This window comes from Thermoactinomyces sp. CICC 10735, assembly GCF_016055175.1.
GTDB classification, from domain to species: domain Bacteria; phylum Bacillota; class Bacilli; order Thermoactinomycetales; family Thermoactinomycetaceae; genus Thermoactinomyces; species Thermoactinomyces vulgaris.
Genome location: NZ_JAECVT010000002.1, coordinates 114,936 through 172,606, shown reverse-complemented (window position 1 = coordinate 172,606; position 57,671 = coordinate 114,936). Strand labels below are relative to the sequence as shown.

General features: G+C 49.7%; 50 protein-coding genes and 1 other annotated feature (2 of these 51 cut by a window edge). Of the genes, 46 read left to right on the top strand and 4 right to left on the bottom strand.

Annotated features, from left to right (window positions below; genetic code table 11):
• The 14 genes from I8U23_RS03980 to ileS all read left to right on the top strand — a co-directional run.
• Nucleotides 1-263, top strand: partial view of a cell division protein FtsQ/DivIB gene (locus I8U23_RS03980; RefSeq protein ID WP_198050786.1) — the end only. It extends 469 nt beyond the left edge of the window; 263 of the gene's 732 nt are visible here — the last part of the coding sequence; its start codon lies beyond the left edge, outside the window; its stop codon occupies nt 261-263.
• 196 nt (nt 264-459) lie between these two features.
• A complete protein-coding gene (gene ftsA, locus I8U23_RS03975) occupies nt 460-1,701 on the top strand; it encodes a cell division protein FtsA (RefSeq protein ID WP_037994956.1) in 1,242 nt (413 codons plus the stop codon).
• A gap of 39 nt (nt 1,702-1,740) precedes the next feature.
• Nucleotides 1,741-2,889, top strand: a complete 1,149-nt coding sequence (gene ftsZ / locus I8U23_RS03970; protein WP_037994954.1) for a cell division protein FtsZ — start codon at nt 1,741-1,743, stop codon at nt 2,887-2,889.
• A gap of 186 nt (nt 2,890-3,075) precedes the next feature.
• The gene (gene spoIIGA, locus I8U23_RS03965; RefSeq protein WP_198050785.1) at nt 3,076-3,984 is read left to right on the top strand and encodes a sigma-E processing peptidase SpoIIGA; all 909 of its coding nucleotides are present in this window, start codon (nt 3,076-3,078) and stop codon (nt 3,982-3,984) included.
• A 17-nt stretch (nt 3,985-4,001) separates the two neighbouring features.
• Nucleotides 4,002-4,724 carry an RNA polymerase sporulation sigma factor SigE gene (gene sigE / locus I8U23_RS03960; protein WP_037994951.1) on the top strand — a complete coding sequence of 241 codons (723 nt, stop codon included), beginning with the start codon at nt 4,002-4,004 and terminating at the stop codon, nt 4,722-4,724.
• 74 nt (nt 4,725-4,798) lie between these two features.
• Complete coding sequence (gene sigG, locus I8U23_RS03955) at nt 4,799-5,575, top strand: RNA polymerase sporulation sigma factor SigG (protein ID WP_037994949.1); 777 nt, start codon at nt 4,799-4,801, stop codon at nt 5,573-5,575.
• 150 nt (nt 5,576-5,725) lie between these two features.
• Complete coding sequence (locus tag I8U23_RS03950; protein ID WP_049720287.1) at nt 5,726-6,022, top strand: YlmC/YmxH family sporulation protein; 297 nt, start codon at nt 5,726-5,728, stop codon at nt 6,020-6,022.
• Nucleotides 6,023-6,075: 53 nt separating this feature from the next.
• The gene (gene pgeF, locus I8U23_RS03945) at nt 6,076-6,909 is read left to right on the top strand and encodes a peptidoglycan editing factor PgeF (RefSeq protein ID WP_037994946.1); all 834 of its coding nucleotides are present in this window, start codon (nt 6,076-6,078) and stop codon (nt 6,907-6,909) included.
• Nucleotides 6,906-7,607 carry a YggS family pyridoxal phosphate-dependent enzyme gene (locus I8U23_RS03940; RefSeq protein ID WP_037994944.1) on the top strand — a complete coding sequence of 234 codons (702 nt, stop codon included), beginning with the start codon at nt 6,906-6,908 and terminating at the stop codon, nt 7,605-7,607. The genes pgeF and I8U23_RS03940 overlap by 4 nt, the downstream gene beginning before the upstream one ends.
• Nucleotides 7,608-7,633: 26 nt before the next feature.
• Nucleotides 7,634-8,044: a cell division protein SepF gene (locus I8U23_RS03935; RefSeq protein WP_037994942.1), complete on the top strand. Its 411-nt coding sequence runs from the start codon at nt 7,634-7,636 to the stop codon at nt 8,042-8,044.
• Nucleotides 8,045-8,054: 10 nt separating this feature from the next.
• Nucleotides 8,055-8,315, top strand: a complete 261-nt coding sequence (locus I8U23_RS03930; RefSeq protein WP_037995137.1) for a YggT family protein — start codon at nt 8,055-8,057, stop codon at nt 8,313-8,315.
• A 28-nt stretch (nt 8,316-8,343) separates the two neighbouring features.
• Entirely contained in the window at nt 8,344-9,102 is a 759-nt protein-coding gene (locus I8U23_RS03925) for a YlmH family RNA-binding protein (protein ID WP_049720286.1), read from the top strand.
• A gap of 94 nt (nt 9,103-9,196) precedes the next feature.
• Nucleotides 9,197-10,111 carry a DivIVA domain-containing protein gene (locus I8U23_RS03920; RefSeq protein WP_049720285.1) on the top strand — a complete coding sequence of 305 codons (915 nt, stop codon included), beginning with the start codon at nt 9,197-9,199 and terminating at the stop codon, nt 10,109-10,111.
• A 44-nt stretch (nt 10,112-10,155) separates the two neighbouring features.
• Nucleotides 10,156-10,385, top strand: a binding site (T-box leader).
• Nucleotides 10,386-10,437: 52 nt separating this feature from the next.
• The gene (gene ileS, locus I8U23_RS03915) at nt 10,438-13,209 is read left to right on the top strand and encodes an isoleucine--tRNA ligase (protein WP_198050784.1); all 2,772 of its coding nucleotides are present in this window, start codon (nt 10,438-10,440) and stop codon (nt 13,207-13,209) included.
• 73 nt (nt 13,210-13,282) lie between these two features.
• Here the strand turns inward: ileS and I8U23_RS03910 are convergent, their stop codons facing one another.
• A complete protein-coding gene (locus tag I8U23_RS03910) occupies nt 13,283-14,635 on the bottom strand; it encodes an amino acid permease (RefSeq protein ID WP_049720283.1) in 1,353 nt (450 codons plus the stop codon).
• A gap of 117 nt (nt 14,636-14,752) precedes the next feature.
• Between I8U23_RS03910 and I8U23_RS03905 the strand changes: the two genes are divergently transcribed.
• The 11 genes from I8U23_RS03905 (at nt 14,753) to pyrE (ending at nt 27,138) form a co-directional block, all read left to right on the top strand.
• Complete coding sequence (locus tag I8U23_RS03905) at nt 14,753-15,511, top strand: TraR/DksA C4-type zinc finger protein (RefSeq protein WP_049720282.1); 759 nt, start codon at nt 14,753-14,755, stop codon at nt 15,509-15,511.
• Between the two features lie 79 nt (nt 15,512-15,590).
• The gene (gene lspA, locus I8U23_RS03900) at nt 15,591-16,079 is read left to right on the top strand and encodes a signal peptidase II (RefSeq protein ID WP_049720281.1); all 489 of its coding nucleotides are present in this window, start codon (nt 15,591-15,593) and stop codon (nt 16,077-16,079) included.
• 17 nt (nt 16,080-16,096) lie between these two features.
• On the top strand, nt 16,097-17,020 hold the full coding sequence (locus I8U23_RS03895; RefSeq protein ID WP_121874252.1) for an RluA family pseudouridine synthase: 924 nt from the start codon (nt 16,097-16,099) through the stop codon (nt 17,018-17,020).
• 193 nt (nt 17,021-17,213) lie between these two features.
• Nucleotides 17,214-17,759 carry a bifunctional pyr operon transcriptional regulator/uracil phosphoribosyltransferase PyrR gene (pyrR, locus tag I8U23_RS03890; RefSeq protein ID WP_037995129.1) on the top strand — a complete coding sequence of 182 codons (546 nt, stop codon included), beginning with the start codon at nt 17,214-17,216 and terminating at the stop codon, nt 17,757-17,759.
• Nucleotides 17,760-17,897: 138 nt separating this feature from the next.
• Nucleotides 17,898-19,262, top strand: coding sequence for a uracil permease (uraA, locus tag I8U23_RS03885; protein WP_037994932.1), 1,365 nt, complete (start codon nt 17,898-17,900; stop codon nt 19,260-19,262).
• A gap of 18 nt (nt 19,263-19,280) precedes the next feature.
• Nucleotides 19,281-20,222: an aspartate carbamoyltransferase catalytic subunit gene (locus I8U23_RS03880; RefSeq protein WP_206760016.1), complete on the top strand. Its 942-nt coding sequence runs from the start codon at nt 19,281-19,283 to the stop codon at nt 20,220-20,222.
• Nucleotides 20,207-21,499 carry a dihydroorotase gene (locus tag I8U23_RS03875; RefSeq protein ID WP_198050783.1) on the top strand — a complete coding sequence of 431 codons (1,293 nt, stop codon included), beginning with the start codon at nt 20,207-20,209 and terminating at the stop codon, nt 21,497-21,499. The genes I8U23_RS03880 and I8U23_RS03875 overlap by 16 nt, the downstream gene beginning before the upstream one ends.
• Nucleotides 21,500-21,518: 19 nt before the next feature.
• Nucleotides 21,519-22,610, top strand: coding sequence for a glutamine-hydrolyzing carbamoyl-phosphate synthase small subunit (gene carA / locus I8U23_RS03870; protein ID WP_049720279.1), 1,092 nt, complete (start codon nt 21,519-21,521; stop codon nt 22,608-22,610).
• Nucleotides 22,603-25,815 (top strand): carbamoyl-phosphate synthase large subunit, encoded by a 3,213-nt coding sequence (carB, locus tag I8U23_RS03865; RefSeq protein ID WP_049720278.1) that lies wholly within the window; start codon nt 22,603-22,605, stop codon nt 25,813-25,815. Before carA ends, carB begins: the two co-directional genes overlap by 8 nt.
• A gap of 20 nt (nt 25,816-25,835) precedes the next feature.
• Nucleotides 25,836-26,549, top strand: a complete 714-nt coding sequence (gene pyrF / locus I8U23_RS03860) for an orotidine-5'-phosphate decarboxylase (RefSeq protein ID WP_198050782.1) — start codon at nt 25,836-25,838, stop codon at nt 26,547-26,549.
• A 16-nt stretch (nt 26,550-26,565) separates the two neighbouring features.
• Nucleotides 26,566-27,138, top strand: coding sequence for an orotate phosphoribosyltransferase (gene pyrE, locus I8U23_RS03855; protein ID WP_037994923.1), 573 nt, complete (start codon nt 26,566-26,568; stop codon nt 27,136-27,138).
• 284 nt (nt 27,139-27,422) lie between these two features.
• Here the strand turns inward: pyrE and I8U23_RS03850 are convergent, their stop codons facing one another.
• Nucleotides 27,423-29,144 (bottom strand): Rqc2 family fibronectin-binding protein, encoded by a 1,722-nt coding sequence (locus tag I8U23_RS03850; RefSeq protein ID WP_037994920.1) that lies wholly within the window; start codon nt 29,142-29,144, stop codon nt 27,423-27,425.
• A gap of 155 nt (nt 29,145-29,299) precedes the next feature.
• Here I8U23_RS03850 and I8U23_RS03845 point away from each other — a divergent pair, with 155 nt between their 5' ends.
• The gene (locus I8U23_RS03845) at nt 29,300-32,044 is read left to right on the top strand and encodes a calcium-translocating P-type ATPase, SERCA-type (protein ID WP_232335452.1); all 2,745 of its coding nucleotides are present in this window, start codon (nt 29,300-29,302) and stop codon (nt 32,042-32,044) included.
• A gap of 24 nt (nt 32,045-32,068) precedes the next feature.
• Nucleotides 32,069-32,890, top strand: a complete 822-nt coding sequence (gene dapF / locus I8U23_RS03840) for a diaminopimelate epimerase (protein ID WP_037994918.1) — start codon at nt 32,069-32,071, stop codon at nt 32,888-32,890.
• A gap of 18 nt (nt 32,891-32,908) precedes the next feature.
• On the opposite strand, the gene I8U23_RS03835 is transcribed toward dapF, so the two are convergent.
• A complete protein-coding gene (locus I8U23_RS03835; RefSeq protein WP_037994915.1) occupies nt 32,909-33,658 on the bottom strand; it encodes a DUF3153 domain-containing protein in 750 nt (249 codons plus the stop codon).
• A gap of 218 nt (nt 33,659-33,876) precedes the next feature.
• Here I8U23_RS03835 and I8U23_RS03830 point away from each other — a divergent pair, with 218 nt between their 5' ends.
• The 3 genes from I8U23_RS03830 to bcaP all read left to right on the top strand — a co-directional run bounded on the left by I8U23_RS03830 (nt 33,877) and on the right by bcaP (nt 38,355).
• On the top strand, nt 33,877-35,232 hold the full coding sequence (locus I8U23_RS03830; RefSeq protein ID WP_198050781.1) for a glucose-6-phosphate isomerase: 1,356 nt from the start codon (nt 33,877-33,879) through the stop codon (nt 35,230-35,232).
• Nucleotides 35,233-35,487: 255 nt separating this feature from the next.
• On the top strand, nt 35,488-36,558 hold the full coding sequence (locus I8U23_RS03825) for a M42 family metallopeptidase (protein WP_062843164.1): 1,071 nt from the start codon (nt 35,488-35,490) through the stop codon (nt 36,556-36,558).
• A gap of 399 nt (nt 36,559-36,957) precedes the next feature.
• Nucleotides 36,958-38,355, top strand: a complete 1,398-nt coding sequence (bcaP, locus tag I8U23_RS03820; RefSeq protein WP_082240642.1) for a branched-chain amino acid transporter BcaP — start codon at nt 36,958-36,960, stop codon at nt 38,353-38,355.
• Between the two features lie 49 nt (nt 38,356-38,404).
• Here bcaP and I8U23_RS03815 read toward each other — a convergent pair whose 3' ends face one another.
• A complete protein-coding gene (locus tag I8U23_RS03815) occupies nt 38,405-40,045 on the bottom strand; it encodes a putative polysaccharide biosynthesis protein (RefSeq protein ID WP_037994909.1) in 1,641 nt (546 codons plus the stop codon).
• A 186-nt stretch (nt 40,046-40,231) separates the two neighbouring features.
• On the opposite strand from I8U23_RS03815, the gene I8U23_RS03810 reads away from it, so the two are divergent.
• The 16 genes from I8U23_RS03810 to rsgA form a co-directional block, all read left to right on the top strand.
• Nucleotides 40,232-41,125, top strand: a complete 894-nt coding sequence (locus I8U23_RS03810) for a YicC/YloC family endoribonuclease (RefSeq protein ID WP_037994906.1) — start codon at nt 40,232-40,234, stop codon at nt 41,123-41,125.
• A gap of 114 nt (nt 41,126-41,239) precedes the next feature.
• A complete protein-coding gene (gene remA / locus I8U23_RS03805) occupies nt 41,240-41,506 on the top strand; it encodes an extracellular matrix/biofilm regulator RemA (RefSeq protein ID WP_037994904.1) in 267 nt (88 codons plus the stop codon).
• A gap of 13 nt (nt 41,507-41,519) precedes the next feature.
• Nucleotides 41,520-42,128 carry a guanylate kinase gene (gene gmk / locus I8U23_RS03800; protein ID WP_037994901.1) on the top strand — a complete coding sequence of 203 codons (609 nt, stop codon included), beginning with the start codon at nt 41,520-41,522 and terminating at the stop codon, nt 42,126-42,128.
• Nucleotides 42,129-42,146: 18 nt separating this feature from the next.
• Nucleotides 42,147-42,341: a DNA-directed RNA polymerase subunit omega gene (rpoZ, locus tag I8U23_RS03795; RefSeq protein WP_037994899.1), complete on the top strand. Its 195-nt coding sequence runs from the start codon at nt 42,147-42,149 to the stop codon at nt 42,339-42,341.
• Between the two features lie 208 nt (nt 42,342-42,549).
• Nucleotides 42,550-43,755 carry a bifunctional phosphopantothenoylcysteine decarboxylase/phosphopantothenate--cysteine ligase CoaBC gene (gene coaBC / locus I8U23_RS03790; RefSeq protein WP_037995121.1) on the top strand — a complete coding sequence of 402 codons (1,206 nt, stop codon included), beginning with the start codon at nt 42,550-42,552 and terminating at the stop codon, nt 43,753-43,755.
• Nucleotides 43,745-46,195: a primosomal protein N' gene (priA, locus tag I8U23_RS03785; RefSeq protein ID WP_037994898.1), complete on the top strand. Its 2,451-nt coding sequence runs from the start codon at nt 43,745-43,747 to the stop codon at nt 46,193-46,195. Before coaBC ends, priA begins: the two co-directional genes overlap by 11 nt.
• Nucleotides 46,196-46,221: 26 nt before the next feature.
• Complete coding sequence (def, locus tag I8U23_RS03780) at nt 46,222-46,692, top strand: peptide deformylase (RefSeq protein ID WP_037995118.1); 471 nt, start codon at nt 46,222-46,224, stop codon at nt 46,690-46,692.
• Between the two features lie 20 nt (nt 46,693-46,712).
• Nucleotides 46,713-47,636 carry a methionyl-tRNA formyltransferase gene (fmt, locus tag I8U23_RS03775; protein ID WP_037995116.1) on the top strand — a complete coding sequence of 308 codons (924 nt, stop codon included), beginning with the start codon at nt 46,713-46,715 and terminating at the stop codon, nt 47,634-47,636.
• A complete protein-coding gene (rsmB, locus tag I8U23_RS03770) occupies nt 47,629-48,996 on the top strand; it encodes a 16S rRNA (cytosine(967)-C(5))-methyltransferase RsmB (protein ID WP_037994896.1) in 1,368 nt (455 codons plus the stop codon). The genes fmt and rsmB overlap by 8 nt, the downstream gene beginning before the upstream one ends.
• 129 nt (nt 48,997-49,125) lie before the next feature.
• The gene (locus I8U23_RS03765; protein ID WP_198050780.1) at nt 49,126-50,706 is read left to right on the top strand and encodes a spore germination protein; all 1,581 of its coding nucleotides are present in this window, start codon (nt 49,126-49,128) and stop codon (nt 50,704-50,706) included.
• Complete coding sequence (locus I8U23_RS03760) at nt 50,696-51,841, top strand: GerAB/ArcD/ProY family transporter (RefSeq protein ID WP_037994891.1); 1,146 nt, start codon at nt 50,696-50,698, stop codon at nt 51,839-51,841. Before I8U23_RS03765 ends, I8U23_RS03760 begins: the two co-directional genes overlap by 11 nt.
• Nucleotides 51,831-52,985: a Ger(x)C family spore germination protein gene (locus I8U23_RS03755; RefSeq protein ID WP_037994889.1), complete on the top strand. Its 1,155-nt coding sequence runs from the start codon at nt 51,831-51,833 to the stop codon at nt 52,983-52,985. Before I8U23_RS03760 ends, I8U23_RS03755 begins: the two co-directional genes overlap by 11 nt.
• 161 nt (nt 52,986-53,146) lie before the next feature.
• Nucleotides 53,147-54,187 (top strand): dual-specificity RNA methyltransferase RlmN, encoded by a 1,041-nt coding sequence (gene rlmN / locus I8U23_RS03750; RefSeq protein ID WP_198050779.1) that lies wholly within the window; start codon nt 53,147-53,149, stop codon nt 54,185-54,187.
• A 117-nt stretch (nt 54,188-54,304) separates the two neighbouring features.
• Nucleotides 54,305-55,057 (top strand): Stp1/IreP family PP2C-type Ser/Thr phosphatase, encoded by a 753-nt coding sequence (locus I8U23_RS03745; RefSeq protein WP_037995113.1) that lies wholly within the window; start codon nt 54,305-54,307, stop codon nt 55,055-55,057.
• A gap of 33 nt (nt 55,058-55,090) precedes the next feature.
• Nucleotides 55,091-56,758 carry a Stk1 family PASTA domain-containing Ser/Thr kinase gene (gene pknB / locus I8U23_RS03740; protein WP_198050837.1) on the top strand — a complete coding sequence of 556 codons (1,668 nt, stop codon included), beginning with the start codon at nt 55,091-55,093 and terminating at the stop codon, nt 56,756-56,758.
• A 26-nt stretch (nt 56,759-56,784) separates the two neighbouring features.
• Nucleotides 56,785-57,671 carry the 5' portion of a ribosome small subunit-dependent GTPase A gene (gene rsgA, locus I8U23_RS03735; RefSeq protein WP_037994884.1) on the top strand. The gene runs 7 nt beyond the window's last position, so 887 of the gene's 894 nt are visible here — the first part of the coding sequence; it begins with the start codon at nt 56,785-56,787; the stop codon falls past the right edge of the window.

The window sequence follows — 57,671 nt, the reverse complement described above, 5'->3', positions numbered from 1 at the left end:
CCATGCTGCAACAAACAGTGAAAGAAATTGGAAAAATCCCTCCGATGATTCAACGTTCCATCAAAGCAGTCCGACCCGTTTCCAAACACCAGGATCAAGTGGAAATTTTAACCGGTTATCATCACCGCATTTTTGTGCGAGTGGAAGATCTTTCACAAAAAATGAATTACTATCCCTCGTTTTTTAAACATCCGCAAGGTACACTGTATTTGTTGGAAAGCATCTGGTTTATTCCGGATGACGGAGCGGAGCCGGCAACCTGATATGAGGTGGAAGATTGTTTAAAAAGAAAAACATGGAAATAGGAATATAAATAAAAATGTTTTGCTTTAGAGGGGATCACTCTGTGATTGTTGAATATGGTTTGTAAGAGTTTCCTCCCTTTTCCTTAATATATTTTCATTCTAAAATGGATACCTATACATTAAGACTGACTCCCGGGCAAGGAGGTGCCCAGAATTGAGCAATGAGGATTTCGTTATCACTTTGGATATTGGATCTTCACAAGTTCGTGTCATCGTAGCCGAAATCAACGCAGACGGAACACCACACATTGTGGGAGTAGGGACGGCAGAGTCACAAGGAATGAAAAAGGGAGCCATCATCAATATTGATCAAGCCGTACAATCAATACGTGAAGCGGTGGATCATGCTGAACGCATGGTTGGCATAGAGATTTCCGAGGTGTTTGTCGGAGTGTCTGGACACCATGTCTCTTTGCAGCCGAGCCATGGTGTTGTTGCTGTTTCCAGTGAAGACAGGGAGATCAGCCTTCATGACATTGACCGTGTGTTGCAAGCGGCGCGTGTGATTGCGTTGCCGCCGGAACGGGCAGTGATTGAAGTCGTTCCAAAGCAATTTATTGTTGACGGCCTCGATGATATCAAAGATCCAAACGGAATGGTCGGTGTCCGGTTGGAAGTGGATGCGATCATTGTCACCGGGACCAAGACGATATTGACCAATCTGCTTCGCTGTGTGGAGCGGGCGGACTTAAATATCGCCGGAATGGTGTTTTTGCCGCTGGCCGTCAGTGAGCTTTGCCTGTCTGATGATGAGAAAAATCTGGGTGTCGTCATGGTGGACATGGGTGGCGGAACCACGACACTGACGGTTTATCAGCACGGTCACCTTGCAGGAACTTCCGTCATTCCGATTGGTGGGGAATACATAACCAATGACATTGCGATAGGACTCAGGACACAGACCAGTTCAGCCGAGGAAGTGAAATGCAAATACGGGGTTGCCTGTAAAGAATTTGCATTGACAGACAAGATGTTTAATGTGCAAACGATTGGAACGAGCAGAGACCGGATTGTAACCCAACTGGAGTTGGCGCAAATCATCGAACCCCGGCTGGAAGAAATGTTTCAGTTGATCCGCCAACAGGTCAAAGCCATGGGCTTTTCGGAAGAACCTGCCGGTGGTTATGTGTTGACGGGAGGAGTCATGGCAACACAGCATATCCTGCATGTTGCGCAAAACCAATTGGGCGGAGCCGTACGGATTGCCACTCCCCAAAATATTGGCGTCAAAGAACCCTCATACACCGGCGGAGTCGGCATGATTCACTACTTGCATAAACGCGGGGCTTTCCAAACCGAGTCGCATCGAACCTCCCATCACCCTCCTCGCCAGAAAAAGCAGCGTGGACCGTCGGCTTTTGAAAAAATGAAAAACTGGTTAAATGAATTCATTTAAAAAGATTTTGGTAAGCTTTTGTATTGGAGGGACAAGAATATGTTGGATTTTGATCTTGAAATGGAACAAATTGCCCAGATAAAAGTCATTGGTGTCGGTGGTGGCGGAAGCAATGCAGTCAACCGGATGATTGAGGCGGGCGTGCAAGGGGTCGAATTTATTGCCGTCAACACGGATGCACAGGCTTTAAACCGCTCCAAGGCGCCTGTCCGCCTGCAAATCGGGGAAAAATTGACCAGGGGGCTCGGAGCCGGAGCCAAACCGGAAATCGGAAAAAAAGCGGCTGAAGAAAGCCGGGAACAAATCGAAAGCGTCTTAAAGGGAGCCGACATGGTGTTTGTCACCGCCGGAATGGGTGGAGGCACCGGAACCGGAGCGGCACCGGAGATTGCCGCGGTGGCCCGTGAATTGGGGGCGCTGACTGTCGGTGTGGTCACCAAACCGTTTACTTTTGAAGGACGGAGAAGAGCGAATCAGGCGGAACAAGGGGTTGCGGCATTAAAGGAAAATGTGGACACGTTAATCGTGATTCCCAACGACCGGCTGTTGGAAATCGTTGATAAAAACACCCCGATGCTGGAAGCGTTCAGAGAAGCGGATAACGTGTTGAGACAAGGGGTTCAAGGGATTTCTGATTTGATTGCCGTCCCGGGGCTCATTAACCTTGACTTTGCGGATGTCCGCACCATTATGACGGAACGGGGTTCGGCCTTGATGGGAATCGGTTCGGCCAACGGGGAAAACCGCGCTGCCGATGCGGCCAAAAAAGCGATTTGCAGTCCTTTGCTCGAAACCTCGATCGAAGGAGCCCGCGGTGTGTTGATGAATATCACCGGAGGCACCAATTTGAGTTTGTACGAAGTATATGAAGCGGCGGATATTGTGACCCAGGCTTCCCACTCGGAAGTGAACATGATTTTCGGGGCTGTCATTAATGAAGATCTCAAAGATGAAATTTTGGTCACGGTGATTGCCACCGGCTTCGATCATGAAGAGCAAGAGAAAAAGAGCGCCAAACCGCAATCACAGGGAAAACCTTCATTTGGCGGAAGGGAAGATAACAATTTGAACCCGTTCCAACGCTTGCAAAAAGACCCTGCCCCCAAAAAACCGGATGAAGAAAGCATCATGGATCCTTACGGCAACTTGGAAGTGCCCACTTTCTTACGCAACCGCAAAAACAAATGAACGCCTGTTTGTTGCAACCGGACTCCTTCGGGATTCGGTTGCTTTTTTTGTGCATGCCGTGCGGATGGAGCCTGCATGTTGTTTCCCGGTTCGACGAAAAAAGTCAAATGGGGTTGGCAAGTTTAGACAGACTTTGAAATATAGATTAAGATATACTATTCTCACCCCGATTTGGAGAGAGAGCTTATGACAGTGTATGCGGATGTGATTTTCTTTCTCAACAGCGCAATTGATTTTTTGCTCCTTTGGCTTACTTCCGGGATCCGGAAGCAAAAGGCTGTCTGGTGGCGGTTATTGCTTTCTGCCCTTCTGGGCGGGTTTTACTCGATGTTGCATCTGTGGCCGCAATTTTCCATCGCTTACTTTTTGCCGGTGAAAATCATTGTTTCCATTTTTATGATTTGGATTGCTTTTGGTTTTAAGGATCCGGTTGCTTTTTTCAGGAATTTGGGAATGTTTTATCTTATTTGCTTTATTACGGGAGGAGCGATGGTTGCTTTTCACTATGTCATGACCGGTGACAGCCAGGTGGCCGGAGGCATTTTTTACACGGAGTCCCAACATGGTTGGGGATCCCCGGTCTCATGGGGGCTGATCATTTTCGGATTTCCGTTTGTGTGGTTGTACACCCGCTTGTCATTGCGTTCGTTGGATGAGCGGCAAATGTTTCACCAATTCACAGCCGATGTGAAAATCCGTCTGAAGGATCAAGAATTGTGTTGTGTGGGATTGGTGGACACCGGAAATCAATTGCGGGACCCGATCACCCGCGTGCCGGTGATCATGGTGGAATTGGAGCAGTTAAAACCGCTGCTTCCGGAACCTTTGTGGAAAATAGCAAAAGAGCCGGGGTTTGAAAAAGACTGGGATGAGCTGCCGGCGGATTGGATGAATCGCATTCGCCTGATTCCTTATCGGGCGGCCGGAACAAAGAATAATCTCCTGATGGCCCTCAAACCGGATTATGTCATCATTTCGCAAGGAGAAAATGAGAATAAAATCAAGAAAATTCTCATAGGTATAGATGTCGGAAGTCTTTCATCCGACGGGACTTACCAGGCGATCATTCATCCATCCTGTGTATCAGCCGTTTAAAAGAGGGGGTAAATGGGATGTTTGCCAGATGGAAAATGGCGTTTCAATTATTTTGGTATCGTATTTTAATTCATTTCGGGCTGAAGGGAGAAGAAATCTATTATATCGGAGGCAGCGAAGCCCTTCCGCCGCCGCTGAGCAAAGAAGAAGAAGCCCATTTGTTAGAACGGCTTCCAAGCGGGGATTCGGCCGTCCGGGCCATCCTGATCGAAAGAAACCTGCGCTTGGTTGTGTACATCGCAAGGAAGTTTGAAAACACCGGGATCCATATCGAGGATCTGGTTTCGATCGGAACCATCGGTTTGATTAAAGCGGTGAACACCTTTGATCCGGAGAAAAAAATCAAATTGGCCACCTATGCTTCCCGTTGTATCGAAAATGAAATTTTGATGTTTTTGCGCCGCAACAACAAAGTCCGGTCGGAAGTTTCGTTTGACGAGCCCTTAAACACGGATTGGGATGGAAATGAGTTGCTGCTGTCTGATGTATTGGGGACGGATAATGACATCATTTGCCGCGACATAGAAGAAGAAGTGGATAAAAAAATTTTGCGGACGGCATTATCGCATCTATCAGACCGGGAGCGGAAAATTATGATTTTGCGTTTTGGTCTGGATGGCGGTGAAGAAAAAACACAGAAGGATGTCGCGGATCTGTTGGGAATCTCTCAGTCCTATATTTCCCGTCTTGAAAAAAGAATTATTAAGAGATTGCGTAAAGAATTCAATAAAATGGTTTAATTTCATTTTCATTATAAATTCTCCTTCGCAGGACATACTGTAAGTTAGTTCCATCCTGAGGAGGAGAATTTTTCATGGCACGAAACAAAGTGGAAATCTGCGGTGTGGATACATCAAAACTCCCGGTCCTGAAAAACCAAGAGATGCGTGTATTGTTTCAGAAATATCAAGCCGGAGACCTTGAAGCGAGGGAAAAATTGGTCAATGGGAACCTGCGCTTGGTATTGAGTGTGATTCAGCGTTTTAACAACCGTGGAGAATGCGTGGATGATTTATTCCAAGTCGGATGTATCGGATTAATGAAAGCCATTGATAATTTTGACCTCAGCCAAAATGTTAAATTCTCAACCTATGCCGTGCCGATGATCATCGGAGAGATCCGTCGATATTTGCGGGATAACAATCCGATTCGCGTATCCCGGTCGCTGCGGGATATTGCATACAAAGCACTGCAGGTTCGCGATCAACTAACCAACCGGCATTCCAGGGAACCGACGATCTATGAGATATCGGAAGCATTAAATGTCCCAAAAGAAGATGTAGTGTTTGCACTGGACGCAATTCAAGACCCGGTTTCGTTGTTTGAACCGGTTTATCAGGATGGCGGTGATCCGATTTTTGTCATGGATCAATTAAGTGATGACAAATCCAAAGATATGCAGTGGATTGAAGAGATTGCGCTGAAAGAGGCGCTGAACCGGTTAAACGGAAGAGAAAAAATGATTTTGTCCATGCGTTTTTTCGAAGGAAAAACACAAATGGAAGTCGCGGATGAAATCGGCATTTCCCAAGCTCAGGTTTCACGCTTGGAGAAAGCAGCCATACAACAAATGAATAAATTTATTAATTAAAATAAACCGGAGCTTGCCAACGGGTGGAAATGGCAAGCTTTCTTTGTTACGGAAAAAGTTCCACTTAAAAAAGGGATGTCCCAATTACATTTTCTAGCCTGTTTACATATATATAATAAAAATGAAATGGCAAACGGAGGGCATCTTCCCATGAAAATATCCGAGTTGCAGGAAAAAGATGTGGTGAATATTGCAGACGGGCGCAAGTTGGGACAAATTTATGATTTGGAGTTGGATATGCAAAAAGGCGTGATCCAAGCCATTGTGGTTCCCGGGGAAACGAGATGGTTCGGGCTGGTTTCCGGGGGGCATGAGTGGGTGATTCCATGGCGTCACATTGTAAAAATCGGTTCGGATGTGATTTTGGTCCGGTTGGACAGCGGCCGCTCCTCCCCGATGGCACCCCCTTCCCATTCCATGTTACCGGACGGTGATGAGTACCGTTAATCGGTTTGTTCCGGTGTGAAGATATGGTAATATGGTTGGAAGGGAGGGTGTATATGGAGCCTTTTCGTTATCAACAGAAAAGTGGCGTGCCTTATTTTACGGTGGATGCATGGGAAAACGCATTTCCTCATCTGACCGTGGGTTTTAGCGCCAAAGATCACAGAGAAGATAAATTTTGCCGAAATTACGCACTTCATGTCGGTGATCAACCAAAACAAGTCGTATCCAACCGGAAAGAACTGTCTTCTGTGCTTCAGATGCCTTTTTCCGCCTGGACTTGCGGCGAACAGATCCATGGTGTCCATATCGAAACGGTGGAAGAGAAACACCGGGGATATGGAAAAGACGCGCGGAAAACCGCTTTCCAAGACACCGACGGTATGGTGACAAACGAAACCGGAATCTTGTTGGCGGCCTACTTTGCCGATTGTGTTCCGCTTTATTTTTATGCCCCCGATGTCGATTGGATCGGGATTGCGCATGCCGGTTGGAAAGGAACGGTCGGGGGAATCGGTTCAAAAATGGTCAGACGTTTGCAATCGCTTGGAGCAGATCCCGGAAAAATCCGTGTCGTGATTGGTCCGTCGATCGGCTCCTGTTGTTATGAAGTGGATGAACGGGTATACCGGCCGCTGGAAAACATATTGTCTGATGAAGAAGCCGTAAATGAAGTCGCAGTAAGTCGGGGACGGGGCCGCTGGCAACTGGATTTGAAAAAAGCCAATGCTAAAATTTTGGAAAAAGCCGGCGTCCATCCGCGACATATCCTTTTGTCCCGATTTTGTACAAGCTGTGATAAAGATTATTTTTATTCCCATCGTCGCGATCAGGGAGAAACCGGACGAATGGTTGCATACATCGGAAAGAAGGAAAGGGGATCGGAATGAACGAATTTGCTAACCGGTGGGAAAAAGTGAAACAACGAATCGAGCAGGCGTGTCAGCGTTCCGGCCGGGATCCAAAGGAGGTTCATGTGCTTGCGGTCACTAAATATTTAGATACAGAAGCGACTAAAAACATATTGGACCTGGGGTTGGAGCATGTCGGCGAAAACCGGGTGCAAAACGCCCTTCCCAAATGGGAGGAGTTAAAGGACCGGGGAACTTGGCATTTTATTGGCCATTTGCAACGGCGGAAAGCAAAAGATGTGGTTGGCAAGTTTTCCTATATCCACTCGCTGGACCGTTTTTCCCTCGCGGAAGAAATCAACAAACGGGTTTTGCAAGGCGGATATCCGCCGCAACGTTGTTTTTTGCAAGTCAATGTCTCGGGAGAAGAATCAAAATATGGAATTTCTCCTCAAGAATTAGAAGAATTTGCCCGTGAGGTGGCGAATTTAAACACCATTGACATCACCGGCCTGATGACCATGGCACCCATTGCGGACAACCCCGAAGAAGTGAGGCCTGTCTTTCGTGAATTAAAACGATTGCAAGGAAAATTACAACGGTTAAACCATCCCCGTTTGCAAGTACCTCATTTATCCATGGGCATGTCCCAAGATTTTGAAATTGCCATTGAAGAAGGAGCGACTTGGGTGCGATTGGGCTCTGTTTTGATTGGGGGTGAAAAACGGGGTGGCTAGCCTTTGTGTCGGGAGGCGATTTCCTAATGACATTCATGGATCGGATTATGGGTTTTTTCGGCGTGACCGATGAGGATTTGTACGAAGAAACGGAAGAAGAGCAAGGAACTTCCAGTCCGAAGGGACGAAACAATGTGGTTTCGCTCCATACACAAAAAAACATTCGTATGGTATTATTTGAACCGCGCGCATATGAAGAGTCGCCGGAAATTGCGGATCACTTGAAAAGCCACCGCCCTGTGGTTGTCAACCTGCAAATGGTCCGCCGCGAACAAGGGGTGCGGATCATCGACTTTTTAAGCGGTACCGTCTATGCTTTGGGAGGAAACATTCAAAAACTGGGTGAAAATATCTTTATTTGCACACCGGCGAATGTGGATATCCAGGGATCGATCACAGATCTGTTCAAAGAGGAAGAGGCAAAAAATTTGAGGTGAAGTGGAAAAAATGATTTACTCCATCGTGAACCAGTTTTTCAATATCTATTCGATTGTGCTCATCATTTATGTTTTGTCTTCGTGGTTTCCCAATTTCAGGGACACTCCGGTGGGCGTTTTTCTCGCGAAAGTTTCCGAACCGTATTTGAGCGTGTTTCGCCGCTTCATTCCACCGATCGGCGGGATGATTGACATCTCCCCCATCGTGGCGCTTTTTGTTTTGCATTTCGTAGAATTAGGCGTTTATACAATTATCGGTTGGGTGCTATAATTCTGTGATGTCAAAAGAGAATATTTTTATGCATTTTCGTCCGGAAGAACGCCCTTTTGTGGAACGTTCTTTGGACTATGTGCACCGCGCATCCGACAAAAACCAATTCGTTGTCACTCCATTTTTGGATCCGAGAGAGCAGTTTATTCTGACGTCGGTTGTCAAAAGGGAGCCGGCTCTTCTCTTCTGTCTGGATGGCGGGTATCCGGAAGCAGAGCGAAAGCGCGCTTTGATTGCTCCCGATTATTACGGGGAAAATCCGGAATGGACGGATTTGGTTTTTTACAGACTTGAAACAAAAGATTCAAAAGAACTGAAACACCGTGATGTATTGGGAGCTTTGACGGGTTTGGGAATCAAACGGAACATGCTGGGGGACATCCTGCCACACGCAAAAGGATGTGATATTATCGTTGCCGGCGAGATGGCGGAATATATTTTTTTGGGTATTGGACAAGTCGGACGCCATCGTGTTAGTATAAGGAAGATTAATCGCGCGGAACTGACTCTTCCCGAAAGAAACGGAAAGATCCGGACGGCTTCTGTGGCCTCGATGCGTGTCGATGCAGTAATATCAGAAGGTTATCGGGTCTCTAGAACAAAGGCTGCGTCCATGGTGAAAAGCGGTAAGTGCAAAGTGAATTGGAAATTAGTGGATCAACCGGATTATCCGGTGGCGCCGGGCGACTTGATTTCACTAAGAGGATTTGGACGTTTGGCTGTAGAAAGTATTGAGGGACATAGCAAAAAAGGAAGAATATGGATAAAACTGAGTACTTATCATTGATGGGAGCCCGGATGGATTTTTGCAGGCTTTCGGAAGGACGTTTTTTCATTTTGTAGAATAAGAATGCGTGCAATTTTTTCAGGAGGTGCGAAAGATGCCATTAACACCTTTAGATATACACAATAAAGAGTTTAAAAGATCTTTCCGTGGATATGATGTTGATGAAGTGAACGATTTTCTTGACCAGATTATTAAAGATTTCGAACTGCTCACACGGGAAAAACTGGAACTGGAACAACAAGTGGAAGAGTTACAGGCAGAGATTGAGCGTTTGATGGAAGACGAGTCCATGTTCCAAACCGGGCCGCAGCAAATGCAACAACAGCAGCAAGCCGCACAACCGCCGGCGCCGGCACCGGCACCGCAACCGATGCAACGTTATCCGGAGCCTGTTCAGCATCCGTCGCCTCAAGCATTGAGCTCGATGGAACAAAGCATTCACAAGTCGATCCGTGTGGCTCAGGAAGTGGCCGAGGAAGTTCGCTTAAACGCCAAGAAAGAAGCCGAGTTGATTGTTCAGGAAGCAGAGAAAAATGCCGACCGGATCATCAACGAAGCATTGCAAAAGGCCCGTGCCATCCACAGCGAGCTGCTTGATTTGAAACAAAAAGCCACCGTCTACCGTGCACGTTTCCGCACACTGGTGCAATCGCATCTGGACATTCTGGAAAACTCCGATTGGGAATCTTTGGAAGAGTTGGAGTCCGGTTTGGAAGAGCAAGGTAAGAAACTTGAACAATATGCGGAACAGGATCAATCCCGGGAGATGTTGATGGATCAAAACACCCAGGAGTATAAAGACTTCAACACCCAGGAGTATCAGGATTTCAACACCCAAGAGTACCAAGATTTCAACACGCAGGAATTCCAGGATTTCAATAACATGAACAATGTCGAAGATAATGCCGTCATGGACGAAGTCGCCGCTTCTTCTTATTACGAAGAAGAAGAACCACGCCGCGAGTTGCGCAGAACATCCAGAAAACTGAAGAAGAAAGCCATGTTTTAATGGACACGCCGATGTTCTGGGAGATCAGCAAAAGAGAATCAGGGCTAATGGTAAAGAAAGGGAAGAGTAGATAGGTAAACTCGTGTTTGCAGCGAATTAGGGATGGTGTAAGCCTAATCCGAGTTTCTATCGAAAATCACCCTGGAACTGTCACCTGAAATTGGAGTAAGGTCGACCGCGTCATCCACGTTAAGGATGGTTGAGAGGTTTTGTCTCCAATTCAAGGATACGAAGCCAGTAGGGTGGTACCGCGGGAAACCTTCTCGTCCCTAGAGGATGCAGAAGGTTTTTTTATGTTTTTAGAAAGGATAAAGGAGTGATCACACATGCCGGACTACCGTCAAACATTAAACCTGCCGAAAACCGATTTTCCAATGCGCGGGAACTTGCCCAACCGTGAACCGGAAATGCAAAAATGGTGGGATGAGATCGACATTTATCAGCAAGTGCTGGAAAAAAGAAAAGGAGCCAATTCCTTTATTCTGCATGACGGCCCTCCTTATGCCAACGGGGATTTGCACATCGGGCATGCTCTGAACAAAATTCTCAAAGATTTCATTATCCGGTATAAATCGATGAAGGGATATTATGCTCCTTACATTCCCGGTTGGGATACCCACGGTTTGCCGATTGAGCATGCCATCGTCAGCAAGAAAAAAGTGGACCGGAAAAACGTGGATCCGGTCAAATTCCGGGAAATGTGCAAAGAGTATGCTTTATCCTTTGTCAATAAACAAAAAGAACAATTCAAACGCCTGGGGGTCCGGGGAGACTGGGACAACCCTTATATTACGTTGAAACCGGAATATGAAGCCGAACAGATCCGTGTGTTCGGGGAAATGTTGAAAAAGGGTTATATTTATCGCGGGCAAAAAGCCATTTACTGGTCCCCGTCTTCCGAGACGGCACTGGCCGAAGCGGAAATTGAATACCGTGATAAACGCTCGCCGTCCATTTATGTTTTGTTCCCGGTGAAACGGGGCAATGATGTGCTTTCGGATGACAACACCTATGTGGTGATCTGGACCACCACGCCTTGGACGATTCCCGCCAACCTGGCCGTTGCTTTGCATGAGGATTTTGAATACAACCTGGTTGAGGCGAATGGACGCAAACTGGTGGTCGCCAAAGCATTGTTGGAGAAAGTGATGGAAGAGGCCGGCATTTCCGATTACCGGGTGCTGTCAACTTTTAAAGGGAATGAGCTGGAAGGCGTCATTTGCCGGCATCCGCTGTATGACCGGGAAAGTCCCGTCATCTTTGGAGATCATGTCACTTTGGATGCAGGGACCGGTTGTGTTCATACGGCTCCGGGACACGGGGAAGAGGACTTTTATGTCGGACAAAAATACAATTTGGGAGTGCTTTGCCCGGTGGATGAGAAAGGGCGCATGACGGAGCAAGCTCCCGGCTTTGAAGGATTGTTCTATGACGATGCCAACAAAAAAGTGACGGAAAAGCTGGAGGAAGCCGGTTACTTATTAAAATTGGGCTTTATCACCCACCAATATCCCCATGACTGGCGGACCAAAAAACCGGTCATTTTCCGGGCGACCGAACAATGGTTTGCTTCGATTGACGGATTCCGTGAAGCAATGTTGGAAGAGATCCGGAAAGTCAAATGGACACCGTCCTGGGGAGAAATCCGCCTTCACAACATGATTGCCGACCGTGGAGATTGGTGTATCTCGCGGCAGCGGATTTGGGGCGTCCCTTTGCCGATCTTTTATTGCACCAAATGCGGCCATCCTCATGTGACCGATGAAACCATTGATTATATTGCCAATCTGTTTAAAGAACGGGGCTCTTCAGTCTGGTATGAAAAACCGGTTGAAGAATTGATGCCGCCAAATTCCACCTGTTCCGAATGCGGTCATGACAAGTTCCGCAAAGAAACCGATACGATGGATGTGTGGTTTGATTCCGGCAGCAGTCATCGTGCGGTTTTGGGAGGACGGGAAAACTTGCAATGGCCGGCGGACATGTATTTGGAAGGATCAGACCAATATCGAGGCTGGTTTAACTCGTCTCTGTCCACCGCCGTGGCAACCAAAGGGCAAGCTCCATATAAAGAAGTGCTGAGCCACGGATTTACCTTGGACGGAGAAGGGCGGAAAATGTCCAAGTCCCTGGGGAACGTGATTGCCCCGGCCAAAGTGATCCAACAATATGGTGCGGATATCTTGCGCCTGTGGGTGGCTTCTTCGGATTATCAGGCTGATGTGCGGATTTCGGATGCCATCTTGAAACAAACAGCCGAAGCTTACCGGAAAATCCGGAACACGTTCCGCTTTTTGCTGGGCAACTTGAACGGATTTGATCCCGATTCGGATCGTTTGGCTCTGAATGAACTGACCGAATTGGACCGTTATGCGCTCATCAAGCTGAATCGTCTGGTCGAGCGGGTGAGCAACTCTTATGATGAATATGATTTTCACCAAGTATACTATGACATCCACCATTTCTGCACGGTGTTTTTAAGCCAGTTCTACCTGGATGTGTTAAAAGACCGGCTGTATGTATTGCCCACGGATTCGGAAGTGCGCCGTTCGGCACAAACCGTGTTGTATGAAGTCTTGCTGACACTGGTGAAAATCATCAACCCCATCCTGCCGCATACGACGGAGGAAGTCTGGAAATACATTCCGGGCGATCGTGAAATCAGTGTGCAACTTTGTGATTTCCCGGTTGCAAGAGAAGATTGGTATGACGAAGCTTTAGAGAAAAAATGGGATGAATTGTTGACCATCCGCGATGTGGTCTTAAAAGCGATGGAAGAAGCGCGGGCCGAAAAATTAATCGGAAACTCGCTGGGAGCGACTGTCGAAATCACACCGAATCCGGAAGCCGGGGAGTTGCTCAGGTCGACAGATCATTTGGATCAACTGTTTATTGTCTCCGATGTCGTCCTGAACGAAGCTTCTTCTGAAGTGACGGCGGAGGAGAAGGTGAAAGTGACGGTTCGTACGGCGGAAGGAGAAAAATGCGAGCGCTGTTGGGTGATTTCCCCGACTGTGGGTCAAGATGCCGACCATCCGCATCTGTGCTCGCGCTGTGCCACCATTGTGAAAAAATTGGGTGTCGATTTGAGCGAATAAAACAGAAAACGCAACAAATCAAAGCCCCCTTCTCAATAAAGAGAAGGGGGCTTTGGATTTGTCGTGCGTAAAATCAAGAAGAAGAGTCGGGCAACGGCTGATCCGCAAGGCCCGATTTGAACCGGGCCGCGCAAAACAGTACGATCATCATGGACAGGAAGACCATGCTGTTAATAATGTTATCCGGATTCAGCAACAGTGTGATGAAAATCACTGACAATACGGCCAGGGTGAAACCTGTCAAATACGGGTATAAAGGAATTTGGAAAAAAGGTTTTTCCTTGTATTGCTTCCGCAATTTCAACTGAGAAAGGCAAATGATGATCCAAAGCATGATGGTGGTGTAACCCGGAATTCCCATCAGATATTGAAACACGCTCTCTTCAGCCGCCATGGCGACAACCGACCCCAGAAGCAGGCTACCGGCGCACAGAATGAGGCTGTAAATGGGCACGCCGTTTTTGTTCAACCGGCTGAAAATCGCAGGGGCCTCTTTTTGTTTTGCCAACGAATACAGCACCCGGGAGCTGGAGTAAATCCCGGTGTTGGCTGCCGAGGTCACGGCGATCAGCAGGATAAAATTCATGATGTGCGCCACGCCTTTTAATTCCAAAGCGGAAAAGACGGTGACAAACGGGCTTCCTGCCTCGCCGACCTGATTCCAGGGCACCAGTCCCATGATGATAAACAATGGCAATACATAGAACAGGCAAATCCGGATAATGATATCTTTAATCACTTTGGGCAAGGATTTTTCCGGATCTTTCATTTCGGTGATGGTGAGCCCGATCATTTCGGTTCCACCATAGGAGAAGATTACAATCAAAAGGGAGGAAATCACGCCTTTCCATCCGAGGGGCAAGAAACCTCCGTGTGCCGTCAGATGGGTGAGATACGGCGGATTTTCCGTCGGAAACCATCCAAACATCAATCCGGAACCCAAAATGACAAAAGCCATCAGTGTGAACACTTTGATGCCGGTCAACCAAAATTCCACTTCTCCGAACAGGCCGACACTCAAAAGGTTTAAACCGACCAGCACCAAAGCGACCATAAAGCTGAGCAGCCAGACCGGAAGGCCGGTAAACCAGTAATGCAAAAAGGTTCCGGCGGCCACGATTTCCACGGCCATCACCAAAATCCACATGATGAAATAAATCCAACCGACCACAAATGAAACTTGGTATCCCAATGCTTTATAAATGAGTCCCCTTATGTCCAATCCTTTGTTGGCCAGCGCCATTTCCGCAAGCGATCCCATCACGATAAACAACAAAACTCCGGCGATCAGATAAGCGATCAGTACCCCGGGGCCGGCGGATTGGATCGTTTCTGCACTGCCCTGAAAAATTCCCGCTCCGATTGCGCCTCCCAAGGCAATCATTTGAACGTGGCGAGGGCGTAATTTTCTTTGCAATTGGCTCATTCGATGTTTTCACCCCACTTTATTACCCAAAAGCATAACAGTATAAAAGTGAAAAAGAAAGGGGTTTAATAAATTTGCGTTTATTCCAAATTATCAAATCGTCAACGGATGGGATACATGAAAAGGAGGTCAGGCGGAGAAGATATTGCTGACTCCATCAAACAGGAGGTGAAATGTAAAGTGGCAAATCCGGTTGTCCAACAAAGGCTGCGTCAAAAATTGGAACAGGAAAAAAGCCAAATTGAAAAACGGTTGAAACAAAACGATTCATACAGCATGGATCAAAGCATGAACGGATCGATCGGCGAATTGTCCGGTTATGATAACCACCCGGCCGATTTGGGGACGGAGATTTTCGAGCGGGGCAAAGATTTGGCCCTGAATGAAAATGATGAGCGCCGGTTGAAGGAAATTGACAAGGCGCTGGAGAGGATGAATCAGGGAACCTACGGGATCTGCAAAGTTTGCGGCCAAGAAATCGCGGAAGACCGGTTGGAAGCGGTGCCGACCACAGAGTATTGCGTGAATCACCATCCGGAGCAACATTCCTCCATCAGGCGTCCGGCGGAAGAAAAAGTGATGGATTCCGGCGGACGCAATCAGGACCAAAGTGACAAGAATTTTTACGATGGAGAAGATGCCTGGCAGGATGTGGAACAGTACGGCACTTCCAATCCCCCGGATTTTTTTGTGGAAGGAAGAAATTATAATGAGTTGATGATTGATTCGCATGAGCACCGGGGGTATGTCGACTTGACGGAAGGGTTTTCGATTACGGATTTATCCGGGAAAACGGATGAGATCACAGAAATCACCCACAATGATGCCTATGCTCAAAAAGAGCGGGAAGAACGGGAAGACGACCCGTTGTCGTAAGCTTGTGAGAAGACTCCGGCCTGTGCTACAATCGGAGGGATAAAAGGATTATCGACGGTGGGGGACAGGAGGAGGACTCTTGAGATATTATTTGATTGCGTTACTCATTCTTTTATCGGATCAAACCACAAAATGGCTCGTTGAACATAAAATGAATCTGTATGAATCGATTCCGGTGATTGACGGTTTTTTCTATCTGACCTCGCACCGGAACCGGGGAGCCGCATTTGGCATTTTGCAGGATAAAATTTGGCTGTTTGTCTCCATCACGCTGATTGTCATTGGCTTTGTGGTTTATTACTTATGGCAGGTCAAAGATGAAAAAAACCCATGGATGCCGACGGCGTTTTCCCTGATTTTGGGCGGTGCCGCCGGCAATTTGATCGACCGGATCCGGTTGGGAGAAGTGGTGGATTTCCTGCATTTCCAATTCGGTGCTTATCAATTTCCGATCTTTAATCTTGCGGATTCATCGATCGTGGTCGGCGTTTTTCTGCTCGTGGTGTTGACTTTTGCCAGTCCCGCGGCAGAAAAAGAGCCTTTAACCAAAGTGAGGGACACGCAATGAACGAGTCATGGGAAAACATGGAGCATTATGAATGGACAATCGATGATTCTGCAGACGGGGAGCGGTTAGACAAATTCCTTCCCCAAAAAAATGAAGAATGGTCGCGTGCACGGGTTCAAGAATGGATCCGTGCCCAATTGGCTTGGGTGAACGGAAAAAATAAAAAAGGAAATTACCGTTTGAAGCAAGGGGATGTGGTCACCCTCAATGTCCCGCCGGTCACAGAGGCCGAAATCCGCCCGGAACCGATTCCCTTGGACATCCGTTATGAAGATGAGGATGTCATTGTGGTGAATAAACCCCGGGGGATGGTGGTGCATCCGGGACCGGGAAACAATTCGGGAACGTTGGTTCATGCGCTTTTGGCCCATTGCGGGGATGAACTGTCGGGGATTGGAGGGGTTGCCCGCCCCGGAATCGTTCATCGCATTGACAAGGACACCTCCGGGTTGTTGATGGTGGCTAAAAATGATCTGGCACACCAGTCGTTGGCGGCACAATTGAAGGAGCATTCGGTTGAGCGGGTGTATGTTGCTTTTTGCCATGGCGTGATTCCGCACGATCACGGCACAGTGGATGCCCCCATCGGAAGGGATCCCAAACACCGTCAGCGAATGGCTGTGATCTCTCAAAACAGCAAACCGGCGGTGACGCATTTTTTTGTGCGGGAACGATTTCAACAGGCGACATGGGTGGAGTGCCGGCTGGAAACGGGCCGGACGCACCAGATTCGGGTACATATGAAATATATCGGGCATCCGCTCATTGGGGATCCGGTCTACGGTCCGAAGAAAAATCCCTATGCGATTGAGGGGCAAGCCCTGCATGCACAAGTGCTCGGCTTTACGCACCCGAGAACGGGCCGGCGTATCCGTTTGGAAGCGGAGTGGCCGGAGGATATGAGAAAAATTTACAAGGCATTAAAGCAGCCGTTTTGTTGACAATCACAAAACCAACCGGTATGATACAGATAAGTGAAAAGGAACCTTTAAATCCAGTCCAGTGAGGCTGGCAAGGGCACGGAAATGTAAAAAAGGGTTGGTATGCCCTTTTTCAGGAGGTCTTTGTCTGCCGTCTGGCAAGACAAAGACTTTTTTTGTGCCGCCGAAATCAAAGAAGGGAGTTCTTGAAAGCATGGGAAAGGAAAAAGTGATCTTGGATGAAGCAGCGATTCGCCGGGCGTTAACCCGAATTGCACATGAAATTTTGGAGCGGAATAAAGGCGTGGATGACTGCGTTCTGATCGGGATTAAAACCAGAGGGATTTATCTGGCTGACCGGCTGAAAGAACGGATCCATCAGATTGAGGGAAAATCCCTTCCTTGCGGTGAGTTGGATATCACGCTTTATCGCGATGATTTGACGGAAAAAAATGATCAACCCGAAGTGCGGGAAACCAACATCCCGGACATCAACGGAAAAAAAGTGATTTTGGTCGACGATGTTTTGTTTACGGGAAGAACGGTTCGGGCCGCCATGGATGCTTTGATCGACCGGGGACGGCCGCAGATGATTCAATTGGCTGTCCTCATTGACCGCGGGCATCGCGAACTGCCGATCCGCCCCGACTATGTCGGCAAAAATGTTCCCACCTCCCGGGCGGAAGTGGTTTCGGTTTATCTCTCGGAAGTGGATGAGGGAGAAGAACGGGTCAGTATCCGACAACAAAATCAAGGATAGCATCAATCCCTTTTAAATCGGTCCAGTGAGTCCGGCAAAGGGATGCGGTTGACAAACAAGCGCTGTATTGTTTTACTGCGTCTCTTTGCGTATGGGCAAAGAGACGTTTTTTTATCCTCAACAAAGGAGTTAAGGCCAATGAGTTCACAAAAAATTGTCATGGATGTGCATGAAAAACCCAAAGCTTTGTCATGGCTCTTTCTCAGCTTTCAACATTTGTTCGCCATGTTTGGCGCCACGATGCTGGTGCCGTTGTTGACGGGGATGAATCCGGCCGTCGCACTGTTATCCAGCGGAATCGGGACGCTGGCCTATTTGATTGTGACACGGGGCAAAATCCCGGCATATCTGGGGTCTTCGTTTGCCTTCATTGTTCCGGTGATCACCATTTCCCAAGGAGGAAAGCATCTGGGTGAAGCGTTATTCGGATGTTTCCTGGTCGGGATTGCCTACGGAGTGGTGGCCCTGATTGTATACCAGTTTGGCGTGAAATGGCTGGATCATTTGCTGCCCCCGGTTGTAATCGGCTCGGTGGTGATTGTCATCGGCCTTTCGCTGGCAGGCACGGCGGTGGACATGGCCAGCAAAAAAGAAGTGATCGTGGACATGCCGCAAACCGCAAGCGGATGGGCGGCATTGGACGGAACCATTCAATCCGTCGATCCGGAAAATGAAAAGGTTCAATTGCAGGTTTATTCTTTGGAGAACTTTATCGTGGCACTTGTCACCTTGGGAATCGCCATCACGGCCAATTTAGCATTCAGCGGATTCCTTCGCTTCATCCCGATACTGCTTGGGCTGATTGGCGGATACCTGACGGCTTTGATGATGGGGATGGTGGACTTTGCCACGGTGAGGGAAGCCCCGTGGTTTGCCGCTCCTGAGTTGACGGCACCGGTCGTTTCGTGGCATGCGGCTGTGGTGATGTTGCCGGTGGTGTTGGTGGTGTTGGCCGAACACATCGGACACTTGGTGGTACAAGGAAACATCATGGGCAGAGACTTGGTGAAAGATCCCGGATTGCACCGTTCTTTGTTGGGGGATGGGCTTGCCACCAGCATCGCTGCCCTGGTCGGCGGCCCTCCGGCCACCACTTACGGGGAAAACATCGGGGTGATGGCCATGACCCGCATTTTCAGTGTCTGGGTGATCGGAGGAACGGCTGTCCTGGCTGTCATGTTCAGTTTCGTGGGAAAAATATCGGCACTCATTCAAACCATTCCCACTCCGGTGATGGGCGGCGTTTCGATCCTGTTGTTTGGTGTCATCGCCTCCAGCGGGTTGCGGATGCTGATTGAAAATCAAGTGAACCTGGATAACCGTCGCAACCTGGTGATTGCATCGGTCATTCTGGTGATCGGAGTCGGAGGGGCGTTGCTGAAATTGGCCAACATCCATCTGGAATTGGAAGGGATGGCGTTGGCAACCGTCACCGGCATTCTGCTCAATCTGGTCTTGCCTGAAAAAGATTCGCGGCAAAAAGAGTTGGCGGAAGCAGCCTGACAGACAGGAGGGATTCAGTTGACTGTGACGAAGCGAAGGTTCGCCCCCAACCATTTGTTTGATACCAAGGATTTATCCAGAAATGAAATACAAACGCTTTTGGACCGGGCGCAGTATTGGGAGGAGCATTGGCAACCGGGACATGCACCGTATCAAGGGCGGTTTGCGGCAAATCTGTTCTTTGAGCCGAGCACCCGGACCCGCTTTTCCTTTGAAGTGGCCGAAAAAAAGTTGGGAATGGAAGTGATTCATTTCTCTCCGGAAGTTTCCAGCACGGCCAAAGGAGAGTCGCTGTATGACACGGTCAAAACCTTGTCTTCGCTCGGAGTCCGTGTCGTGGTGATCCGGCACGCCGACCCCTGTGTTTTTCAGGAATTGGCCGACCGGCTGCCGGAATGCGCGCTCGTCAATGCCGGAGCCGGATGCCTGGCCCACCCGACACAAGCCTTGTTGGATTTGTACACCATGAGGAAGCATTTTAAAGAGTTGGAAGGAAAGAAAGTAGCGATGATTGGCGATATCAAGCACAGCCGGGTGGTGCGTTCCAGTCTCTGGGCGTTGTCCCGGTTTGGCATGGAGATCATGGTGAGCGGTCCGGATGGAATGCGGGATGAAGAGATTGAACAACTGGCGCCTTATGTGCCGTTTGAAGATGCTCTCCGGGAAGCTGATGTGGTGATGATGCTGCGGGTGCAGTTGGAACGGCATGACCAAACGCTGTTTTCTTCTGCACAAGCGTATTTCAGGCAATTCGGGCTGACCCGTAAACGGGCCCGGCTCATGAAGCCGGATGCCATCATCATGCATCCGGGACCGGTCAACCGGGGCGTGGAAATTGCAGATGAAATGGTTGAAGATCAGCGTTCGAAAATTTTCGAACAGATGAAAAACGGAGTTTGGGTGCGGATGGCGGCCTTGGAAAGAGCGATGGGAGGGGATTTTCGTTGCGTATCCTGCTGAAAAACGGGAACTTGTTGGATCCGGAAAGCAAAGAATTGGTGCAAAGAGATTTTTGGATTGACGGGCAAAAGATCCGGGCGATTGCCCCGGAGATCCGTCCCGATGAAGATGTGACGGTGATTTGGGCCGACGGAAAACTGGTTTGCCCCGGGCTGATTGATATGCATGTTCATTTGCGCGAGCCCGGATTTGAGCAGAAAGAGACGATCGAATCGGGATGCCGGGCGGCGGCGCGCGGCGGATTCACAACGATTGCGCCGATGCCGAACACCAACCCTGTCACCGATTCGCCGGACAAAATTAAAGAAGTGATCAATCGCGCAAAGAAAACCGGTTTGGCCCGGGTTTTGCCTTATGGTGCCATCACCATCGGACAGCGGGGGGATGAATTGACCGATATGGCCGGCATGAAGAAAGCCGGGGCAATCGGTGTCACTGATGACGGGGTCGGCGTGCAAAGCGCCAAAATGATGAAAGAAGCGATGAAGAAAGCCGTGGCGGCAGACCTTCCGGTGGTGGCCCACTGTGAGGATGACACGCTGGCCAAAGGCGGATGCGTCCATGAAGGCGTGTTTGCAAAAAAGCACGGCCTGACGGGAATCCCTTCGTCTGCAGAAGCGGTCCATGTGGGGCGGGACATTTTGCTGGCGGAAGAGACAGGGGCGCACTACCATGTTTGCCACATCAGCACCAAAGCGTCTGTCCGGCTGGTGCGGGAGGCCAAAGCCCGCGGGCAAAAAGTGACGGCCGAAGTGACTCCGCATCATCTGCTGTTGTGTGACGAAGATATCCCCGGGCCCGATCCTAATTGGAAAATGAACCCGCCCCTCCGCTCCAAAGAAGACCGGCAAGCATTGATCGAAGGTTTGAAAGACGGTTCGATCGATTTCATTGCAACGGATCACGCCCCGCATACGGCGGAAGAAAAACAGGCGGGAATCGAACAGGCCCCGTTCGGCATTGTGGGTTTGGAAACGGCATTTCCGCTGCTTTATACGCATCTGGTCATAAAAGGTGTGATTACGTTGCACGAATTGGTGGACAAGATGACCTTGAAACCGGCGGAAGTTTTCCGGTTGCCTTACGGCCGCCTGGTGGAAGGGGGACCGGCCGATATCACGGTCATTGATCTGGACCGGGAAAAAGTGATTGATCCAAAGGACTTTGCTTCCAAAGGCCGCAACACCCCGTTTGCCGGTTGGAAATTAAAAGGGTGGCCGGTTCTGACCATCTTGAACGGAAAAGTGACATGGCAAGATGACGATTGCCTGATGTAGTGGAAAAGGAGGAGCGTCCGTGAAAGCAAGATTGCTGTTGGAAGACGGTACGTTATTGGTTGGCGAATCATTCGGGGCAGAAGGGTTTAAAAGGGGGGAAGTGGTGTTCACCACCAGCATGACCGGTTATCAGGAGATTTTAACCGACCCTTCTTATTGCGGGCAAATGGTGGTCATGACATACCCGCTGATCGGCAACTACGGGATCTCGCGCGATGACAACGAATCCCTGCGCCCTTACGCTCACGGTTTGATCGTGCGCGAGTATGCCGAATATGCCAGCAACTGGCGCAACGAATTGCCGCTGGGAACGTTTTTGAAGGAATACGGATTGATCGGAATTTCCGGAATCGACACCCGGATGCTGACCCGCAAAATCCGGATGCACGGAACGATGAAGGGAATCATCACCACCGGCGAAGAGAGTTTGGAGGAATTGAATGAACAGTTGAAGTTTCCGTTGATGCGTGACCAAGTGGCGCGTGTCAGCACCAAAAGCATTCATATTTCCCCGAACAAGGGAAAACGGGTGGTTTTGATGGATTTCGGAGCCAAACACAACATTGTGCGGGAGTTGGTGAAGCGCAACTGCGAGGTGATTACCGTTCCCTACAGTACCTCAGCCGAAGAAATCATGCGCTTCCGGCCGGACGGGGTGATGTTGTCCAACGGTCCCGGGAACCCCAAGGACGTGCCGGAGGGAATCCGAACGATCCAACAATTGATGGGGAAAGTGCCGCTGTTTGGCATTTGCATGGGCCATCAGCTGGTCGCGTTGGCCGCCGGAGCCGACACGGAAAAAATGAAGTTCGGGCATCGCGGCGGAAACCATCCGGTGAAGGAGCTGGCAACCGGACGCACCGTGATCACTTCGCAAAATCATGGGTATGCCGTCACTTCTGACTCGGTGAAAAACACCGGATTGGAAATCACGCACATTGCGTTGAACGACGGGACGGTCGAAGGGCTCCGGCACAAAACCCTGCCGGTGTTCACCGTCCAATATCATCCGGAATCGGCACCGGGCCCGCTTGATTCGGGTTATCTGTTTGACCGTTTTCTTGAGATGATGGAGTCTTTTGCACGGAAGGGAGAGACCGTCAATGCCTAAAGATTCGACCTTGAAGAAAATTTTGGTGATTGGTTCGGGGCCGATTGTGATCGGCCAGGCCGCGGAATTCGACTATGCCGGGACGCAAGCGTGTCAGGCGCTGAAAGAAGAAGGATTGGAAGTGGTTTTGGTCAACAGCAATCCGGCCACGATCATGACCGATACCAACATGGCAGACCGCGTCTATATTGAACCGCTGACTGCCGAATTTATCACGCAAGTGATTCGCAAAGAGCGTCCGGATGGTCTTTTGCCCACCCTGGGAGGGCAAACCGGCTTAAACTTGGCGGTGGAATTGGCCAAACAAGGGGTTCTAAAACGGGAAGGCGTCCGTCTTCTGGGAACCGATCTGCAAGCGATCACCCGTGCAGAGGACCGCGATTCGTTCCGGGCATTGATGCAAGAGCTGGGAGAGCCGGTTCCGGAAAGCGCAATTGTGCACACGGTCGATGAAGCGCTCCGGTTTGCCGGAGAAGCCGGCTATCCCGTGATCGTCCGGCCCGCTTACACACTGGGCGGAACCGGAGGGGGCATTGCCAAAGACGAAAAAGAATTGCAAGAGATTGTTGAAAACGGGCTCCGTTACAGCCCGATCACCCAATGCCTGATCGAACAGAGCATCGCAGGATACAAAGAAATTGAATATGAAGTGATGCGCGATGCCGCGGATAACGCCATCGTGGTGTGCAACATGGAAAACTTTGATCCGGTGGGCGTACACACCGGGGACAGCATCGTGTTTGCCCCGAGTCAGACCTTGACGGACCGGGAACACCAGATGCTCCGGAATGCGGCGTTGAAAATCATCCGCGCCCTGGATATTCGTGGCGGATGCAATATCCAGTTTGCACTCGATCCGCACAGCTTCCAATACTATGTCATTGAAGTGAATCCGCGGGTGAGTCGTTCCAGTGCGCTGGCTTCCAAAGCGACGGGATATCCGATCGCCCGGGTGGCTGCCAAAATTGCACTGGGCTACACACTGGACGAATTAAAAAATCCGGTGACCGGACAAACCAGTGCTTGTTTTGAACCGGCCATCGATTATGTGGTCTGCAAAATTCCCCGCTGGCCGTTTGACAAATTTGTCTCGGCAAACCGGGAATTGGGAACCCAGATGAAAGCAACGGGGGAAGTGATGGCCATCGGGCGGACATTGGAAGAATCGCTTTTAAAAGCAGTGCGTTCGCTGGAAATCGGGCAGGATGATTTGAACCTGCCGGGAGCCGGGGGAATTCCCGGCGACAAGTTGAGAAAACGGCTGCAAAAACCGGATGATGAGCGGCTGTTTTTGCTGGCGGAATGGTTCCGGCGCGGACACAGTCTGGAAGAAGCCCATCAACTCACCCGAATCGACCGTTTTTTCCTGCATAAAATCGGACGCATCATCCGGATGGAAAAAGAGTTGCAAGCATCCGGTTCCCTTGCCCCGGAGTTGCTCAGAAAGGCCAAGCAATTCGGGATGACGGACCGGGCGATCGGCCGCCTTACAAACCGGACGGAAAAAGAGGTTCGCGCGTTGCGGAAACAACACCACATTGTCCCGGTTTATAAAATGGTGGACACCTGCGCCGCGGAATTTGCCGCAAATACCCCGTACTATTACTCGTCTTATGAATCTGAAGACGAAGTGGCGGTAAGCAAAACAAAAAGCATTGTGGTCCTCGGCTCGGGGCCGATCCGGATCGGTCAGGGAGTCGAGTTTGATTATGCGACCGTGCATGCGATCATGGCCATCCAAAAAGCCGGCTATGAAGCGGTGATCATCAATAACAATCCGGAGACGGTCTCGACGGATTTCAATATCTCTGACCGTCTGTACTTTGAACCTCTCTTTAAAGAAGATGTTCTCAACATCATTGAAAAAGAAAATCCGCTCGGGGTGATCGTGCAATTCGGCGGGCAAACCGCTTTGAATCTGGCGAGGGACTTGCAGGATGAAGGCATCCGGTTGTTGGGCACCTCTTTGGAGGAAATTGACCGTGCGGAAGACCGGAAAAAATTTGAACAGTTGATGAGCGACCTCCAAATTCCACAGCCTCCGGGAACGGCGGTCACTTCGGTGGACGAAGCGGTAAAAGCCGCCCGGATCCTGGGATATCCGGTGTTGGTCCGTCCGTCCTATGTGCTGGGAGGGCGTGCCATGGAAATCGTCCATAACGAAATGGAACTGCGCTCTTACATGGAGCAAGCGGTCAAAGTGAATCCGGAACATCCCGTCCTGATCGACCGTTACTTGTTGGGCAAAGAGGTCGAAGTGGATGCGATTTGCGACGGGGAAAGAGTCCTCATTCCCGGTATCATGGAACACATCGAACGGGCAGGGGTCCATTCCGGGGATTCGATTGCTGTTTATCCCCCGCAAACCCTGACCGGGGAGCAAAAAGAGCAGGTTGCCCGGATCACGGAAAAAATCGCCAAAGCGCTTCACATCAAGGGAATCATCAACATTCAATTTGTTCTGTATCAAAATGAACTGTACACCTTGGAAGTCAATCCGCGGTCATCGAGAACGGTTCCCTTCTTAAGCAAAGTCACGGGAATTCCCATGGCGCAAGTGGCCACCAAAATCATGCTCGGAGTCAATTTGCGGGAGCAAGGATATGATCAGTCCGGATTGTGGCCGGAAAGTGAGTTTATTTCAGTGAAAGTGCCGGTCTTCTCCTTTGACAAGCTGACGAAGGTGGATATCGCCCTCGGGCCGGAGATGAAATCCACCGGGGAAGTGATGGGAAAAGACCGGGATTATGCCCGGGCGGTTTACAAAGGCCTGATGGCCGCCGGCATCCAGATGCCGCGCTTTGGCACAGTGGTGGCAACCATCGGGGACAAAGAAAAAGAAGAAGCACTTCCCTTGATGAAACGTTTCTATGAGTTGGGTTACCACATTGTCGCCACCCAAGGCACGGCGGAAGTTCTGGAAAAAGCCGGCTTGCCCGTGAAGCGGTTGAACAAGTTGAAGGAAGGATCGCCCAACATTTTGGATTGGATCCGCCAGGGAAAAGCCGATTTGGTTGTAAACACTTGGACGCGGGGAAGAACGCCGGAGCGGGACGGTTTCCGGATTCGCCGGGAAGCGGTGGAACATGGCGTTGCTTGTTTGACCTCGTTGGATACGGTGCAAGCTCTTTTGGAAACCTTGGAATCGATTCAATTCCATGCGGAACCGCTCAAAAAGCCGGATTTCGCCCGAGTGTTGGTGTAAAGGAGGAAGGAGGAGGAACCATGGAAAATCCGCAAAATCGTATCTTTCTCGCGTTGGATGTTCCGGATGAGAAGCAGGCAGACCGCTTGCTTTCCCTTTGGGACCCGGGCGAACGGCCATTGATCAAAGTGGGGTATCAGCTGTTTTTCTCCGCGGGACCCCAATGGGTGGAGAAACGAAAAAATGCCGGCGATACCATTTTTTTGGATTTGAAACTTCACGACATCCCCAATACGGTGGCCAAGGGGATCGAATCGCTCAGCCGGTTGGGGGTGGATTTTGTCACCATCCATGCTTCCGGCGGCAGAAAAATGATGGAGAAAGCGCGGGAGATTGCCGAGAAACATGCCGGTGGATCCCGCCGGTTGAAATTGCTGGCGGTGACCCAGCTGACAAGCACGGATCAGAGGATGTTAAACCAGGAACTCGGCATCCCGGGGAATGTACGTGAGTCCGTGCAGAAATTGGCGTCGTTGGCCTGCGATGCCGGGATGGACGGGGTGATTTGTTCGGGGTTGGAAGCCCGGTGGGTCAAACAAGCGGCCGGACCGGGATTTTTGGCGGTGACACCCGGCATCCGCCCCCAAGGCTTTTCAAATAACGATCAGAAACGAATCGTCACTCCCCGGGAAGCTGTGGTGAACGGAGCCGATTACCTGGTGGTCGGCCGGCCGGTGACACAAGCGCCGGATCCGAAAAAAGCCTTTCAGTCCCTGGTGGAAGAGATTTGTTAAAAAAGGAGTGGAACAGATGGCTTGGTCCTTGGAAAAAGCGATGAAACGAAGAGAGGTGCTGAAAGAAGGACACTTCCTTTTGTCCTCGGGTCGCCACAGCGCCCGGTATATGCAATGTGCACAGCTTTTGATGCATCCGGATGATGCCGAAAAAACGGGACAAGCGTTGGCCAAAAAATTTGCAGGCATTTCCGTGGATCTGGTGGCCGGGCCGGCACTCGGTGGAGTCATCATCGCCCATGAGGTGGCCCGCGCCCTGAATGTGCCATGTATTTTTGCTGAGAGAAAAGACGGGGTGATGCAACTTCGGCGCGGTTTTGAAGTCGCTCCCGGCCAAAAGGTATTGGTGGTGGAAGACGTGGTGACCACCGGAGGATCGGTCAAAGAAGTGATCGGGCTCTTGGAAGAAAGAAAAGCAGACGTTGTGGGCGTCGGTTCCATTGTGGACCGGACCGGCGGGCAAAATCCGTTTCGCCAGCCTTACCTGGCTTTAAAGAAGGTGGAGATCGAAAGTTTTGACTCCAAAGATTGTCCCCTGTGCAAAAAAGGGATCCCCGTCACAAAACCGGGAAGCCGCGGAAACCGATGACGATCGCGGCCCCAAAGGCTTCGCCAAGGCGGGGCCTTTTTGTTTTGCAAGCCGGTCGGGGGAAAACCCGGAAAAAGCATGGAGCAAGAGCGTGTTCATTTTTCTCATTTCATCATCTGCTAAACCGGTCAACTGCCCAGGTGACCAAAGACCAAAATCCACCGGGGCGCTCAGGCGGCTTGATCCGGAAAAGTGATCCATGATGAAGGGGCAGGCTGCATCCTGTTATTAATTGCGTTTTGCAAAATTTAAGGAGTCAGAGGAAATCTGACTCCTTTCTTCTGTTATTTTAGGTTTTGATTGTTTAAAAGCCGCATAATCACTTCTTTTTCCGGCGTGACATAGATCGTTTGTTGATGATCGTAAGTGACAAAGCCGGGGCGGGCGCCGGCCGGTTTTTTGACATGTTTGATCTGTGTGTAATCGACCGGCACTTGGGAGGAATCCCGGGCTTTGCTGAAATAGGCGGCCAACATGGCGGCTTCCAAGAGCGTTTCGTCCCGGACCTGGCTGGCGCGAATGACGACATGCGAACCGGGAATGTCTTTGGTGTGCAGCCAGATATGGGAGGAAGCGGCCAGCTTGTGGGTTAAATAGTCGTTTTGTTTGTTGTTCTTCCCGATCAGAATCGGGGTTCCGTCACTTGCCGTCGCCTCATAAGGGACGGGAGCTTCTTTTTTACGCGGCTTGTTTTGCCGGGAAGTTTTTTTCAGCCACCCTTCTTCCGCCAATTCTTCCTGAATCTGCTCAATATCTTTTAACCCGGCATTTTCGATTTGGGTAAGGACCGATTCAAGATATTCGATGTCGGCCCGGGATTTTTCGATCTGTTCTTGGTTCCATTTTAGGGATGCTTTTAATTTGTTGTATTTTTTAAAGTATCGTTGCGCGTTTTCCGCCGGGCTGAGGGTGGGATCGAGTTCAATTGTCAGGGCCGGGGCATCCGGGTCGTAAAAATTGATCACCTCAACCGTTTTTTCCCCCCGCTTGATTTGGTGCAGGTTGGCTGTGACCAATTCTCCCAGAATGCGGTAATGGTCCGCTTTTTCTGCTTGTTTCAATTCTTTTTGCAAGATCTTGATCTTTTTCTTGTTTTTATCCACTTCGTTTTTTAACTTGCGCATCAGCTGGGAGGTTTGCTGGCGGATCCGGTCGCGTTCGGCTTTGCCGTAATAAAAATGGTCCAAAAGTTGGCTGATGGAATCCGTGCGATAGACGGTTTCTTCCATATGGGAAAGCGGCCACACGGAAAATACGGTCTTTTTCCCTGTTTGCATGATCGCGGGGGCATACTCGTGATTCTTGGCCTTCTCCATCAATCGGGAGAAAGCTTCCCACAGTTGGTCACGGCTGCCCAATCCGGCCCGGTGAATGATTTCTTTGGCAATGAGCGGGCTGATTCCGGTGAACCGCTGGACGATTTGTTTGTCCAAACGGCCTTGGTTGTAATCAAACCCGGCGATAAACCGCTCTTTTGTCACTTCCAGCGGATTTTCCTTGTTTTGCGATGGCGGTTCCGTGTAGGAAGCCCCCGGATAGATTTGCCGGTATTGGCTCATGGCATGGCTGACCCGTCGAATTCCGTCAAGGACGGTGCCTGTGTCAGGATCCACCAAAATAATATTGCTGTGCCGGCCCATGATTTCGACGACCAGCTTGCGCGAAACGAAGTCCCCCAATTCATTTTTGGCGCGAAGATGGAGGTGGACGATTCGTTCCAATCCGATTTGGTCCACGCTTTCTATGATTCCGCCGTCCAGGTGTTTCCGGACCAAACGGCAAAACATCGGAGGTTCTTTGGGATTCTCGTAAGAAGACCGGGTCAGTTGGACACGGGGATAGGCCGGATGGGCCGAAAGCAGACATTTATGATTTTTTCCTTGCGAGCGAATCACCAAAAGCAATTCAAATTCACCCGGTTGATAGATTTTGGTGATTCTGCCGCCGGCAAGTGCCTGATTGAGTTCCTTCACCACAGCCCGGGTGACCAATCCGTCATATGACATAGGTTTCATCCTTTATTCCAGTTTCAAAAGTCATCACACTTTTCCATTTTACAATATCTTGGTTCCGACGGAAATCCGATTGTCCGGTTCAGGTATGTTTGACAGCTCGTCTGAATACATTGAAAGTAATCGTTCCGGAAAAAGGAGGAAGAATCTTGGCAGAGCAAGGACGTTGGATTGACTGGGAGACAGAGGATGTTGCTTCTCACTTTCAGGTGAATCCATCCGTTGGACTCCATGACAAAGAGGCGCAAGAACGACTTAAGCAGACCGGACTCAATCAGTTGTCGGAAGGGGAAAAATCTTCCCTTTTTGCTTTGTTTGTCGATCAATTCAAGGATTTCATGGTTTTGGTTTTATTGGCGGCGACGTTGATTTCCGGATTGCTGGGAGAATACACCGATGCCGTCGCCATCATTGCAATTATCATCTTAAACGCGGGACTGGGATTTTTTCAGGAGATGCGTGCGGAAAAGTCCCTGCAGGCTTTGAAAAAATTATCGGCGCCGGTTGCCAAAGTCAAACGGGATGGGGAGTGGAAAAAAATCGAAGCTTTCCGGCTGGTTCCCGGGGATATCGTGTCGGTAGAAAGCGGGGACCGGATCCCGGCCGATGTGCGCTGGATCCATACGGAAAGCTTATACGTTGAAGAATCAGCCCTGACCGGAGAATCGGTTCCGGTTAAAAAACAAAGCGAAGCGCTCTTGCGGCAGGATGTGGCCATCGGTGACCGGAAAAACATGGGATATATGGGGACCATGGTCGTGCGGGGGAGTGGAACGGGCATTGTCGTTTCCACAGGAATGGCCACGGAGATGGGAAGAATCGCCCATTTAATCAAAACGGCCGAAGGGACGGACACTCCATTGAAGCGCCGGTTGGAGCAACTGGGAAAAGTGCTGATTGTTGTGTCCCTCATTTTGACCGCGATGGTTGTTGTGACCGGAATCATTCACGGGCATGATGTGTATCAGATGTTCCTGGCCGGGGTTTCATTGGCGGTTGCCGCCATTCCTGAAGGGTTGCCGGCGATTGTGACGATTGCGCTGGCCTTGGGTGTGCAACGGATGATCAAACGGCAGGCTATCGTCCGCAAACTTCCGTCGGTGGAAACTTTGGGCTGTGCAACGGTGATTTGCTCGGATAAAACCGGAACATTGACGCAAAACAAAATGATGGTGACCCACATTTGGGCGGATCAGGTGCTGTTTCAAGTGACCGGGAACGGTTATGATCCCGGGGGGGACATTTTGTTTGAGCAGAAAAAAGTGGATGTCCAAAAGTGGGAGTCCTTGAAAAGGCTGATGGAGATTGCGGCCTTATGCAATAATGCGTCATTTATCCAAAAAAGTAAAAAAGGGTTGTTAAACAAAAAGAGTCAATGGGAATTGGACGGCGATCCCACGGAAGGAGCGCTGCTGGTTGTTGCGCAAAAAGCGGGATTTGACCGGAAACATTTGGACAAAAAGTGGGAACGGGTAAAAGAATTTCCTTTCGATTCCGAGCGCAAGATGATGTCGGTCTGGGTGAAACAGGCGGGGAAACATTTTCTTTTTTCCAAAGGGGCGCCGGATGTTCTGTTGAATAAATGCACCCATCTTCTGACGGATGGGAAAGTGGTGCCTTTGACGGAAGCCAAGCGCAAAAAAATCATGCAAATGAATGAGCAATTGGCAGCCAAAGCATTGCGGAATCTCGCCTTTGCCTATCGGGAAATCAAACCGGCCAACCCGGACTCAATAGATTGGCAAATGGAACAACGCTTGATTTTTGTCGGGCTGACGGGCATGATGGATCCGCCCCGTCCCGGCGTGAAAGAAGCCATCCAGCAGAGCCGGCAGGCCGGGATCAAGACGGTCATGATTACCGGGGATCATCAGGCGACGGCCGAAGCCATTGCTGCTGAGCTGGAGATCAAGCGGCCCGGCGGTTTGACACTGACCGGACAAGATCTTTACAATATGAAGGACGAAGAGTTTATCAAGATTGTCAATGATGTGGACGTGTATGCACGGGTCTCGCCCGAACATAAATTGCGGATTGTCAAAGCATTGCAGAAAAAAGGACATGTTGTCGCGATGACGGGCGACGGAGTGAATGATGCCCCGGCGATTAAAGCGGCGGATATCGGGATTGCCATGGGAGGCATGGGGACGGATGTGTCCAAGGAAGCCTCTTCGCTCATCCTGGCCGATGATAATTTTGCCACCATCGTAGCGGCCGTGGAAGAAGGCCGGAATATATACGAAAATATCCGGAAATTCATCAGTTATTTGTTGGCAAGCAATGTCGGGGAGATTTTGATCATGTTTTTGGCGATGCTGGCAAGTTTGCCTTTGCCGCTTGTACCGATCCAGATCTTGTGGGTGAATCTGGTGACGGACGGATTGCCGGCCATGGCCCTCGGAGTGGATCCGGCGGAGGAAAATGCGATGCAGCGGCCGCCGCGCGACAGCCGGGAAAGCATTTTTGCCCGCGGCGTCGGATGGAAAATTGTGACCCGCGGTCTGCTTATCGGATTTTGCTCTTTGGCCGCTTTTTGGATTTCTTATGTCGAAACGCCGGAGAATCTGGTGCGGGCACAAACGGTTGCCTTTGCCACACTGGTCCTTTCCCAGTTGATATATGTGTTTGATTGCCGTTCGCAAGGGACGATTTTCCAACGCACGCCGCTGGATAACCCCATGTTGGTGTTGGCTGTGTTGTCTTCGGCTGTTCTCTTGCTGGGTGTGATTTATTATCCGCCGCTCGGGCCGGTCTTCCACACGGTCCCGCTCGGTCTCAGGGAATGGATCCTTGTAACGGTGACTTCCACGATGCCCGTCATTCTGGCCGGATTGTTCGATGTCCTGCGCACGGTTTTTTACCGCAAACCGATGAAAACCGTCGTACAGCGATGATGGGAAGGAGAAAAGAACGACATCATGAATTTCACGAAAATGCACGGACTTGGAAACGACTTTATTCTCATCCACCAGACCCAAAAGCCGTCTTTTGATGAATGTTCGGCGTTGGCACGGAAGATGTGTGACCGACACACGGGAGCCGGTGCGGATGGCCTGGTGGTGATGTATCCGTCCGATCAAGCGGATCTTTCCATGCGGATCTTTAATTCGGACGGATCGATGGCGGAACAATGCGGCAATGCCATGCGCTGTGTGGCCAAATATTATTATGAAAAAATTTCAAGCCGGAAAAATACGTTTGCGATCGAAACCAAAGTGGGGGTGCAACCGGTTTGGACGGATGGGAAAAACGTGAGGGTGGATATGGGGAAACCCGTTTTGGCACCAGCGGAGATTCCCGTCCGGTTGAGCGGGGAAAAAGCGGTGAACCAAACGATTGAAGCGGACGGGGTCTCATTTCGGTTTTCGGCCGTGTCCATGGGGAATCCTCATGCGGTGATTGAAGTGGAGGATTTAGACAAGTTTCCGGTCGAAAAGTGGGGACCCGTTCTGGAAAAACATGATATGTTTCCGCAAAAAGCAAACATCGAGTTTGTCACGTTCCAGTCGCCGCAAGAGGTATGGATGCGTGTGTGGGAGCGGGGCGTCGGGCAAACCATGGCTTGCGGCTCCGGCGCTTGTGCGACGGTCGTGGCGGGGGTGCTTGCCGGCCGCCTTGACCGGACGGCCCGGGTAAAGCTTTTGGGAGGCGAATTGCTCATCGAATGGAATGAACAAGATCAACATGTTTATATGACGGGGCCAGCTGAATTTGTTTATGAAGGGGTATGGCTGGACTGACGCCATACCCGTGGCTGATTACTTTCGGTTGTCCCAACGGAAGGAAACGGGAGGTTCTGTTGTGGAATCTCCTGTTCTTTTTTTGCTGCGGCGCATGCGGATCCCCCAAATGATCCCGGCGACCAAACCGATGATGGCGATCAGCAAAATCACACTCCATGTATAGGGATTGGGAATGACATAAACAACATAGACAGGATTGGGCTTGGCCGGATCGATCTGCCATGTCAAGGTTTTTCCGCCGTTTTCCACGGAGGTTGCGTTATGTTCGTCCGCTTGAAGCGGAGTGGTGAGATGAAAACGGAAATTCATTTGTTCCAGAATCCATTCCGCCAGGTCTTGCCGGGGCATTTCATCCGAAAAGTCGATCACATCCCGATAAATGATCTGGGAGGTGAAAAATTGATGTTCCACGTTTAAACCGCCGTCGTCTTTTGGCCCCGATGCAGGTGCAGAGCCGGTCGGTTGCAGAGACTCAAAGGTTTTTGATGGTGGTTCCTCGATCACGCTTTGGACCCTTTTTTCGGCCACAAAGCCTTTTTGGGATCCTTCTGAAATCTCCCGCAGCTGAAATCCTTGCTGCTTCAGCCGGGTTTTGACATTGCCCAGATTGGTGAGGATCAAATCATTGGTGAGGATTTTCACTTGGTAGGTTCCGGATCCGTCGCGGTGGATGTCCACATGAATGTCGGCTTGGACACATCCGGTGAAGAACAGAAAAAAAGACAGACAGATCAGCGTCAGGATCAGATGATTTCGTCTGTGCATAACAATCCCCTTTGACTTTTTTCTGGATTATACACGGAATCATCATTTGCTTCAAATGAACCGGAACAAATCGGGGAAATGTAGAAATGGGAACGCTTTCGTTTGAACATGCTCCTTGATTGTTTTTTGAAATGACTTATCGGTTACATTAAAATGAAGATTGGTTTATTCATGGAAAAACCGTAAAACCAGGAATCGGAGAATGAGGGTGAAAAAACATGAAAAACGTGATTACGTTTGATTACACCAAAGCCAAAGCTTTTTTCAGCGAGCAGGAAATCGATCAGATGGCTCCGGCGGTCAAAATGGCGCACGAATTGCTACATACGGGCACCGGAGCCGGATCTGATTTTCTCGGTTGGCTGGAACTGCCGGAAAAATATGACCGCGAAGAGTATGAGCGGATTAAAAAGGCGGCGCAAAAAATTCAATCCGACTCGGACGCTCTAGTGGTGATCGGGATCGGCGGTTCCTATTTGGGAGCGCGTGCAGCGATTGAAATGTTGACCCATACGTTTCATAACCAATTGGCGAAAACCGGGCGAAAAGTGCCGGAAATCTATTTTGTGGGCCATCACATTGCTTCCACTTATGTGGCGGATCTGTTGGAGGTGCTGGAAGGAAAAGAAGTCAGTGTCAATGTGATTTCCAAATCCGGAACCACAACGGAACCGGCCATTGCTTTCCGGATTTTCCGTGAGTACATGGAGAAACGCTACGGAAAAGAAGAAGCCCGTCGCCGGATTTATGCCACCACCGACCGGAAAAAAGGCGCTTTGAAAAAATTGGCCGATGAAGAAGGATATGAAACATTTGTCATTCCGGACGATGTGGGCGGACGCTACTCGGTGTTGACCGCTGTCGGGCTTTTGCCGATTGCCACGGCCGGAATCGACATCGATGAAATGATGGCGGGAGCCCGGGCCGGGATGAAACGGTACGGGAATCCGGAGTTGGCGGAAAATGAGAGCTACCAATATGCATTGGTGCGAAATGCGTTGTACCGCAAAGGAAAAACCACCGAGATTCTTGTCAACTATGATCCGTCTTTGCAATATTTCAGCGAGTGGTGGAAACAGCTCTACGGGGAAAGTGAAGGAAAAGACCAAAAAGGAATTTTCCCGGCATCAGTCAATTTCACCACCGACCTGCATTCCATGGGGCAATACATTCAGGAAGGCTTGCGCAACATTTTCGAAACCGTGGTGTTTGTGGAAAAATCCCGCAAATCCGTCACCCTTCCGGAAGATGCCGGTGACTTGGACGGACTGAACTACCTGGCGGGCAAAGAACTGGATTTTGTCAATCGCAAGGCTTTTGAAGGAACCATGCTGGCCCATACGGACGGCCATGTGCCCAACCTGGTGGTCTCCGTGAGCGAGCACAGTCCGTATGCATTCGGACAACTGGTGTATTTCTTTGAAAAAGCGTGTGGAATCAGCGGGTATTTGTTGGGGGTTAATCCGTTTGACCAACCCGGGGTGGAAGCTTACAAAAAGAACATGTTTGCCTTGCTCGGAAAGCCAGGGTTCGAAAAAGAAAAAGAAGAATTGCTCAAACGGTTGAATTTCTGAAACGTTGCCACTTGGTTTGGACCCATCCGGTTTCATCCTTCCGATGAGCCGGATTTTTTTATTTGCAGGCTTTTTAAGCATGAAAACGCGAGCGGGATGGAGAACCATCCAGAAGTTGATTGACAAATCCGTTTGGAGGCGTGCGGAGCGATTTGCTCTGTTATTGCATATATTATAAATTTTATGTGATAATGAAAAAATAAGTCATTTTTATCGATCCATCACAGAGGCTATAAAGGCAGGAGGACAGATTCTATGGACGCTTTGCAAAATTTGATGGAGGAACTGGTCAATGCCAAAGGGGTTCCAGGAAATGAAAGAGGAGTCAGGCAAGTGTTCCAAAAACATTTGGAACCGTTGTCGGAGGAGATCCTGACCGACCGTCTCGGGGGACTGGCCGGGAAAAAAACGGGAGATGCCGCCGGACCCAAAATCTTGCTTGCCGGGCATCTTGATGAAATCGGTTTCATGGTTACATACATTACCGAGAAAGGCTTTTTAAAGTTTCAACCATTGGGCGGTTGGTGGGCACACAATATGTTATCCCACCGTGTGGTGGTTCAATCCCGCAAAGGCGAATACTTGGGAGTGATCGGTTCGAAACCGCCTCATGCCTTAAAAGCGGAAGAACGGAAAAAAGTCATGAACATCAAGGAAATGTTCATTGATATCGGTGCGAAAAGCCGGGCGGAAGCCGAAGAAATGGGGATTCGTCCGGGAGACAGCGTGGTTCCGGTATCCGATTTTTTCACCATGCAAGACGGAAAGATTTGGGGAGGAAAAGCGCTGGATAATCGCGCGGGTTGTGCGCTGGCCCTTGAGGTGTTGAGGCAACTGAAAGATGAGGCGCATCCCAATGTTGTCTACGGCGGAGCCACCGTGCAAGAAGAAGTCGGCGTGCGGGGAGCGGGAACGCTCGCGGAATTGGTGAAGCCCGACATTGCCTTTGCGTTGGATGTCGGGATGGCTTATGACATTCCGGGCTTTGAAGGACATCCCGGGGAAGCGGCGATGGGGGAAGGCCCGTTGATGTTTATCATGGATTATACCATGATCCCGCATACCGGATTGAGAAATTTGGTGATGGATACCGCTGAAGAGTTGGAAATTCCATTGCAGGTGGATGCTTTGATGGGCGGCGGGACCGACGGGGCAAAATTCCATTTGCACGGAACCGGATGCCCGACGGTGGTGATCGGTTTCCCCACCCGGTATGTACACAGTCATAATTCATTGATGTCCAGGCATGATTTTGAACAGGCTGCCCGGTTGTTGACGGCCGTCATCAAAAAATTGGACCAAAACACGTTGGACAGCTGGTTATAATTACCGGCGGAGATTGGCTGGATACCGTTTATCCGGCCAAACTCCGCTGAAACCGCTTACAAAAAGGATCCTGTTTGTGAAGCCATTTCCTCCAAGTTATACCAAAAATATTTTTTATTAGTTGAAAATAACAAGCAAATTAATTAATATATAAATAGTTTTATTTGAAATCATATTCGTGTTTTTTGTTCCAAAAAGGATGAATTGTTGGAAAAATGACTAAAGTCGATCAAAGGGAGAGGTGGTTCGTTTTATTTCATCAGTGTATTTTGAAATATTCAAATAAAAAAACAATGGCGTTTTTGTGATGGTTGACCGATTTCGGGACAAAATGAAAAAAGCTGTGACGATTAGTTGATTTGATTGAAATGGACGCCCTATATACAGGAGGAGAGACAGGTGAATTTATTCCGGAAAAAAGACATTTCCAATGCACTTGCGGAGTCGCAAAAAGGAGGAAAATTAAAGCGGGACTTAGGCGCCTTTGATTTAACCATGCTCGGAATCGGGGCGGTCATCGGCACAGGCATCTTCGTGCTGACGGGAGCCGGTGCACTCAAAGCGGGTCCGGCCCTTGCCGTTTCCTTTGTCATTGCCGCCATCGCTTGTGCGTTTTCGGCACTGGCTTATGCTGAATTCGCATCGATGGCTCCGGTTTCAGGATCCGCTTATACGTACAGTTATGCAACCTTGGGAGAAATTATCGCATGGATTATCGGTTGGGATTTGGTGTTGGAATACATGTTCGCAGTCAGTTCGGTTTCGGTGGGTTGGTCGGGTTATTTCCAATCCTTGCTGGGTGGTTTTGGTATTCATTTTCCGGATGCACTGACCGCGGCACCCGGAGCGGTGGAAGGAGTCACCACCTATTTTAATTTGCCTGCATTTTTGATTGTCATGATCATTACGTTTTTGCTCTCGCGCGGAATCACGGAGTCGAAAAAGGCCAATAATATCATGGTGATCATTAAAGTGGCTGTGGTTCTGCTCTTTATCATCGTGGGGGCATTTTATGTGAAGCCGTCCAACTGGGAGCCGTTTGCCCCGTTTGGATTTGAGGGGATTTTTTCCGCAGCCGCTCTTGTATTCTTTGCTTTTATCGGGTTTGATGCGGTTGCTGCAGCTGCAGAAGAAACACGGAATCCCAAACGGGATTTGCCGATCGGTTTGTTGACCTCGCTCGGGATTTGCGCGTTGCTGTATGTGATTGTAACACTGGTGATGACGGGGATTGTTCCGTATCAGGAGTTTGCCAAAGACCTTTCTCACCCGATTTCGCTGGCCTTGCAGAAAGCGCAGCAAGATTGGTTTGCCGGTGTAATCGATCTGGGGGCAATCATGGGGATGACCACCGTGATTTTGGTAATGCTTTACGGGCAAACCCGGATTTTCTTCTCCATGTCCCGGGACGGTTTGTTGCCAAAGGCGTTTTCCTGGGTTCATCCCAAATATAAAACACCGTACACCAGCACATGGATTATCGGAACCATTGCGGCTTTTGTCGGAGCGCTTCTGCCTTTGGAGAAATTGGCGGAACTTGTGAACATCGGAACGCTCTTTGCGTTTACGGTTGTTTCGCTCGGCGTGATTATCCTGCGTTATACCCAGCCTGATTTGCCGCGTCCGTTCCGTTGCCCGGGAGTTCCGGTGATTCCGGCAATCGCCATTTTTGCCTGTTTGTTCTTGATTTCCAATCTGGCTGTCTTTACCTGGATTGCCTTTGCAGTCTGGTTTTTGGTCGGACTTATCATTTACTTCACGTATTCCCGGAGGCATTCTTTGTTAAATCAACAATAAGACAAAATAAAAAGGCATCTTCAGTTTGCGAAGATGCCTTTTTATTTTTTTATGCAGTGATCCCCGGTTTTTCCGGTCTCAACAGCCCGGTTTTTTTCAGGAAGGACAAAATCAGATGGCCCTTGGGGAGTAGGCGGATTTCATTTTCGCCGATGGTTCGCGTCATCAACAAGAAAATGCCGTAGATGAGAACGGCCAAAATCCCCAAAACAACGCTCAGCAAGGCGTTCGATATACGCGAAATGTGCAAGGGATCAAACCATCCGGTTGTCAATGTATACAAGCCGATTAAAAAGATCCCCATCAATCCGCTGCACAGGGCCGGTTTGACAAACTGACGCGTGACATCGACGTGGATGCCGGTTTTTTTGACCACCATCCAAGTGTTTAAAAAGCAGACGATGATATATGCCAAAACCATGGAGACGGCAGAACCGGTAATGCCAAACCACGGCACGAAGACGAAATTTCCGGCCATTTTGCAAACCGCTCCGATCATCAAATGGCGAACCGGCAATTTATTGTAGCCCATTCCCTGAAGGATGCCGGAACTGGTGACCGCCAGGGTGCTGAAAATGGCGGAGAAAGCCAGAACGGACAAGGTCAGGGTTCCGCTGTCGTTTTGATACATCATGATATTTAACGGCCGGGCCAAAATGACGAGGCTGATGACGGACGGCAAGCTGACGATCAAGGTCATCAACCAGGCTTGTTTGACTTTGTGCTCGACCGCTTTCATCTCCTGTTTGGCAATATGGGCGGAGATGGTGGGAATCAGCGCCAAAGTCAACGAAGAGGAAAAGGTCGAAATCACATTGACAAAAGGTTCCCCGCGTCCGTAAATCCCGAACAGCGTGTTGGACATGCTTTCCGAATATCCCATATTCATCAATAACCGCGGGACGGTGAAGGAATCAATCAAGCCGATCAACGGCAGGACCAGGGAACCAAGTGAGATCGGCAAAGCATAAAGGACGATTTGCTTGGCCAGCCGGCCCAAGGGCTCTTTTGGTTTGGAGTCTTGCTCCGTGGTGACGGGTTCCTTTTTGAGTTTCTTTACGTCCCGGAAGTTATACCAAAGCACGACGGCCAGCCCGCCCAGCGCCCCGGCAAAAGCTCCGGAAGTGGCTCCGGCGGCGACCAGTTCTTGCGAAAATTGTGCTTCAACCATCCAGTATGTAAGACCGATCACCACACCCACGCGAACGATTTGTTCCACAACTTGCGAAATGCCGGTTGGCATCATTTGTTGATGTCCTTGGAAATATCCACGGTAAACCGCCATCACCGGAACAATCAAAATGGCCAGGGCCAAAACTTTCAAGGAAGACTCGGTCGGCGGGTTGTCAAGCAACACATGGGATATGAATTTTGCTCCGAAAAATAAAATGCAAAAGGCGACCAATCCGGTCAGGCTCAAAATGATGGAAGCCGCTTTTAATACCCGCCGGGCCCCCAAACGATCCCCTTGGGCCAGCCGTTCCGCAACAAATTTGGAAACGGTGATCGGGATTCCGGCGGAGGCGATCATGAGCAAGATCGTGTAAAATGGGAAAGATATGCGATAAAGACCAACGGTTTCGTCCCCGGCAATATTTTGAAACGGGGCCCAGAACAAAGCACCGAGAATTTTGGTGAATAACGTTGCAATGCTTAATATAACGGTTCCTTTGACGAGTTTATTTGCCATTTTCCTTCTTCCTTTAATTTTAAAATTTATATGGATTTATTCTATCAGGAATCCGTCCGGAAGCATACAATCGATTGGGCGAGAATCGTAAAATAAAATGAAATTCTGCGTCCATCCTCCGTTTGATTTCACCAGAGCAAGTTCATTATCATTAAGATGAACAATGAGATGGAGAGGGCTGGATAGATGGGTACGATAACAAATGCAGTCAGTATGACAGGATATGGACGCGGCGAAATCGAAAGGGACGGAGTCCGGATTGTCACCGAGATTCGCACGATGAACCATCGTTTCCTCGATATGGTGATCCGCATGCCAAACAGGTGGATGGTACTGGAAGATTTGATCCGGAAAAAAGTCCAGCAAGTGATCCGCAGAGGCAGAGCGGACATTTTTGTCACCATCGAAGGGATGAAGCCCCCCGAACGAAAAGCGGAAGTGGATTGGAACCTGTTGGAGAGTTTTATTTCTGCCGGCAAAACTTTAAATGAAAAATGGGGGATTGCTCCCGGATTAACCATGGCGGATTTGATCAACAAGCCGGAGCTGTGGCTGATTGAGGAAGTGAAGCCTTCGGTGGAGGAGTATGAAGAGTCCGTTTTGGCTTCGGTGGAGACGGCTTTAACGTCTTTGAAAAAAATGCGAAGACAAGAAGGCATCCATTTGAGCCGGGATCTGATGAAGAGAGTGGACTGCCTGGATGAGTATGTGGAGGAAATGGAAGAGCTCGCTCCCGAGGTGAGCCGGCATGTCGGAAACAAATTGCGGAAGCGGCTGGAGGAATGGCTGGGTCATTCTGACATTGATCCCGACCGGATCTTGACGGAAGCGGCGATCTGGGCGGAAAAAGCGGATATCACCGAAGAGTTGATCCGGTTGAAAAGCCATATGGACCAATTTCGAAAAACGTTGGAAAAAGAAGAACCAATCGGGCGGAAACTGGACTTTTTGATCCAGGAAATGAACCGGGAAGTCAACACCGTCGGCTCCAAAGCCAACTTAAAGGCGATCAGCAAGTATGTCATTGAATGCAAAAGTGAACTGGAAAAAATGAAAGAACAGGTGCAAAATATTGAGTAATACATTGATTATTAAGGGGAAACGGTCTAAAATAGCGTAGTAGGCAATCAATGGTTTAAGAAATTCAGGCTCTTTCCCAACGAATATTGAACATGGGTGAGGAGGCACTTTGATTTGGGTATTAAATTAATCAACATTGGATTTGGAAATATTGTATCTGCCAACCGTATTGTATCGATTGTCAGTCCGGATTCGGCTCCCATCAAACGGATCATTCAGGAAGCGAGGGAACGCGGTGTCCTGATTGATGCTACATATGGACGCCGGACCCGGGCGGTCATCATCACGGACAGCGACCATGTCATTTTATCCGCGGTTCAGCCGGAAACGGTGGCTCACCGTTTGGCGAACAAAGAGCAACATGAAGAAATTGTGGAGTAGGAAGGGCTTTGAGATGAAAGCAAATTATGTCAATGAAGGGCTTTTGGTTGTGATTTCCGGACCTTCCGGTGTCGGGAAAGGAACGGTTTGCAAAGCATTGCGTGAAATGATGCCCGAACTGACGTATTCGATTTCCGCAACCACCCGTTCCCCCCGTGAAGGAGAAGTGGATGGAGTCAACTATTTTTTCAAGTCCGTCCAAGAGTTTGAAAAAATGATTGAAGAAGATGAACTGATTGAATGGGCTCAATATGTGGGAAACTATTACGGCACGCCCCGGCACTTCGTCGAGGAGACACTGGCAAAAGGCCGGGATGTCGTTTTGGAAATTGAAGTGCAAGGTGCCATGCAGGTGAAGGAAAAATATCCGCAAGGCATTTTCATCTTTTTGGTTCCCCCTTCGTTTGAAGAGTTGCGTCAACGGATCATCCATCGGGGAACCGAAAGCGAATCGGTGTTGAACCTCCGGCTTGAAGCGGCAAGCGATGAATTGAAACAAATCGATCAATACGATTATGTCGTCATCAACGATGAAGTGGACAAAGCTTGCGAACGGATCCGCGCCATTGTGATGGCGGAACATTGCCGGACGGATCGGTTGAAAATCAGTGAAGACGCGTAGTGGATGGAGGGTTTGATCATGTTATATCCATCGATCGATTTATTGATGCAAAAAGCGGACAGCAAATATTCATTGGTGGTGTTGGCGGCCAAACGGGCCCGGAGCCTGTTGGAAGGTGAAAGCACGCAATTGGAGCCCAAATCCCAAAAATATGTGGGAATGGCGTTGGAAGAGATTGCAGCTGATATTCTCGTCCCGACATCACGCGAATGAAAAATAACAACCTGTACAGGTTGTTATTTTTCTATGTGGCACTCATCCTTCATTTCACCATTCATTCCCAGCGGTTGTTTGGATTGGAACAGGCGAAGGGATGTGGTGGCAGAGGGCGAAAGAGCGTATTGATCCGGTGCACCGTGTCACACGGTGCACGGCGTTTGTGGTCCCGATTGCGGACGGATCGAAGAGAGGAGGAAACATCATCGTGAAGGGAAAACGAATTGGATTGGGCATCACCGGAGGCATTGCAGCTTACAAAGCGGCGACCGTGGCAAGTCAGTTGACCCAGCGCGGAGCGGATGTCCGTGTCATCATGACCGGGTCAGCGACGAAGTTTATCACTCCTCTCACTCTGCAGGTGTTATCGCGGAACCATGTAACGGTGGACACGTTTGACGAGCACCGGCCGGAAGTGGTAAATCATATTGACTTGGCGGATCATGCCGATTTGTTCGTGATTGCTCCGGCCACGGCAAACATCATTGCCAAAATGGCTCACGGCTTGGCCGATGACATGTTGTCCACCACGTTACTTGCGACCCGGGCGCCCGTTGTTTTGGCGCCGGCAATGAATGTCAATATGTATGAAAACCAGGCAGTGCAAGAAAACATCGCGATTCTGAGAAAAAGGGGCATTTTGTTCATTGAGCCGGGCGAAGGACAACTGGCTTGCGGTTACGTCGGCAAAGGGCGCATGGCGGAACCGGAGCAGATTGTCAAATGGGTGGAGCACTTTTTCTCCAATCGCCGGCTTTTGGCGGGAAAAAAGGTTTTGATCACGGCCGGCCCCACGTTGGAACCCATTGATCCGGTCCGCTATATCTCCAACCATTCTTCGGGAAAAATGGGATTTGCCTTGGCGGAAGCGGCCCGTGAGGCAGGAGCGGAAGTGATTTTGATCACCGGCCCGGTCTCCTTGAAAACGCCTCTCGGGGTCCGGCGGGTGGATGTCCGGCGAACGGGCGAAATGAAAGAAGCCGTCCGGAAACATTTGCCGGAGGTGGATGTGATTTTCAAGGCGGCCGCCGTTTCGGATTACCGTCCCAAAGAATTTATGGAACAAAAAATGAAAAAAACCAAAGACGAGATGACGTTAAACCTGGTCAAAACGGAAGACATCGCCAAATGGGTCGGAGCGCACAAAAAGCCGCATCAATTATTTGTGGGCTTTGCCGCCGAAACCGAAAATCTGGAAGCTTATGCAAGTGACAAATTAAAACGAAAAGGGATGGATTACATTGTGGCCAATAATGTAACCATGCCCGGAGCCGGATTTGGCAGCGACACCAATATTGTCACGGTGTATGACCGGCACGGAAAAGTTTTTTCCCTGCCCCGGATGAGTAAATTGGAGGTGGCACGGAAGTTGATGACCTTGGTTGGGGACTGGTTTGCAAATGATTGCTGAAGTGATCGTGGATGTGCCGGCTCAGGCCGCAGACCGCCCGTTTGATTATTTGATTCCAAAAGAGCTGGAACCGGATATCCGTGTGGGCAGCCGGGTCCATGTTCCTTTCGGGAACCGCAAGCTGATCGGATATGTTGTGAAAATCAAAGAGAAGGCGGAAACCAAGCGGGTGAAACCGGTTATCGAAGTGATGGATTTCATCCCGCCTCTTACGCCTGAACTGGTTGAGCTGGCCGCCATGATGGCGGAAGAATATATGTGCCACACGATTACCGCTCTGCAATCCATGGTGCCGGCGGTTTTGAAAGGAAAGTACCAAAAAGTGGTTCGTTATGCGGATAATCAGACGGACGAGATCGCAGACGATCTGTCTCTGATTGATTGCGAACCTTTTTTGACCCGGTTGAAAGAGAAAGGCGAGTGTACCTGGGATGAGGCGTTATCGCTTGGCATGAGTGCCTCCCGGTTGCGAAAACTTGCCGCCGTCGGACGGATCATTCTGGAAGAAAGAGTGGGAGACCGGGTGACCCGGAACAAGGTGACCTGGGTGTTTCCCAAAAGCCGGGAAACCCTGCTCCAAGCTTTGGAAGGATTGAGCAAAAGGGCAACGCGCCAGCGGGAAGTGCTCCGATATTTTTTGGCTCAAGAAAGCGAAATTCCGCTTCCCCGGTTGCTCAGTGAGCTTCAAGTATCCCGTTCGACGATCCAAAGCCTTGTCCAAAAAGGAATTTTGATGGAAGAGGAGCGGGAAGAATTCCGGGATCCTTATCGGCATCAACAATTTCAAAAAACCAAGCCGCTTCCTTTAACCGGCGAGCAGCAGAAGGCTTATGACGCCATGATGGAATCCATCCGTGAGAACAAGCCCCGTACCATCTTGTTGCAAGGGGTGACCGGAAGCGGAAAAACCGAAGTTTATCTTCAAGTGATTGCGGAAGTTTTGCGGCGGGGACGGGAAGCAATTGTGCTGGTTCCGGAGATCTCCCTCACCCCGCAGATGGTGGAACGGTTCAAAGGCCGCTTCGGTGATCAGGTGGCGGTTTTGCACAGCCGTCTGTCCGGCGGCGAACGGTATGATGAATGGCGAAAAATCCGCCGCGGGGAAGTGAAGGTGGCCATCGGTGCCCGGTCCGCCATTTTCGCACCGTTTCAACAGCTTGGATTGATCATTATTGATGAAGAACATGAGTCTTCCTATAAACAAGAGGAAAATCCCAAATATCACGCGCGGCATGTTGCACAGTGGCGGATTCAAAAACACGGGGCAACCTTGGTATTGGGTTCCGCCACGCCGTCGTTGGAGAGTTACAAGCAAGCTTGCGAAGGGCATTTTCACCGGGTGGAGTTAAAAGAACGGGTTCACGGACGCCCCTTTCCGGAGATGAAAGTGGTGGATATGCGAAAGGAGCTGGCCGACGGCAACCGGTCGATGTTCAGTGCATGTTTGCGGCAGGAACTGACCCGGTGCCTGGACCAAAATGAGCAGGCGGTGTTGTTTTTAAACCGGCGCGGCTTTTCCACTTTTGTCATGTGCCGGGAATGCGGCGAATCGGTGATGTGTCCCCATTGTGACATTTCGTTGACTTATCACCAGACGAACCGGACGGTGCGTTGCCATTATTGCGGATATGCGGAGCGTGTGCCGGAAGTTTGTCCGTCATGCGGCAGCAAATATATCCGCCATTTCGGTGTCGGAACGCAAAAAGTGGAGCAGGAATTGGTCCGCCATTTTCCCGGTATCCGCGTGATCCGGATGGATGTGGACACCACCAGTCGCAAAGGGGCGCACGAACAGCTCTTGAGCCAATTCGGGAGAAAGCAGGCGGATGTTTTGCTTGGAACCCAGATGATTGCCAAAGGGCTGGATTTTCCAGATGTTACATTGGTGGGGGTCATTGCGGCGGATTCGATGCTTCATTTGCCCGATTTCCGCTCGGCGGAACGCACATTTCAATTATTGACTCAGGTCAGCGGCCGGGCAGGACGGCATGAAAAGCCGGGAAAAGTGGTGATCCAAACCTATAGTGCCGATCACTACAGCATCCGGATGGCAGTCCGCCGCGAGACGGAACGTTTTTACCGGCAGGAAGCGGAAGTCCGCAAAAAACATTTTTATCCCCCTTATTGCGGATTGTTTTCTTTTTTGATCAGTCATCCGGACCGGGTGAAGGTGATGCGTGCGGGGCAAGAGCTGGCTTTTCACCTCGGAAAGGATTTTCCGTCCGATTGTGAGCTCTTGGGACCGGTACCGGCTCCCATTCCGCGGATCAAAGACCGTTACCGCATGCAAATGTTGATTAAATATCCGCCCGGCAGCCCGTCCGTTCAGTGGTTGAAACACCGGGTGAGAGAAATGCTTTATTCGATGGAGGATCCCCAATTGAAAATCAGTTTGGACCGGGATGGAATGGAATCGTTGATTCCGGCCACTGCTTTATAAAGAAAAGACAGGAAAGGAGCTTGATGATGGCAATTCGCAACATTGTTCAATACCCGGATCCGGTCTTGAAGAAAAAAGCCCGGCCGGTCCAAAAATTCAACGCACGGCTTCACAAACTGCTCGATGACATGGCAGAAACCATGTATGATGCAAAAGGTGTCGGGTTGGCGGCTCCGCAAGTCGGGATATTAAAAAGAGTGATTGTTGTCGATGTCGGGGAAGGGTTGATGGAAATCGTGAATCCCGAAATCGTTGAGAAGAAAGGGGAACAACTTGCTCCGCCGGAAGGGTGCTTGAGCATTCCCAATCTGTTGGGGGAAGTGCGGCGGGCACAATGGGTGAAAGTCACCGGGCAGGACCGGGACGGAAATCCGGTTGAAATCGAGGCGGAAGGTTATTTGGCCCGGGCATTGCAACACGAAGTGGATCATTTAAACGGTGTATTGTTTATTGATATTGCTGACCGCGTATTCCGTCCGGAGGAGGAATTGGATTGAGCAAAGCCAGAGTGTTATTTATGGGCACGCCGGATTTTGCTGTGCCCTCTTTGCGTTTGTTGCTGGAAGAGAAGGATCAGGTGGAAGTGATCGGGGTGGTGACCCAGCCGGACCGCCCCAAAGGCAGAAAAAAAGTGTTAACGCCGCCCCCGGTCAAGGTGGAAGCCATAAAACATGATCTGCCGGTGTTCCAGCCGCAAAAATTGAGATCAGAAGAAGCCATCCGTCAGGTTTTGGAACTTCAGCCGGACTTGATTGTGACCGCGGCATACGGACAAATTTTGCCGGAGCCGGTTTTAAATGCCCCCAAATACGGATGCATCAATGTTCATGCCTCGTTGTTGCCCAAATACCGGGGAGGGGCTCCGATCCACCATGCCATTATCAACGGGGAAAAGGAAACCGGGGTGACGATCATGTACATGGTCAAAGCGCTGGATGCCGGGGACATGCTCTTGCAACGGGCGATTCCGATCACCTCCGGGGATAATGTGGGGACCATGCATGATAAATTGGCAAATCTTGGCGCAGAATTATTAAAAGAAGTTCTTCCTTCCATTCTGGACGGCACGGTGCAGGCCGTTCCTCAAGATGATGAGCAGGCGACTTTTGCCCCCAATATCACCCGCGAAGATGAAAAAATCGACTGGGAACGAACTGCTCAGGAACTGGATTGTCAAATCCGCGGCTTGTGCCCGTGGCCGGTGGCCTATACATTGTGGAAGGGAAAACCGTTTAAAATTTGGAAGGCTTCGGTGGTGAATGAAGAAACCCAAGGCGAGCCCGGCACGGTAATCCGGCTTGATAACAATGGCATTGTGGTGGCCACCGGCAAAGGATTGCTGCGATTGACGGAGGTACAGCCTTCCGGAAAAAAACCCATGCCGGCCAGGCAATTTATCAACGGCCGGCAGATGAAGGCAGGAGATCGGTTCGGTGACTAAACAAAGGGAGGTCAATGCCCGGGAAACCGCTCTTTCCATTTTGGAGAAATGGGAAGAAAGACAAGCATACAGCAATTTGCTTTTGAATCAGGCGCTGCAAGCGTCCCCGTTGAATGAGAAGGACAAGCGCCTGGTGACTGAACTGGTTTATGGAACGATCCAACGGAAAAACACACTGGATTGGATTTTGAACCAGTTGGTGAAAAAAGGTGTCGGCTCTTTGGAACTCTGGGTCCGCCAATTGTTGCGGCTCGGGATTTATCAATTGCTTTATCTGGATAAGATTCCGGAGCGGGCGGCGATTTACGAAACGGTGCAAATCAGCAAAAAGAGGGGGCACCGGGGCATCAGCGGCCTGGTCAACGGGGTGTTGCGTTCTTTTTTAAGGAACCGGCACCGGTTGACACCGAAAAAGAATCCGCAAACCCTGGCGGAAAAAGCGGTTTCGTATTCCCATCCCGAGTGGATAATCGAACGGATGGAACAGGCATACGGGGAGGAAGAAACGAAAGCGGCATTGCTTTCCAATCACCATCCCCCCCGGGTGAGTGTCCGGGTGAACAGGCTGAAGATGGATCCGGATGTATTCATCAAAGAGTGGAATGCAACCGGAACCGGCCAGGCAGAGGCATCCGGAATCGCACCGGAAGGGGTCACGATTTCAGGCGGTGGAAACCCGGCGTTCACCCCGTGGTTCCGGGAAGGGTATTGCACCATTCAAGATGAAAGCTCGATGTTGGTGGCGCGAGTTTTGGCGCCGGCACCCGGAATGAAGGTGTTGGATGTCTGCGCGGCTCCCGGAGGGAAAACGACGCATTTGGCGGAATTGATGGGGAATCAGGGACACATTGTGGCCTGTGATGTCCATGACCACAAACTTTCCCTGATCCGGTCCAATGCTTCGCGACTTGGAATTGATATTATTTCCGTCCGGCAACTGGACGGGCGGAACCTGCCCGGACCCTTTCAACCGCATACGTTTGATGCCATTTTGCTCGATGCCCCCTGTTCCGGATTGGGAGTGATCCGTCGCAAACCGGATTTAAAATGGGGCAAAGAAGCGGAAAATATTGAGGCGTTGGCACAATTGCAAAAAGAGTTGCTGGATGCGGCCGCCCCGTTATTGAAACCGGGCGGGGTTCTCGTGTACAGCACCTGCACATGGGAATCGCGTGAAAATTGGGAGCAGGTAGAGTCCTTTTTAAAAAGGCATCCGGATTTTTCCGGTGACAACACCTGGAAGGAAAAATTGCCGGACCCGTTGAAAAACCGGGTCCATTCGGGGGACGGTTGGATTCAAATCCTGCCGCACGATTTTTTAAGTGATGGTTTTTTTATTTCACGGATGATCAAACATTGATAATATGTTCAGGGTGGAGTGCGCCCATGTGCCATGAATCAGCGGGAACAACATCCCGCTGATTTTTTATTTCAATCCACGATGCATGATTTCCCGGGCTTGGTGGGAAGTTATGGATGGTGATGCTTGATGAGAAGACCGAATCGTTTCTTAAAAAGGGAATGCAAAAAGAAACAGAAGTTGGAAGAACATAATGAGCAACAATTAAATAAAGCAGTAAAAGAGGAAACACCCGTCTATCCGGATTTGGACCAAAACTTGGAATTTATCAAAAATGTTCTGGGTGATTCTTCAGATTTGGTGATTCGCGAATTCACGATTGACCAACCCCGGAAGAAAGCGGCCGTGATCTTTTTTGATGAGTTAATCAATAAAGAGTTGATCCAAAATTTTTTAATCCGGCCACTGATCAAGCTGGAAAAAACCGGGGCAGAGTTGTCGGATCCGTGGAAAGCGGTTGTCAACGAAGTGGAGGCCGGAGAGACGGAAGAAGTCGATCAGATGAGAAAAGTCTTGGAAGGTGTGTTGGGAGGGGACACCGTTTTATTGGTGGATGGTTCCGAAAAAGGGTTGATTGTCGGCTCGAAAGGTTGGGCCACCCGGGGTGTCGATGAACCACGGGCGGAACAAGTGGTGCGAGGGCCCCGTGAAGGATTGAGTGAAACCCTGAATTTCAGTTTGTCCATGATCCGCCATCGTCTGCGGGATCCATCCTTGCGTGTGAAGTATATCCCGGTGGGAAAAAGGACAAAGACGACGGTTGCCGTCTTGTATATTGAAGAGATCAGCGAAAAATACATCGTGCAAGAAGTGGAAGAGCGGATCAAACGCATCAAAATCGACGGGATTTTGGAAGCTGGTTATATTGAAGAGATGATTCAGGATCAAATGTGGACGCCGTTTCCGCTGTTACAAAACACGGAAAGGCCGGACACGGTCGTCTCGCATTTGTTGGAAGGGAAAGTGGCCGTGCTGGTGGACGGAGCCCCCCAAGCGCTGATTGCCCCGGCGGTATTCAGCCAGTTTTACAACAGTCCGGAGGATTATTACGAACGTTATTTGATATCGACGTTCCTGAGGCTTATCCGTTTGCTCAGTTTGTTTATCGCATTATTGTTGCCGGCGCTTTACATTGCTTTCATTTCGTTTCATCCCGAAATGATCCCTTCCGACCTGATGCTTGCGATGGCTGCGGGGCGGGCCACCGTGCCGTTTTCGGCGATTGTGGAGGCATTGATCATGGAAATCAGTGTGGAAATTTTGCGGGAAGCAAGCATTCGCCTCCCGGGACCAATCGGGCCGACCATCGGGATTGTCGGGGCGCTGGTCATTGGAAACGCGGCGGTGACCGCCGGATTGGTTTCCCCCGCCTTTGTGATTGTGGTCGGTTTGACGACAATCAGTTCGTACGCCAATCCCAATTACAACGCAGCCATTTCGATCCGTCTGCTTCGCTTTCCGTTCATGATCGTCGCAGCGATGTTCGGGTTATTTGGCATCATGATCGGATTGATGCTTTTGCTTTTGCATCTGGTCCAGCTCCGGTCTTTTGGCGTTCCGTACATGTCTCCGTTTGCCCCCTTGAATTTGAGGGATCTCAGAGACTCCCTGATCCGCATCCCGTGGCCGTGGATGAAAAAACGACCGACCATCTATCAGACACATAATAAAATCCGCTTGAAAGAGGGAGGGACCAAAGATGGATCGTAAAACCGCATCCAAACAAGTCATCACTTCCTATCAGGCTTTCACGCTTCTTTATTCAACCATTTTTGGAGCCGGTGTCTTGAGTTTGCCAAGGTCGGTCGGGGAATCGGCCGGAAACGATATGATTTGGGTGATCCTTTTGTCCGGGGTGGTCGTGGCGATCCTAGTGTATTTGATAACCAGACTTTGTCAGCGGTTTCCCGGAATGACACTGGTGCAGTTTGCCCCTTACATTTTGGGATCCCGAAAAAGAAAGTGGGTCGGATATGTCATCAGTTTTCCCTTTTTGTTGATGGTGGCACTTTTTTTTGTCATGGGGACGGCGTCAGTCGTGCGCATTTTTGGGGAAACCGTCGTGACGACCATGTTGCCGCGCACCCCCGTGGAAGCCGTGATGCTTATTTTTCTTTTGGCGGCGGCTATTGGTGCGGGAAGTGATCTCGGAGTGATTGCCAAATTGAACGAGTTTTTGTTCCCGATCACGTTGATCCCTTTTTTGTCCATGATATATGCCTTGTTTCAAAGCGGGGAAATCACCAACATTCTGCCACTCTTTCAACTGGATCCGATGGTCTTGCCGAAAGCGTTGATGGGAGGCGCTTTTGCTTTTGCCGGATTTCAAGTGGTGATGATTTTTTCCGGGTTTTATCAACAACCGGAGAAAATGAAAAAAGCAAATATGATTTCCATCCTCGCCATCACCATTTCGTATTGGTACTTGTGTGCCATTTCCTTAAGTGTTTTTGGAATTGACGAGGTGAATAATTTGATGTTCCCCGTCTTGGAAGTGGCCAAAGTGGTCAAGATGGAAGACATTTTATTTGAGCGGATCGAATCCGCCATTTTATCAATTTGGCTGGTTGCGGGTTATACATCGGTGGTCAATTTGTTTTCGGCTTTGGTTCAAATCATCATCGAGTATTTTCGCCTCTCCGAACGGTACCGCCGCTGGATTGCTTTTCTCGCCGTCCCGGTTTTTTTGTACTTGGCATTGATTCCGGAGAATACACAGGAAGTGGGGATTTATGCCGATCGGATCGGGCTTTATGATGCCGTCATTTCCGTCATCATTCCGGTGGTTTTGTTGTTGGTTGCCGTGATTCGCAAAAAGAAAGGAGAAGTTCGCGATGAAATTTAATCTTCTCCAAAGAAAAAGATGGGTGATCATTCTTTCAGTATTCTCACTGCTGTTGACCAGCGGATGTTGGGATGCGATCGAAATTGAAAAACGGGCCGTTGTGGTGGCATTGGCGGTGGATCAAAGCCCGTTGGGGCATAAAGTGTCAATCCAAATCCCGAACCCCCGCAAAACCGTCGGCGGCGGTGGCGGTGAAGACGATGGGGGTGGAGGCGGAGGAGCCGGAGCTGTCGAATTATTTTCGGAGGAAGGACGCACCCTCCAGGAAGCATTCATGCAAATCGAGAATGAAACCAATTTCCCTTTGTTTACGGGACACACTCAAATTTTGTTGATCGGTGAGGAGTTGGCGAAAAACGGGACCAGGGATTTGATTGAAGGATTGAGGCGAAATCAACAAATCCGGCGCCATTTGTGGCCGGTGATCATTCAAGGCGAGGCGAAGAATGCCTTGGACGTTCAGGTTCGTCTCGAAGAAATTCCCATTGATTATTTGCGGGAATCGATCGAAACCGGAATCAAAAATGGGCGTTTTCCGTCGATGGTTTTGGGGGAGTTTTTTGAGGAATTGTCCAATCCGGCCAAACGGGCACCGATCTTGAATGTTTTCCGCGTCTCCGATAACCGCTATGTTTGGAACGGAATCGGCATTTTTAAAGATGACCGCCTGCTCGGGGTTTTGAAACCGCCTTTGGTCAATGCATTGCTAAATGTCCGGGAACACAAACCCGGATGGCCGGTGATGATCGATTGCCCCCAACAACAGAAAGGGCAAATTGTGTTTTACCCCAAATCATCCTCCAGCAAAATTCACATTTCGGACAAGGAACCGGCGATCGATGTGAACGTGAGCGTGGAAGGAGAAATTACCGTCAAAGAGTGTACTTCGTATAAGCTGGATCAACCGCAAAAATACCAGATGCTCAGTAATATGGTTCAACATGAATATGATAAATCTGCGAAAAAGCTGATTGATCTGGCCCAAAAAGAGTACAATACAGATATCTTTGCCTTCGGCAAATTTGTGAATGCATACTACCCGAAACTGTATCACCGGTTGAACTGGGAAAAAGACTTTTCCAAAATACCGATCCGCATCCATTATGACGTGGACTTGCGAAGAGCCGGGTTGGAGTCGAAGTGACACAGGGGGGAGGAGAAGCCGCAATATCTGTCAGAAAGGACACAAAAATCTTCACGAGCTGTCCCTTTTCTTTCATTAGGACTATGATATAATAAGAAAAGTTTTGAACAGGCGTTCCCTGTTCAAGATGGATGGCTAGTTAGGAATTGGTGAGATCATTTATGAAACCTTTTGCATACGATTTGACTTATGAAATGTGGATGGAATGGATGAAAGAAAGGAATCAACCGGCATTCCGGGCCAAACAGGTGATGGATTGGCTTTATGTGAAACGCGTTGATTCATTCCGGGAGATGACGAATCTTCCCAAAACGTTGAGGGAAACCTTGGAGGAGCATTTTCATCTGGCACCGCTTCAAATCATCACCCGCCAGGTTTCCAAAGACGGTACGGTGAAATTCTTGTTTGGTTTGCATGACCAACATGCCATTGAGACCGTGGTCATGCGGCACAATTACGGAATCAGCGTTTGTGTGACAACCCAAGTGGGTTGCCGGTTGGGATGTACGTTTTGTGCATCCACACTGGGCGGATTGAAACGGAACCTTTCCAGTGGTGAAATTGTCGCGCAAGTGATGATGACTCAAAAATATTTGGACCAAACGAATGAAAGAGTAAAATCGGTTGTTGTCATGGGTTCCGGTGAGCCTTTTGAAAACTACGATGCCACCATGCGTTTTGTTCGCACGATCAATGATTCGCATGGTTTAAATATCGGGCAAAGACATATTACCGTTTCCACCAGTGGAGTGGTGCCAAATATTTATCGGTTTGCCGATGAAAATTGGCAAGTGGGTTTGGCCATTTCTCTGCATGCGCCCAATCAGGAATTGCGCAAGAAATTGATGCCCATCAGCCGGAAGTACCCGCTCGCTGAACTTTTGGAAGCGTGTTGGTACTACATCAATGAGACCGGACGCCGACTCACTTTTGAATACGCCTTGATCGGCGGGAAAAACGACCAGGATGAACATGCCCACGAACTGGGGCAACTGCTTCAAGGGAAAAATTGTCTGGTCAATTTGATTCCGGTTAACTACGTTCCGGAACGCAATTACACCCGGACGCCGCGGGAACAAATTTTTGAGTTTAAACGGATTTTGGACTCATATCATATCAATACAACCATCCGCAGAGAACAAGGACATGACATTGATGCGGCATGCGGACAATTGCGGGCCAAACACAACCAGTCAAAATGAAGAATTTTTCGGGCGGCATGCAATCGATTCCCGAGGAAAACGCGAAGGTTGAGAAACGTCATTTCCTCTTTATTGCATTTCAACCAAGGGAAACTGAAAGGGAAAGGGGTAACCGGAATGGAGCTAGCTCGGCGCACAGACATCGGACGTGTGCGTGATCTGAACGAAGACAGCACAGGTCTGATTGTGACCAAATCCGGGGCTGTGATTGCCATTGTTGCGGATGGAATGGGCGGGCATCAAGCTGGAGACGTAGCCAGCAGCAAAACCGTGGAAACCATTGAACAGGTGGTCTCAGCCCAACCCTTGGATATATCTACGGATGAAAAAAGTGACTTACTTCTTCATGCAGTAGGAAAAGCGAACGAAACCGTATATAATATGGCAGCTGAGAATAACCAATATAAAGGGATGGGTACAACGGTGATCGCATCCATTGTGGACACCAAAGAAGTTGTCTTGGCCCATGTTGGGGACAGCCGGGCATATATGCTGCATAATGGCGGGCTCTATCAATTGACCGAAGATCATTCCTATGTCAATCTTTTGAAAAAACATGGGCAAATCACCGAAGAAGAAGCGGCGAATCATCCGCAACGCAATATGATCGTCCGGGCAGTCGGAACCAGTGAAGAAGTGGAAGTGGATTTGATCAATACACCGTGGAATCAGGGAGACACGTTGCTCCTTTGCTCAGACGGACTGACTACAATGGTTAGCGAGAGGGAAATCGGGCTTGTCTTATCTTCCAGAACCATGTCCTTGGATGAGAAAGCGGATCAGTTAATAAAAATGGCGTTGGACGCCGGCGGAACAGATAATATTTCCCTTATCTTACTAAGGCATACAGGAAGGTCAGCGACATCTTAATCGGGTGCAAGGAGGAACGAGGTGACCATGCAGATGGAAGGGAAGAAGCTGGGGGGACGTTATGAAATCGTCAGCCGCGTCGGCGGCGGAGGGATGGCCGTTGTATACAAAGCAAAAGATGTGCTTTTAAACAGATATGTCGCCATCAAGGTTCTGAGTGAATCCCTCAGTAATGATTCGGAATTTATACGTCGATTCAGCCGGGAAGCCCAGGCTGCTGCAAGTTTGTCTCACCCCAATATTGTCAATGTTTATGATGTGGGGCGCGATCACTTTACGCATTACATCGTGATGGAATTGGTGGAAGGTCCGACCTTGAAGCAGTACATTCAGGAGCGCGGTCCACTGCCCGTTCAGGAAGCGGCAACGATTGCCGTTCAGATTTGTGACGGATTGGCCCATGCCCATGAGAATCAGATTGTGCACCGGGACATCAAGCCCCACAATATTTTGCTCGGTCCCAACGGGCGCGCCAAAGTGACAGACTTCGGAATTGCCCGTGCCGCCAGCTCGTCCACGATCACCCAACAAGGATCGGTGATGGGGTCGGTTCATTACTTTTCACCGGAACAAGCCCGGGGCGGGGTGATTGGCGAAAAATCGGACTTATATTCGTTGGGAATCGTATTGTATGAAATGTTGACCGGAAGAATTCCGTTTGACGGGGATTCAGCCATCAGCATTGCATTGAAACATTTACAGGAAACACCTGAAGACCCCCGGAAATATAACTCGAATATTCCGGATAATGTTGCGGAAATCGTCATGCGGGCCTTGAGCAAAAATCCGGAAGACCGGTTCGAATCAGCCCGTGACATGATGAAAAGCATCCAGTATGCGGTCCAATTGACGCCTCATATGGAAGCCAATTGGATGAATCACCAACGGAATCAAGGACAGGAAATGTTCCAGACGATTCCGTTGAATGAAGAATCGTCGAACAATGACGAACAATATGAGTCGCCGGTACAGCGTCCGGAGATTCGCTCCGGCAAAAAAGAACCGTCCCCGCAAAAGGGCCAAACGCAAGGGCTCGGGGAGCGCACGCTGACCAATCTGGAGCGGCTGAAGAATGTTTCCGGTGACAAAGAAAAAACGGTCCTGCAACGGACGGTTGTCTGGCTCGAAAATGTGCAAGCCAAGTTGCCCTGGTGGCAAAAGCTGTTATTTGGCCTCTTTACCATTGCAGTCATCGTCATGTTGAGCATCTGGGGCTTTACCACCGTTTGGGGACTGTTTACCGGGGATGGAAGTGATTCGGCCGGTAAACATCAGGAGCAATTGGTGGCCGATGATTTTGAAACATTGGATGAATTGAATGCTTTTATTAAAGAGCACGGTCTGCCAGAGGCTCAGGTTTCTTACGTATCCGGAGATTTAAATAAAATTGTGGAGCAAGAACCAAAAGCCGGAGATAAGATTGATTCTTCGACAGTGTTTAAGGTGAAAGTGGGCGCTGGCGATGTGACGGTTCCAAATTTTTTAGGTAAGTATGAATCGGCACTTCGTCAGTATAAAAATGCCAGTGATTTTAACTTTGAGCTTTGGAGATGCCCTGATTCCGGCGGGAAACCGGCTGATCATGCACAAGTGTATGATCAGGATCCCAAACCGGGCACGCCGATCGAAAAAGGGGCCACTGTGAAAGCATTCACTTATATCAAGACAATGCCTGAATGCAGAAAAATTGATTCTTGGTAAATGATGATGGAAAAAGGAGGTCTCCGATGCCCTTTGGACAAATCGTAAAAGCAATCAGCGGGTTTTACTACGTGCGCACGGATGAAGGGAAAGTGATTCAATGCCGGGCGCGTGGCGTTTTTAAATTTGAAAAGAAAAAGCTGACTCCGCTGGTTGGCGATTTGGTGGAAATCGAACAAACGGGGTTGGACGAAGGCGTGGTGACCTCCGTTCAACCCCGTTCTTCTGAATTAGTCCGTCCGCCGATCGCCAATGTGGATCAAGCGATTGTGGTGGGTTCCCTCAAACGTCCCCGTTTTCAGCCCATGCCGCTGGACCGTTTCCTGGTTCACGGGGAACGCGAAGGGTTGAAGATGGTTATTGTTTTGACTAAAAAAGACTTGGTGAAAAATGAACAAGAAATTGAAAAAATCCGGTCGGTATATGAACCGGCAGGTTATCCCGTTATTGAGACGAGCATCAAAACCGGAGAAGGAATTGATGAACTGAAACAACACCTCAAAGGAAAAGTCTCCGTTTTCGCCGGTCAATCCGGTGTCGGAAAGAGTTCTCTGTTAAATGAATTGCTGCCCGGGCAAAAGCTTGAAACCGGGAAGGTGAGTGACAAAATCGGGCGTGGGCGCCATACTACCCGGCAAGTGGAGCTGCTTTCTTTGCCGGAAGGAGGTCAAGTGGCGGATACGCCCGGTTTTAGCCAACTCCATTTCAAAGGCATGGAACCGGCTGAGCTGGGGGATTGTTTTCCCGAGATCCGCCAGCGCGCTCCGGAATGCCGGTTTCGAGGTTGCCTGCACATCAATGAACCGGATTGTGCGGTCAAAGAAGCGCTCCGTCAGGGACAGATGGACGAAAAGCGGTATCAGCACTATACACAGTTTTTGACAGAGATTAAAGAGGCATTGGAAAGGAGATA

Excerpts from the sequence above, each read along its gene's own strand:
- ftsZ (WP_037994954.1), top strand. The coding sequence starts at position 1,741 with ATGTTGGATTTTGATCTTGAAATGGAACAAATTGCCCAGATAAAAGTC.
- spoIIGA (WP_198050785.1), top strand. The coding sequence starts at position 3,076 with ATGACAGTGTATGCGGATGTGATTTTCTTTCTCAACAGCGCAATTGAT.
- sigE (WP_037994951.1), top strand. The coding sequence starts at position 4,002 with ATGTTTGCCAGATGGAAAATGGCGTTTCAATTATTTTGGTATCGTATT.
- sigG (WP_037994949.1), top strand. The coding sequence starts at position 4,799 with ATGGCACGAAACAAAGTGGAAATCTGCGGTGTGGATACATCAAAACTC.
- I8U23_RS03950 (WP_049720287.1), top strand. The coding sequence starts at position 5,726 with ATGAAAATATCCGAGTTGCAGGAAAAAGATGTGGTGAATATTGCAGAC.
- pgeF (WP_037994946.1), top strand. The coding sequence starts at position 6,076 with ATGGAGCCTTTTCGTTATCAACAGAAAAGTGGCGTGCCTTATTTTACG.
- I8U23_RS03940 (WP_037994944.1), top strand. The coding sequence starts at position 6,906 with ATGAACGAATTTGCTAACCGGTGGGAAAAAGTGAAACAACGAATCGAG.
- I8U23_RS03935 (WP_037994942.1), top strand. The coding sequence starts at position 7,634 with ATGACATTCATGGATCGGATTATGGGTTTTTTCGGCGTGACCGATGAG.
- I8U23_RS03930 (WP_037995137.1), top strand. The coding sequence starts at position 8,055 with ATGATTTACTCCATCGTGAACCAGTTTTTCAATATCTATTCGATTGTG.
- I8U23_RS03925 (WP_049720286.1), top strand. The coding sequence starts at position 8,344 with ATGCATTTTCGTCCGGAAGAACGCCCTTTTGTGGAACGTTCTTTGGAC.
- I8U23_RS03920 (WP_049720285.1), top strand. The coding sequence starts at position 9,197 with ATGCCATTAACACCTTTAGATATACACAATAAAGAGTTTAAAAGATCT.
- ileS (WP_198050784.1), top strand. The coding sequence starts at position 10,438 with ATGCCGGACTACCGTCAAACATTAAACCTGCCGAAAACCGATTTTCCA.
- I8U23_RS03910 (WP_049720283.1), bottom strand. The coding sequence starts at position 14,635 with ATGAGCCAATTGCAAAGAAAATTACGCCCTCGCCACGTTCAAATGATT.
- I8U23_RS03905 (WP_049720282.1), top strand. The coding sequence starts at position 14,753 with ATGAAAAGGAGGTCAGGCGGAGAAGATATTGCTGACTCCATCAAACAG.
- I8U23_RS03895 (WP_121874252.1), top strand. The coding sequence starts at position 16,097 with ATGGAGCATTATGAATGGACAATCGATGATTCTGCAGACGGGGAGCGG.
- pyrR (WP_037995129.1), top strand. The coding sequence starts at position 17,214 with ATGGGAAAGGAAAAAGTGATCTTGGATGAAGCAGCGATTCGCCGGGCG.
- uraA (WP_037994932.1), top strand. The coding sequence starts at position 17,898 with ATGAGTTCACAAAAAATTGTCATGGATGTGCATGAAAAACCCAAAGCT.
- carB (WP_049720278.1), top strand. The coding sequence starts at position 22,603 with ATGCCTAAAGATTCGACCTTGAAGAAAATTTTGGTGATTGGTTCGGGG.
- pyrF (WP_198050782.1), top strand. The coding sequence starts at position 25,836 with ATGGAAAATCCGCAAAATCGTATCTTTCTCGCGTTGGATGTTCCGGAT.
- pyrE (WP_037994923.1), top strand. The coding sequence starts at position 26,566 with ATGGCTTGGTCCTTGGAAAAAGCGATGAAACGAAGAGAGGTGCTGAAA.
- I8U23_RS03850 (WP_037994920.1), bottom strand. The coding sequence starts at position 29,144 with ATGTCATATGACGGATTGGTCACCCGGGCTGTGGTGAAGGAACTCAAT.
- dapF (WP_037994918.1), top strand. The coding sequence starts at position 32,069 with ATGAATTTCACGAAAATGCACGGACTTGGAAACGACTTTATTCTCATC.
- I8U23_RS03835 (WP_037994915.1), bottom strand. The coding sequence starts at position 33,658 with ATGCACAGACGAAATCATCTGATCCTGACGCTGATCTGTCTGTCTTTT.
- I8U23_RS03830 (WP_198050781.1), top strand. The coding sequence starts at position 33,877 with ATGAAAAACGTGATTACGTTTGATTACACCAAAGCCAAAGCTTTTTTC.
- I8U23_RS03825 (WP_062843164.1), top strand. The coding sequence starts at position 35,488 with ATGGACGCTTTGCAAAATTTGATGGAGGAACTGGTCAATGCCAAAGGG.
- I8U23_RS03815 (WP_037994909.1), bottom strand. The coding sequence starts at position 40,045 with ATGGCAAATAAACTCGTCAAAGGAACCGTTATATTAAGCATTGCAACG.
- I8U23_RS03810 (WP_037994906.1), top strand. The coding sequence starts at position 40,232 with ATGGGTACGATAACAAATGCAGTCAGTATGACAGGATATGGACGCGGC.
- gmk (WP_037994901.1), top strand. The coding sequence starts at position 41,520 with ATGAAAGCAAATTATGTCAATGAAGGGCTTTTGGTTGTGATTTCCGGA.
- rpoZ (WP_037994899.1), top strand. The coding sequence starts at position 42,147 with ATGTTATATCCATCGATCGATTTATTGATGCAAAAAGCGGACAGCAAA.
- priA (WP_037994898.1), top strand. The coding sequence starts at position 43,745 with ATGATTGCTGAAGTGATCGTGGATGTGCCGGCTCAGGCCGCAGACCGC.
- def (WP_037995118.1), top strand. The coding sequence starts at position 46,222 with ATGGCAATTCGCAACATTGTTCAATACCCGGATCCGGTCTTGAAGAAA.
- fmt (WP_037995116.1), top strand. The coding sequence starts at position 46,713 with ATGGGCACGCCGGATTTTGCTGTGCCCTCTTTGCGTTTGTTGCTGGAA.
- I8U23_RS03765 (WP_198050780.1), top strand. The coding sequence starts at position 49,126 with ATGAGAAGACCGAATCGTTTCTTAAAAAGGGAATGCAAAAAGAAACAG.
- I8U23_RS03760 (WP_037994891.1), top strand. The coding sequence starts at position 50,696 with ATGGATCGTAAAACCGCATCCAAACAAGTCATCACTTCCTATCAGGCT.
- I8U23_RS03755 (WP_037994889.1), top strand. The coding sequence starts at position 51,831 with ATGAAATTTAATCTTCTCCAAAGAAAAAGATGGGTGATCATTCTTTCA.
- rlmN (WP_198050779.1), top strand. The coding sequence starts at position 53,147 with ATGAAACCTTTTGCATACGATTTGACTTATGAAATGTGGATGGAATGG.
- I8U23_RS03745 (WP_037995113.1), top strand. The coding sequence starts at position 54,305 with ATGGAGCTAGCTCGGCGCACAGACATCGGACGTGTGCGTGATCTGAAC.
- pknB (WP_198050837.1), top strand. The coding sequence starts at position 55,091 with ATGGAAGGGAAGAAGCTGGGGGGACGTTATGAAATCGTCAGCCGCGTC.